Below are 57671 nucleotides of genomic sequence, written 5' to 3'. Positions count from 1 at the left end.
AAGATGCATAGATGTGTGTCCTGTGAATCTTGTTCCAAGCAGGATCGCAGCACTATCCGATCAGGGACGCTTTGATGAATGCCGCCAGATGCATATCATGAATTGTGTGGAATGTGGCAGATGTGCAGCAGTGTGTCCTTCGAAGATACATGTTCTGCAACTGATAAAATATGCAAAGAATTCTATCGAAAAGGCGTATGAAGACTTAGCTCCAAAAGAATCCCCTGCTAATCTTAAATTAGGATGTGGATGCAGTGGAGGCGAATAAGATGACATTTACTATTTCAGCTCCCCCTCACAGAAAAGAGAATATTACTTTCAAGAAGATGACCTGGGCGAAGATAATTGCTCTTCTGCCAGTATTCTTGTTATCTGTATATTTATTTGGTGTTCCTGCAATAGGGCTGGTCATTGCCAGTATCTTTGCAGCAGTAGTGACTGAGGTCGCAATACAGAAAGCATTTAATCAGAAGATAACGATCGATGATGGAAACACAATTCTCATTGGTCTGATGGTTGCGATGATTATACCACCGGAAGCTCCTTTATGGATTCCTATGATCGGTTCTGTCTTTGCGATCGGAATAGGAAAACATGCGTTTGGAGGTATCGGATCCTATGTTTTCAACCCGGTACTTGCAGCATGGGTATTCCTGAGCCTTGCATGGTGGTCAATAATGAGTCCGTATTCCTATCCTCAGACTACTGCTCTGTCTGACCTGATATTGGAAACAGGTGCAGGTCACATCGCAGGTGTATCACCTCTCGCATTGTTGATCCCAGGTTGTATCCTTATATTACTGCGCTATGTGGAATGGAGAATTCCAGTTTCATTCTTTGTGACCACGATCCTGCTTGCAGTTCTTGTTGGTGATAGTCTGTCATACGTTGTTCTCGGTGTTGTCCTGTTTGGTATCCTGTTCCTTGCAACGGATACTTCCAGTTCACCTGTCACCAAGAACGGTCGTGTTATTTATGGAATTGTTTGTGGTGTTCTTGTCGTAGTATATGGCCATTTTGCAAATTATGTTGATGCGATCTTCTATGGTCTGTTCCTTGCAAACTGTGTTTCATCATTGATAGACAATAACACACTTCCTGGTTCTTATGGTTCAGAGACTTTCTTACAGCGCAAGTACAAGCGTATCCTTTCAAAGGTTCCTTTCAAGGATCGCCTGGAGGTGCTATTAAATGACTGAGTCAAACAAGGATGTAGTAGTTATCATAGGTAAGCTGGTGTTGATATCTGTCATTGCTTCAGCACTTCTGGCTGTAACATATGTGCCTACAAGTGAACAATTAAAGAAGAATTATGAAGAAGCGAGAACTTCAACGCTTGCTGAATTGATGCCTCAAGCTGCAGAATTTGAAGCTGTGTATGGTGATGAGATCATTAACGATGAAGGTGACCGGGAAATATTGTATTACCGTGCAAAAGACAGTTCCGGGAATCTTATCGGATATGCTTTCTTCAGGCAACACCCTGGTGCACAGGGATTATTGGAAGTTGCCGGAGGGGTTGATGCTTCATTCAATGAAGTTACTGGCATGAGTATCATGTCTCATGCTGAAACTCCTGGTCTGGGGTCCAAGATCACTGAACCACCTTTCAGGGACCAGTTCAATAATGTGAAAGTAGCAGACCTGAGTTTGTCAAAGTCTGGTGGTGCAATTGATTCAATTACCGGTGCCACGATATCATCTCAGGCAGTGGTAGATGCCCTGAATGCCCAGATTGGAGATATACAGGTAGCAGAGGCTTAAAAGGTGATGTTATGAATGCTTTAAGTGAATTTATTCGTGGAATTACAAAGGATAACCCTGTATTTGCTTTGGTATTGGGTCTTTGTCCTACATTGGCAGTTACCACGTCCATTGATAATGCTATTGGTATGTCAGCTGGAACGGCTTTTGTACTTATCTGTTCCAACCTTCTGGTCTCTGGCCTGAGGAAGCAGATCCCTGCTTCTGTGAGATTGCCAATATTCATTTTGATAATAGCAACGTTCGTTTCGATCGTAGAGATGGTTATGAAGGCTTATTTCCCACCGATGTATGCGGCGTTGGGTGTTTTCATTCCTCTTATTGTTGTCAACTGTATCATCATTGGACGTGCTGAAGCATATGCTAACAAGAACAACATGTTCTATTCTCTGATCGATGCATTGGGTATATCAACAGGTTTCCTTCTTGTCCTTGTGCTCATTGGAGGTATCAGGGAACTTCTGGGAACCGGCCAGATCGTGGTATTTGGTCTGGAAGTTATCAGTATCCCGATCAATCCGATCACCTACATGATCCTTTCACCGGGGGCTTTCCTCACAATAGGTATTTTGATGGCAATAGTCAATTATAGAAGAGCAAGGAAGCTCGCAAGAGGTGGATAATATGGCAGCTGACGTAAGTTTATTCCAGATATTTATGGATGGTGTGTTCATTAAGAACTTCCTTGTCATCCAGTTCCTTGGCCTGTGTTCATTCGTGGGTGTGACCAAGGATACAAAGAGCGCTGCAGGAATGTCCGGTGCTGTCATCTTCGTAATGACTATGGCGGCAACGGTGTCATATCTGATCTACTCTTTCGTATTGATCCCGTTGAAGCTTGAGTTCCTTAGTCTGATCAGTTTCATTGTTGTGATTGCTGCCCTTGTGCAGCTTGTGGAGTTCGTTGTCAGGAAGAACGTTCCTTCACTGTACCGTTCACTTGGTATCTACCTCCCGCTTATCACAACCAACTGTGCAGTTCTTGGTGTTGTACTTCTTAATGTCCTGAATGAATACTCTTTCATACAGAGTGTTGTTTTCGGAGTTGCAGCAGGTCTTGGTTACACTATAGTAATGTTGATGATGTCCGGTATCAGGGAACGTAGTACTCTTGTAAATGTTCCGTCTGCGGTCCGTGGTCTTCCGCAGGCATTCCTTATAGCAACAATGCTTTCAATGGCATTTGTTAACTACTTCGGAGTGATCCCATTATGAGTCTGACAACTTTACTTATCCAGGCAATGGCAACACTTGGTGGTCTTGGTCTTGTGATCGGTATCATGCTGATCGCAGCCTCAAGGCTGTTTAAGGTGGAAACCAATCCTCTTGTTGAAGAGGTTGTTGAGGTCCTCCCGGGTGCCAACTGTGGTGCCTGTGGTTTTGCAGGATGTGCGGATTTCGCGGAACGTGTCGTGGAAGATAATGCTCCTCTGGATGGATGCCCTGTGGGTGGTTTTGAGACTGCAAAGGAGATCGGTGGAATTCTCGGCCAGGATGTTTCAGAGGCAGAGAAAGAATATCCGTACCTCAGGTGTAATGGTGGTACCAACTGCGTCGACAGGTTCGATTACGTGGGTATCGAGGATTGTACTGCCGTGATCATGCTCTCTGATGGTGAGAAGGGATGTAATTATGGATGTATGGGTCGCGGGACCTGTGTACGTGCATGTCCTTTTGATGCTATCACTATCGGTGATGACCGTCTTCCTGATGTGAACAAGAACCTCTGTAAGAGCTGTGGTCTCTGTATTGATGCATGTCCAAATGATGTGCTTATGTTCGCAAAGGACTCCGAGAAGGTGCATGTCCAGTGTAATTCACATGACAAGGGTAAGACCGTAAAGGCAGTCTGTGAGATAGGATGTATCGGCTGTAAGATCTGTGAGAAGAACTGTCCTGAAGATGCTATCAAGGTCACAAAGTTCCTTGCCGAGATCGATCAGGATAAATGTACAGCATGCGGAATATGTGTTGAGAAATGCCCGCAGAACTGTATTGAGATGAGATAACGGAGTGATCATATGACATACAAGACTTCCATTGGACTGAATGAGAACATTGTGGGTATACTGTGCTATCTGGGATTCTGGATCACAGGTGTCCTTTTCCTCTTTATTGAAAAGGAGAACAAGTTCGTCCGCTTCCACGCATTCCAGTCAGCAATGCTTTTCATGGTTCTGACCGCAGTTGTCTTCCTGGTGGCATGGATCCCTTATGTGGGGTGGATACTTGCTGATTTCGGAGGTTTCTTTTCCCTCTTTGTGTGGATATCTTTCATGTTCATTGCATGGAGAGGTTCAAAGCTTAAGGTACCGGTTATTGGTAAGATCGCTTACAACCACGCGTACAAGTGAGTCCGGAATATTCCGGATTCCTCTTTTAGGGTCATGTGTTTCGTTCACATGATGCTATATTATTTTTATATTTTCTTTATGTCACGAAAGATTAAAAAGTAAAATCAACCTTATTCTTCCTGCATTGATATTGCAGGTCAGCAGTAATGGCTGGAGGGTTTAAAATAAAAGAAGAGATATGGATCGAGAAATACAGGCCTTTTAAGCTTGAAGATATTGTGGGTCAAAAGGAGACTACAGAAAGGCTGATCTCATATGTAAAGACCGGTAATCTTCCTCACTTATTGTTCTCAGGTCCTCCCGGAGTTGGAAAGACAGCTACTGCTGTGTCTATTGCACGTGAACTTTTCGGGGATGACTGGAGGGAGAACTTCACAGAACTCAATGCGTCGGATGAGCGTGGTATTGATGTTGTAAGGACCAAGATCAAGAACTTCGCAAAGACCTCCCCTATCGGAGGTGCCGATTTCAAGATAATCTTCCTTGATGAAGCAGATGCTTTAACGTCCGATGCGCAGTCAGCACTGCGTCGTACGATGGAGCGCTATACGGGTAACTGCCGCTTCATATTGTCCTGTAACTATTCTTCAAAGATCATCGAACCTATTCAGTCCAGGTGCGCTGTTTACCGTTTCCGCCACCTTACTGAGGATTCCGTGGCTGAAAGGTGCAGGCATATTGCTGAAAAAGAGGGGCTTGAAATTGCTGATGATGGAATGGAAGCACTGAAGTACGTTGCTCAGGGTGACATGAGAAAGGCAATAAATGCACTTCAGGCAGCTGCTCTTTTTGATAAGACCATCCACAGGGATGCCATATACAGGATAACTGCAACAGCCCATCCTGAAGAGATCATGGAACTGCTTAAAACCGCATTATCCGGTAATTTTGTGCTGGCGCGCAGGAAACTTGATACTCTTATGCTGGAAAAGGGTCTTTCCGGAGAGGATGTCGTCGGGCAGATCTATCGTGCTATTTTCGACATGGATGTAGCAGGCCAGCGTATGGTGGACCTTATGGATATGATCGGCGAGGTTGATTTCAGGCTTACTGAAGGTGCGAACGAAAGAATACAGCTTGATGCTTTGCTGGCACATTTTGCCCTGACCAAGGAGCAATAAGGCAATGCCTTTTCAAGAGCAACTGCTGGATGCACTCGCAAGTGTGCCTTCATGGCTGGCAACGGTAGTGCTCAGTGCATTGCCGGTATCCGAGCTTCGTGGTGCCATCCCTGTTGCTATAGGGATATATGGAATTGATCCGGTAGATGCTTATCTGCTTGCGATCATAGGGAACCTCCTCCCGGTGATCCCTCTTTTACTTTTCCTGGATCCGGTGTCTTCTTACCTCAGGAGGTTCAAAATTGGTGATTCTTTCTTCACCTGGCTTTTCACAAGGACCCGCCGAAAACATTCTGAAAGCATGGATCGTTATGGTACACTGGCATTAACGCTCTTTGTGGCCATTCCGTTGCCGGTTACAGGTGCATGGACCGGTTGTGCAGCTGCTTTTGTGTTCGGTGTGAAGTTCAGGCATGCCCTCATGGCGATCACCGCAGGCGTCCTGATATCAGGCATTGTTGTGACGATAGTCACTCTTGCCGGAATGGGCGCGATAGATCTGTTACTATAAAAAAGAAGGTGACATTAATCACGGGGTTTCGTGAGCATGTCAAAGGCAAGTTTTATGTCTTCATCTTTTACTGTTTTTCTTCCGGCATGATTTGCATATATTATAGCTTCTTTTGCTATCTTTACTCCGTAATCTTCGAGTATCTCCAAAAGGATGGATGCTGCAGACTCACTGACCCTTTCTGCATTGGCACTTCGGATCAAACGTTCGACGGAAGCTAATGGTAGTATAGGCATTTTTTTAAACCTCTTTTCTGTCTTTTATAACTAATTAATTGAATATGCTGTCTTTATCTATCTAAAAATCTATAAATATGTTTGTATACTCAAAATAAACTTCAATAATGTATTTTTGATAATGTCCTTCCCTGAGGATGTGGGTATATCTTATTTATGTGTGTATGGACTAGATTATGTAAACATTTCATACGCGAGGGAATACAGTATGGACGAAAAATTTGCGCCTCATATTGAAGAGTTAACAAGGGCGCTGGGACATGTAAGCAGATCCGTAATAGAGGATGAACTGGAATTGTTGTTAAAGTATCGTGTACCGATCGATGAAGCAAAAAGGTCTGTTCTTAAGAAATTCCGGGATAGTTCTCCTGTTACGAAAAAGGTAAATGATCTTGTCATTGGTGACAAAGGTATAGCTCTTGAGGTCCGTATTCTTGAGATAAATGAGAAAGACGTCAATTTGCGTGGTGAGGCCGCTACTATATTCTCTGGTGTACTTGGGGATGAGACTGGTATGTGCTCATTCACTTCATGGAAGCCGATCTCACTGAACTCCGGGGATGCTGTAAAGATCCTGAATGCCTCTGTAAGGTCCTGGCGCAACAGGGCGGAGGTCAACATCGGGGATCGCTCGGAAGTTGAACTTCTTCAGGATACTGATCTTCCTGATATAAGTGAGCTATCTGAAACTCCTGTAAAAAAACTGAGCGAGATCGGATATTCTGATATGTTCGTAAGTTCGGTGGCTGCCGTGATAGAACTATATCACAGGGAGGTCGATGTAAAAGGACACAACCTTACTATTATAGAGGGGGTACTGGCTGATGAGACCGGAAGGTTGCCTTTTGTTTCATGGTCACTTCTTGATGGTGTTGATATTGGCAGTATCTTACGTTTTGAGGATGCATCGGTCAGCATGTACAGGGGTGTGCCTTCAATACATCTTAATGAATCCACTCCGGTCCGGATCGTAGGTCCTGATGAAGAACTGTCCTTCACTTTTGATTCGGTGAACGTACCACCGGAACCATTGCCTATCAAGGAAGTTCTGCAAAACGAAGGCATGTTCGATGTATCGGTAAAGGGCAACATTGTATCTGTAAGGCCGGGTTCCGGGCTGATAACCCGCTGTCCTGAATGTAACAGGGTAATTATGAAGAATGCCTGTCGCTCCCATGGTGTGGTGGAGGGTATTCAGGACATGCGCATCAAGCTCATCCTTGATGACGGTACCGGTTCTCTTCTTGTGATGCTGAACCGGGAACTTTCCGAGATCGTCTATGGTAAAACACTTCAGGAATGTGAACTGGTCATGGGCAAATCGATGTCTGCAAATGTTGTTTATGATGATATGAAAAATATCCTCACGGGTCGCTATCTTGGTGTGCGCGGGAATACTTCAAGGGTCGAATATGGCGTCACATTTGTAGCAAAATCCGTGTGGGCTCCCTCAGATGATCCTGAAAATAGGATATCTGCACTTTTGGAGCGACTGGAAGGGGTTGAGGTATAATGGTGGAACGTGAAGTTGCATTCCGTATGTTTGCAAAGGAATTGAACGACTCAGGTCTTACGATACATTCTACTATAGATGAGGCGATAAATTCCGAAGGACACACTCCGAATTACCTGCTTACTCCGTTGGGGTCAATGGTGAATCGTGTTTTTATTGTAGGTGTCATTACTGAGGTTGACAATGTTGGCAATGATATTGATACATGGAAGGCCCGCATAGTTGACCCATCAGGTGCTTTCACTATATATGCGGGGCAGTACCAGCCACAGGCAGCTATCTTCCTTTCATCCGTCGAGACTCCTGCATTCGTTTCCGTTGTGGGGAAAGTGCGTGTGTACAAGCCGGATCCGGGGACATCAATTATTTCCCTGAGGCCTGAGGAGATCCACCTGGCCGATGAAAAAATGCGCAATGATTGGGTAATTGACACAGCTGAACTAACTCTTGACCGGGTGGAAGCAGTTTCAGAAATGGTGTCCTCGTGCAAAAGTGTTCCTGACACTTGTGAGTGTATTAAGGACAAGGCGGATTTTTCTGAAATATCCGAAGGAATATGCCTTGCAATTGATAATTATGGTACTGGTTCTGATTACCTGGATGAGATGAGGTCGGTTATTAAAAAGTGCATTGTTTCCATTGAGCTTGCACCTCCCGGTAATGGCGAAAAAGATATGGATGTCGTTGTCATGGAACTGCTGGAAGAGCTTGATGAGGGAAAAGGCGTGGATTATTTACATCTTCTTTCAGTTGCAAAATCCCGAAATATCAATGAAAAAGCAGTGGATTCAGCTGTCAGGTCCTTGCTTGCAAAGGGATCATGTTATGAGCCAAAAATAGGGATTATAAGGCCCATATCATAATTTCCTTCTTTACATCCGGGTGTGCACTATAATATGTAATATTTCCATTTGTCGTTTATTTGAAATCGATGCTAAGGTTTTCTACATCCTTTGCAAGTGTTGCGGAGATCAGCCCCAGCTCGATGTTGCAGGCGTGGAGGATGGCACAGGGTACCAGGCATGTTGCACAGCAGTTTCCTTCCTGTGCTTTAGCTATTACTGCATTTTCTTTTATTCCAAAGAGCTCCATCATTGGCACTTCAAGTTCAGAAATGTTCTTTACTTTTGGGCATTGGGTCTCAACTTTTACCTTAACGTTCTTTCCATCTTTGACCCCACTTATTTTGTGGGTAAAGCCACAAATCCTTGAATTGACTGTGATGTCTGTCATGTTGATCCTCTGTATTGTTAATATTGGACTTTAATTAAAAGTAATACTGGTCTTTATTTTGACAATATGTTATTAATATGATAAACTTTCTATATAAGGGTTTTGTGATATGGGTGCAAAACCAAAAAATCTTTTATCTATGTGGTTTCTGCTCTATTATATTTTCTTTATTCCTTTTCATCTTGTCTTTTTTGGTCTCATTCCTGCTTATTCATCGAAATGTGTTCGATATGCTTATATAAACAAAGTTGAATAGGTACTCTCAATATTATATCTCTTCAAATTGCCTCTGTGATCATGTTAATTTGAACTGACAAGCAGTATAGGGATTACCATGGATAAAGACGAGATTATCAAAACGGTACGTGAAGGATTAGAACAAATGGTCGGTGTTGGTAGGACACTGGTACTTAATGAGGAGGACCGTAAGATCATAGCTCAACTTGAAGAAAAAGCTGACCAGATGACCCTCATGGGGCTTGGCAGGGGTGACAATAAAGGTGTAAAGACCGTTCTTCAGCGTGATGTGATCATACCTTTCCAGACCACAATGGAATATGAGTGGCCATGCGGGCCAAATGTTGTACTTATGCATGATGGCAAGGTAGTTGGTGAAGACATTGATGATGCAGATAAGCTCAAGTCAATGGAGCAGAACAGTGAATGCCTTGTGATCGGTAACATTGTGATATATGACAAGAGTGTCCTGACATCACTTAATTGCAAGTCCGAACCTCTTGTGGTGGTAATGCCTCCTAAGCCATGTGATGATGTTGAGTGTTTACCTCATGTGTGTAACGCTACCCTGGCATCGCCTTCACCTCCGACCGATGAGTATCTTAAGGAAAGGATGGGTCTGGAGAGCGAACATGGCACTGGCAGTTTCCTTCTTGGGTTTGACTTTGAATGTGGATGCGAGTAACTCGTATACTCTTCTATTTTTTTAAGAAATCTTTTTATTGTTTGCTTTCTATTCTTTTCCCATTATATTTCTTATCCTCTCCTGTTAGCGAATGTTAACGCATGTTACGGGGTTTTGTATGGTTTATACAAAGCCCTTATATATCAGTAACTTGTTCTTTTTAGTGTGTATGTCGATTTATTACTGAAATAAAATGTTATGAATCAGAGGTAATCAAAATGTATGGTATTGCATTGGATCTGGGAACAAGTGGTTTTCGTGCTCAATTGATCGACCTGGAAGCTAAGGAGGTTTTAAAGACTGCTATCACTATGAGGCATCCTCTTCCTGGTGGGAACGTTATGGATCATCTGGATTTTGCTATTCAGGTGGGTACTGATCTTGCACATGAGATCATGATGGATACAATTGCCAGGATATTTGAGGAGCTTGATGTTGATACCTCTCTTGTCCGCAGACTTGCTGTTTGTGGTAATCCTATTCAGTTGTCACTTTTCCAGAACATTGAGATCAGGGATCTTGCATATGCAGGTGAGAACAAACAGAGGAAGCTTGGTGTTGAGAACGTTAGTCGTGATGCAAGGGTATTTCCTGCAAGTGAACTGTTCGAAGGCATAGCAGACCTTCCAAATTGTACTGTGATCGTACCTCCTGCTATCAAACATGAGATCGGCGCAGATGCACTTGCCATGATGATCAAGACGGATTTCATGGACAAGGATATTCCTTCCATGGTAACTGATTATGGTACCAATGCAGAAATGGCCATCAAGGTCGGTGACAAGATCATAACCGGAAGTGCTGCAGCAGGTCCTGCTATCGAAGGTCAGGGTATCAGCTGTGGTATGCTTGCCAGTCCGGGTGCAATCTCTGATGTGAATCCTGAGGGTGACTGCTGGAGAGTTACGGTCCTCGATGGGCTTATGAACGAGCGCAAGGGTCATCTTATCGATCCGAAAACCGGTGTCATCACTGAACCTTCTGAGATCGTTGCAAAAGGTGTGACCGGAACAGGTGTCATTGCTGCACTTTCACTGGCAATCGAGTCCGGTATTATTACTAAGATCCCGGAGATCCCTGGGGGCAAACTTATTCTCGGGGATAAGATCGAGATCAATGAGAAGGATATTGAAGAGGCAGGAAAGGCAATTGGTGCTATCAGGGCTGCCCAGCTGACCCTTATGCTGGCAGCTGGTGTTGAGTATAAGGACCTCGAGTTCATGTATATGGCCGGTGCAACCGGTGCATATGTAAATGCGGATAAGGCAAGAAAGCTTGGTTCATGTCCAAACTTTGCACACAATATTGTACAATTTGGTAACACTTCAGTTGCTCTTGCAAGGGATCTGGTGATGGATGAGTCCAAACTTGACGAGGTTATCGAGGTGGCAAAGAAGATCAAGGCAGATCACCTTATGATGGCTACAAGTACTGAGTTCTCAAACATCTATGTGTGTGAGCTTTCCTACTGGACTCAGGGTATGCCTCTTGATATGTACAACCAGATGCTTGAAATGTATAATCTTCCTTCTCTTCCAGAGACCTATGAGAATCCGGGTATTGAGAAGAGGGTTGCAAAGGACATCGATGAGGTGGGTAAGGAAGGCCTGAAGATCGTCAGCGATCTTGGAATTATCATCGAGGAAAAGGCACAGGAATGTATACTTTGTCACAAATGTGAAGAGGAGTGCCCTGAGGATGCCATTACTATAATCGAACGTGATGGTGAGATATTTGCTAACTATAATAGTGAAAGATGTCTTGGTACGAGCTGCAGACGGTGTGTTTCAGTCTGCCCGGTGGATGCGATCCATTACAAGACCATTTCCATTAAGGAATAAGCCTGCCTCTGGTATGGCTGCATATCTTCTCTGCCGCCCGCGAGTCAGGGCGGCATTTACTTTTCTTATTTAAGGCTTTTGTTGAATTCTTCTTCTTTTTTTTCAAAATTTGGTCTTTTGGAAAAATGGTGTTATGCTGGCAACAACACATCAAATTTAATGCACCTGTCAATTGGCACATGTGTATACTATAATATCAGGAGCAACTTTTCTTGTGTTATTTTGGCCACAATTTTCATATATTTTATACCAGCGGCTTATGATCGTGTTTTCTGGCAATAATTGCGAATTGTTACTGTTCTGATTCGATGGGCAATTAATCTTGATTTGCCAGTATGGCAAAAAAAAAATGTGTGTATTTCATCCAAATTTTGTCCTTTTCAGGACATTGTATTAGATATATTTTTTGTTGGCCTGACCAGCAAATATATATACGCGTGTTGAAAACAGGGTATTATCAATTAAATCGAATGTGTACATTACAGCATTTTGTTGGCAAGTCCGGAATGTGTCCTGGTGGTACAGGTCTCTTGTAGATATGTACCCGGGGTTTGATACCGGTTTTCACAGATGTTGCAGTGTGCCATGTGAGATACAATAATGGATGGTTGCATGCTCTCCTGTACGAGGCTTGCACTGATGTGCGTTTTGCAATCCTGTTCATTCGTGTTTCATGTCGATGGAATTAATTGACATTTCCGAACACATCTGTTTGCCTGATGGGCGATCTGCCTTCAAGGTCCCTCCGGATGTATTGGAACTGCCAGAATTATGGGCGGCAACATTCAGGTTGAATGGTGCAGGCCTTACTAAAAAAAGACAAATAAAGGAGTTGTAAAGAAAATGGCATATAGCGAAACTTTTTACCCAGCTAGATTCCCACTTCAGGGTGTCCAGTTAGAATTGTTCTCCGAAGATGACATGAGAGCAATCCACTACGCTTCAATGGAAGTTTTCCAGAACCCTGGTATTCAGGTATCTGATGCAGACGCAAGGGCAATCTTCAAGGAAGCTGGCTGTGAAGTCGATGAGAAGACCCAGGTCGTAAAGATCCCAGAGTTCCTTGTAAACAGGGCACTTATGGACGCACCATCCAGATTCATGCTCTACGGTCGTGACAAGAAGAACACCGTCGACATGGAGCACAAGGGTAAGGTCCACTGGATTCCTTTCGGTACCGGTGTCAAGATGTGCAACTACGTCGCACCAGGTAAATACGAGACAGTCGACTCTGTTGAGCAGGATATTGCAGATACCGCAAAGGTCTGTGACTACCTCGACGGTTTCAGCTACTTCTCACTTACCGTTTCCGCAAGGGACTGGGCAGGCAAGGGTATGCAGGATGTCCACGAGACACTCACACCTCTCGCAAACACAACAAAACACTTCCACCACATCGACCCTGTCGGTGAGAACGTCGAGTACTACAAGGGAATTGTCGACGCATACTACGGTGGCGACTCCGAGGAAGCTCGCAAGAAGCCAATCTTCTCCATGCTTCTCTGCCCAACCAGCCCACTCGAGCTCAGTGTCAACGCATGTCAGGTCATCATCAAGGGTGCTAAATTCGGTATGCCAGTAAACGTACTCAGTATGGCAATGTCCGGTGGATCCTCCCCAGTATTCAGGGCAGGTACACTCGTTACACACAACGCTGAGATCCTTGCAGGTATCGTACTTGCACAGCTCGTCCAGCCAGGTGCAGCAGTATTCTACGGTAGCTCAACCACAACCTTCGACCTGAGAAAGGGAACCGCTCCAGTCGGTGCACCAGAACTCGGTCTTATCAGCGCTGCAGTCGGTAAGATGGGTCAGTTCTATGGCCTTCCAACCTATGTTGCAGGTACCTAGGCAGATGCTAAAGTCCCAGACGGACAGGCAGGTCACGAGAAGACAATGACCACACTTCTTCCAGCATTCGCAGGATGTAACACCCTCTATGGTGGTGGAATGCTTGAGCTCGGTATGACCTTCTCCCAGGAGCAGTTCATCATCGATAACGACATCATCAAGATGACAAAGTCCGCAATGCGTGGTGTCCCAGTAACCGACCAGACCCTTGGTGTACCATCTATCCAGAAGGTAGGAATCGGTAACAACTTCCTTGCACACAAGGAAACCAGGAACAACATCGGTATTGTATCCGCTCCAGACATCTTCGACAGGGACATGTTCGGAGACTGGGAAGCAGCAGGTTCCAAGGATATCGCAACCGTCGCACACGAGAAGTATGTCGACATCATGAAGAACCACGAGGTAAAGCCAATTGCAGCTGACCTCTTAAAGGACATGCAGGCAATCGTTGACAAGGCAGATGCTGACTTCAGAGCCAGCATGTAAATTGTTCAACAATAATTTACAAAAATAAAGGAGTTTTAAAAATGGTATCACAGGATGAAATTAACGCAAAAGCAAAAGCTGCTGTCATGGATTTCGATGACGAGGCAGTAGAAGAGATTTGTGAAGAAGCAGTCGATGCAGGTGTCGATGTAGTATCCCTTATTCAGGATGGTCTTACCGCAGGTATGAACGAAGTCGGTGACCAGTTCGAGCAGGGTACACTTTTCCTTCCACACGTCATTGCAGCATCCGAAGCAATGAGCGCTGGTGTAGCAGTCCTTACCCCTGTCCTTGAGGCACAGGGAGCAGAGGCTAAGAACAAGGGAACAATCGTCATCGGTACCATCGAGGGTGACATCCACTCCATCGGTAAGGACATTGTCGCAACAATGCTCAAGATCGCTGGATTCAAGGTCGTTGACCTCGGAAGAGATGTTGCAATCGGTACATACGTCGATGCAGTCAAGGAACACAAGCCACTCGTGATCGGTTCTTCCGCACTCATGACCACCACAATGGTCCTTCAGATGCAGGTCGAAGAGCAGCTCAAGGAAGCTGGTGTACGTGACACCGTAAAGACAATGGTCGGTGGCGCACCTGTTACCCAGGACTGGGCAGACAAGATCGGCGCAGACATCTACGCTGAGAACGCAACAGACGCTGTCGTTAAATGCAACGCAGCTGCTGAGTAAATCTGCTTTGGAAGAACAGTGGAGTGTTCGTAAGAACCCTTCACTGTACTTCTTTAAGTAAATTGGAGTCGTATAGAATATTACTTGTGTCAATTATTATCATTATAAAAGAGTTGGAGGAGGAGTTAATTTGGACATAAGAGAGTTAAAGAAACTAGAAAATAAAAGAAAGATGAACAAGGGTTATATGTGGGCCCTTTTCTGTGCAATCCTATGGGGTATTTGGTATATTCCAGGTACAATTATCTGGGCATTACCTCCATTCGATGCAATGTGGATCAACATCGCTGATCCTACAGGCGCAGGAACATATGAAAACGGTACCGCTGCAACGCTTGTGGTCGCTGTCCTTATTTCCGCATTCAATGCGTTAACTGTTATCCTTGCACTTCTGTTATGGAATGGTGTGCTCGGTAAGTTCGGCGAAATGTCAAGGACATTGAAAGAATTCCACCCATGCAGTAAGTGGTTCTTCCTTGCATCAATCTTCGGTGGACCTATGGCTATCCTTGGTTCATTCATCGCTATTGGATTCATTGGAGCAGGATTCGCAGCAGTCGCTGCTTTGTTGTACCCTGTGATCGGTTCCATCCTTGCAAGACAATGGTATGGTGAACAGATCTCCAAGAGAGCCTGGGCAGGTATCTTTGTTATCATTATTGGTGGTCTAACCATCTTCGTCGGTGGAGCAATCGCTGAGATTTCCGCTGGTAGTATCAACTATATTGGATACGTCGGTGGTCTGATGGCTGCACTCGGATGGGGTATTGAAGGCGCAATTGCTGGTAAGGGTCTTGACATTGCAGAGCCTGATGTAGGTATTACAATCAGATTCCTTGGTGAGAACCTTATCTGGTGGATCATCCTTGTACCTGCAGTCGCACTTGCTGGATATCCAATCTTTGAGTATGCAATTCAGGCATTCAACCCACTGTCAATACTGGTACTTGGATTCGCAGGTATCACATTTGGTTACTGTTATGTCTCCTGGTACAAGTCATTCCCACTCATTGGTGTCGGAAGAGGTCAGGGTATTGGTAACCTGTACGGTCTTTGTGCTGTGATCTTCATGTACCTGTTCCTTGCACAGGTTCCAGCATGGACAGTACTTGTCGGTGGTGCACTTTGTGTCCTCGGTAGCTTTGTAATGATCTCTGAAGAAACAGGTGAAGCAGAATCTCTGAGAGGTGAGTGAAATGGCACAACGTCCAATTAAATTTAGGTTACTTGAGCTATTCTCTGATGAGAAAGAGCACTGGAACAATGAGATAGTCACACAGGTCCAGAAAGAGTACAACATGAACAGCAATTTCGGTAGGGATTCGATCAACTTCGATATCCTTGAGCTTGCTTCAGGTGGTATGCTCAAGTCTGTAGAGTCAAAGGTTGATGAGGATGGCGTATACAAGAAAGGCTTCCTCTTGCACAAATATGTGATCACTGACTTCGGAAAGGTTCGTGCATCCGATGCATGCCTGGAGTACGTATAAGGAGGTTTGATTATGGGAGCAATGAATGACTTTATGGTAGGTTACTATGGCGAAGGTTTCGATATGACCATGGCCCCTATACCGGCAGCAGAATACACCTGGATGGTTGCAATCGTTGTTATTGCATTGATTGCATTATGGCAGGCAAGGACATTTGTGTCCCAATTCTAAGGACGCAAAACACAAAATATATATATGTAGTTGGACTTTTGGGTAAGCACCGGGATAAGTTGCCGGGGGTACCCGCCAACTACATTTCCATTTTCTATAGGTCCTTTTTCGGGATCATCATAGAATTGTTTTCAAAGGAGGTTGTAAAACGACAAACGAAGAATTATTCAAGACACTATCCGATGCGGTAGTAAGTTGCAAGAAAGATGATGTAGTAGCTGCAGTAGAGAAGGCAAAGGGCCAGGCTCCAGCAGTAGAACTTATCGACAATGGTCTTGCAGCAGGTATGAACGAAGTCGGTGTCCTCTTCGAGAGAGGAAAGCTTTTCCTTCCACACGTCATGATGGCAGCTGACGCAATGACTGCTGGTGTAGAAATGCTTCAGGATGAACTTGCATCCGGCGAAGGCGCAGGCTCCAAACTCGGTGTAATTGTCAACGGTACCGTCGAGGGTGACGTTCACGACATCGGTAAGGCAATCGTATCAACAATGCTCCAGGCAGCAGGTTTCGAAGTCCACGATATCGGAAGGGATGTCCCACTCCAGAACTTCATCGACAAGTGCAAGGAAGTAGATGCTGACATGGTCGGTCTTTCCGCACTTATGACAACCACACTTCAGGGCCAGAAAGATGTTATCGAACTCCTCAAGGAGAACGGTATGAGAGATGGCATTAAGGTCATGGTCGGTGGCGCACCAGCAACAGATGCATGGGCAAAGAAGATCGGCGCAGACTGCTATGCAGAAAATGCAAGTGAAGCAGTAGCAAAAGCAAAAGAGCTTCTCTTATAAGTTCATCAATTAATTTAAGGTGTAAACATGGCAACAGAATATTCCCTTAGAATGGGCGATGGTGCAAAGATCTTCATGAACAAGGAAGACATCATGGCTGACATCGAAGCAGGTTGTGCAGATGCAGCAGACCTTGGTGACATTGCAGCACTTTCCGAAGATGAAATGGAGAAGATGCTCGAGATCATCATCAACCCTAACAGGATCGTTGGTGTAGAGCCAGGTATGGAAGTTCCTGTAACCCACGATATCGGTGCAATCAGGATCGATGGTGACCAGGGTAACAGCGGTGTAGGTATTCCTGCAAGCAGACTTGTCGGTTCCATGATGCACGAGCGTGCATTTGGTGCAGACACAATGGAACTCGGTCACATCGACTACAGTTTCAAGCCAGTCAAGCCAGTTATCGCACAGGAACAGCAGACAATGGAAGTTTGCCAGCAGAACATGGTTATCCCTATGCTCTACGGTGCAATGCCAAACATGGGTCTGTACTACACTCCTGATGGTCCATTCGAGAACCCAGGCGACCTCATGAAGGCTTTCAAGATCTCTGAAGCTCAGGAATCCATCCAGAAAGCTGGTGACCACGGAATCCGTGACATGACCTGGATCATGCAGAGACTTATGCACGTCGGCTGTGACGGTGTCAACTTCGATACCATCGGTGCAGCTGGTGACGGTGACGCATACGCTTCCTTCTACTCAATCGAAGCACTCAGGAAGGAATTCCCTAACATGTACATCAACGCTGGTATGGCAGGAGAACTTGTTCTCGGTATGCACGGACAGCTTGAGTATGATGGTACAGTTCTTGCAGGTCTCTGGCCACACCAGCAGGCACCACTTGCAGCAAAGGCAGGAGCAAACACCTTCGGTCCAGTATGTAACACCAACACAAGCAAGACCTCCGCATGGAACCTTGGTCGTGCAGTTACATTCATGAAGGCAGCTGTTGAGGCATCTCCAATTCCATGTCACGTCGATATGGGTATGGGTGTCGGCGGTATCCCAATGCTTGAGACACCACCAATAGATGCAGTAACCAGGGCAAGCAAGGCAATGGTCGAGATCGCAGGCGTCGACGGTATATAGATCGGAGTCGGTGACCCACTCGGTATGCCAATTGCACACATCATGGCTTCCGGTATGACCGGTATGAGAGCAGCTGGTGACCTTGTTGCAAGGATGCAGTTCACAAAGAGCATGAGAATCGGCGAAGCAAAGGACTACGTTTCAAAGAAGCTCGGTGTAGAGAATGCTGACCTTTCAGACGAGTACGTCATGAGGGAAGTCAGGGAAGAGCTCGACATCGGTGTAATCACCTCTGTACCAGGCTGTGCAAAGGGTATTGCAGCTAAGATGAACATCGAGAAGCTCCTCGGCATCAACATCAACTGCTGTGACAAGTTCAGGGAAACCATCGCATAAATTCAATAAGTGGACCGGCTTTATCCCGGTCTACATTTCTTCTTTTTGAAATAGCTTTTTCACTCTGTTTATACCTTGTATGGTATGCATTCTGCAGAACTATAATTCCACTGATAACTTCTGTCAGTGTTTAGTTTTGAAAAACAATTTATATTTTAATGGCGTTATTTACACAACGTTATTTAGGTTTGTACATAATTGACAGCCTTCAGGAGACTGACCGTGGAATCATCTATATACTTATTGCAGATCGCACTTGCTGTATTGGTAATGAGCCTGGTGGCCCAGAGTCTGAGCAAATTGTTCAAGATGCCTGTTCTTATCTTCCTTCTGATCGAAGGTATCATCATTGGACCGGAGGTGCTCGGAATATTGGACCCTACTCTTCTTGGTGAGGGGCTGACAGCTATCGTTTCGTTATGTGTGGCAGTTATTGTTTTCGACGGTGGCCTTCATATTGATATAAAATCAGTGAGGTCTATCCAGCAGGGTGTTGTCAGTCTAATCTCTGTAGGCGTTATAATTACCTTTGTATGTGCGACACTCTTTACCCATCTGATAGTTGGTCTTCCTCTGGAGATCTCTGCTGCATTTGGTGCCCTGGTGACCGCAACAGGTCCGACAGTCATAACTCCTGTTGTAAGGCAGGTGCGTGTAAATCACAGGGTAAGCAAAGCACTTGAACTTGAAGGTGTGCTTAACGATGCTGTGTGCGTGATACTGGCAGCACTTGTTTTTGAGGTCATAATTTCCGGACTAACAGGGTTTGAGGTAGTTGGATTTTTGCTCTACAGGGCTCTACTTGGTCTTATCATGGGTGCAGCAGGAGGCTTTTTGCTTACCCGGTTCCTGTCTCATTCTGTCCTTTCGGAACAGGTCGTCCGTTTTGTGACACTTACATCCGTAATAACGGTCTTTGTCATAGCAGAGTCTTTGGGTAATGAATCAGGAATTCTTGCAGTAGCCCTGTTCGGTATTATTGTAGGTACTTCCAATGTTCCTTACAAGGCAGCGCTGAAGGAATTCAAATCAGACCTTGTGGTCATGATGCTTTCTTTGATATTCATTCTACTGGCTGCGATGCTGAAGTTCGAGGACATCTTCAGGATAGGCGCTGCCGGAATTGTTGTTGTATTGCTGCTTATATTCTTTGTCAGGCCACTTGCTGTGTTCGCCAGTACTGCAAGGACTACCTTCAGGACGAAAGAGAAGCTCTTCATATCATTTGTAGGACCACGTGGTGTAGTTCCTGCATCCATTGCAACCTATTTCGCTATCAAGCTAAATGGTCTAAATATGGCTGGCGGGCAGGAACTTGTTGGCCTGGTATTCCTTACTGTAATTATTACTGTGTTCATGACAGGTTTCCTGTCAAAATATGTGGCTAGATTTTTAGGAGTGATCCCTATGGAAATTCTTGTAGTAGGTGGCGGAGAGGTCGGAAGGATACTCTCTGAAAGGTTCGAAAAGAGGGGGGAGAATGTAATTGTCATTGAATCCTCTGAAGAGAACTGCCAGCGTTTGATGAAATCCGGAATACGTGTGATACACGGAGATGCCGAAGATGTAAACGTACTTAAGAAAGCAGGCATCGAAAATGCAAAGTATGTTATTGCAAGCACTGATCAGGACAACACTAACCTTCTGGTCAGCCAGATAGCCAAGACCAAGTTCGGCTTCAAGGAAGACCAGATAATTGCCAGGGTAAACAACATGGAGAACCTCCATGCATTCTGGGACCTTGAGATTCGTGCTATGAGCCCTGCGATGAGTACCGCTCTTTTCCTTGATAATATGGTGGGAAGGCCGCACATGTTCTCCATGTGTGAAGTTGGCGAAGGAGGGGACATCCTTGAAGTAAAGGTAACGAACCCGAAGGTTGCCGGCAAGGCCATCAAAGAGCTGTCACTTCCCGAGGACAGCCTTTTGCTTATGGTCAGAAGGGGCGAGGAATCATTCATTGCGAACGGAAACCTTGTGCTTGAGTTCGATGATATGGTGACCGTCATAGGGGAAGGGGATGCTGCAAAGATCGTTGCAGACCTGTTGGGACGATAAGTAAGGTGAATACTTTCACCTTGCTAACTTTAGTTTTATATAGCTATGAGGAGTATCTTGACTTGCCTCTCAATCGAAAACAAACAAGAGGCTTGAGGAATTAATATGGATAAAACAGCAGAGAATATCAAGAACAGGTTCCTGGAACTTGGTGTGGACATACCAATTGAGAACATTACCGAAAGGCTTGACAAACTTATCACAAAGTTCAAGGTCCCTCTGGACGAGGCCCGCAGAAGTGTCATAGCATATTTCCTGAAAGAGTATAACATTGACCGGAACGACTTTTTTGTAAGCTCAGGATCAACCCCTCTTGTGAAGATCAATGAGGTAAATGAGGGCGGAAAATGGGTAAACGTCAGGGGAAAGGTCGTACAGCTCTGGGACAATTCCCATGAGTCGGTTTCCCAGGTGGGCCTTATAGGCGATGATACCGGAACGATCAAGTTCATTAAATGGGCACGTGATGATATCCCCGATATCCAGGAAGGAAAAAGCTACCAGTTCAATAATGTTGTTATCAATGAATGGAACGGAAGGTTCGAGATAACCCTTAACAAGAACACTGTAATTGAAGAGATCTCTGATGATATCGATGTTGTTTCCAATGTTATGTCCTCTCCGGGAGAAGGCCAGCCTGCACCAATGGTGAATGTTTCTGATATCACGGAAGATGGGAAATGGATCTCCATGAGGGTGAAACTATCACAGCTCTGGGACAATACCCATGAATCAATATCCCAGGTAGGTCTGATAGGTGATGCTACCGGTACTATCAAATTCATTAAATGGACAAGTGCTGATCTCGCTGACTTTGAAGAGGGAAAAAGTTATCTTTTAAATAACGTGGTTGCACAGGAATGGAATGACCGGTTCGAGGTTACTCTTAACAAGAACAGTTCAATTGAGGAGCTTGATGAGGATGTTGAGGTTGGTAATTCATCTCTTACCTTCAGTGGTGTGATGGTGGATGTCCAGTCAGGGTCCGGTCTCATAAAACGCTGTCCTGAGTGCAACAGGGCGCTGACCAAAGGAGCATGCATGGAGCATGGAAAGGTGGATGGTGTCTATGACCTTCGTATCAAGGCAGTTATTGATGACGGGAACATTGCACAGGAAGCAATTCTGAAGAGAGACCTTGCAGAACAATTGTCCGGCATGACCCTCGATGAGGCTATCTCCATGGCAGCAGATGCTCTTGACCAGGGCGTTGTCCTTGACCAGATGAGGCTTAAGCTTCTGGGCAGGTATTTCACTGTTACAGGTTCCAAGATGGATCGTTACATCCTTGTTGATTCTATCGAAGATCAGACGGAGCTGAGTCCGGAAACGATTGATGAACTTATTTCAGAGGCGGAGGTGTTGTAAATGGCCGGATATGTAAGGGAAGTTTCACGTCGTATCTTTGCACAGGAACTAAGGGAATCCAGTCTGACGTTCAAGGACGGTGATGACCAGTACTCTCCACAGTATCTTTTAACTCCTACCGGTGCAAAGGTCAATCGCCTTTTCATCGTGGGTACTCTGATAGAAAAAGAGGATATAGGGACTGATTCAGAATACTGGAGGGGTCGGGTATCAGATCCAACTGGTTCCTTTATGATATATGCAGGGCAGTATCAGCCCGAGGCAGCGCAGTTCCTTTCAGAATGTGAGACACCTGCCTTTATTGCGATAGTAGGAAAGCCAAGTACCTATGCAACAGCGGAGGGTACTGTCCTGACATCCGTCAGGCCTGAATCGATTTCACTGGTGGATGGTGCAACACGTGATCTCTGGGTTGCAGACACTGCAAGAAGGACCCTTGAACGTATCAGGGAGCTTGACAGTATGGATCCGAATGTGGTCAAGGCAAAGGAACACTACAATACAGACGCTGTAAAGTATTCCTCGATGGTAAAAGAAGCCCTTGTATCACTGAAGGAAACGATCTGAAAATCCAAGTTATGTATACTGCACATTATGTGTGCAGTAGCTATTTTTTAACCACAAAAATGATAAATCCGGTTCTCGTTCTTATAATTGGGTGATAACATGAAGACATACCTGTTGATATGGTTCAGTAGCGATGGTGCCAGTCCTTCAGAAGTAAACAAAAGATTGATGTCAATGGGTTTCAAACCGATCCAGGGGGCATACGATTATGTCTATGACTGGGGTAACAGCGTTGATCTTGACGAGATCCTTGGATTCGGTGACAAAGTACACTTAAGTCTTCTTGATACGGGTACTATGTTCAAAATAGAAACAATTAATGGTGCGGACGTGTAAACCGCATCCTTTAATTCTTTTCAGCTTTTATCCTTAAGCTTGCGGGAAAAATCAATATATCCGCATGAATGTCCTTCTATCTCTACTATGTTCGCAGAGACATTACCATTGTCAATAGTGATTTCCACAACAGATGGGTCGGACATACGGGGGCTTGTGGGAGAGCCTGGGCAGATAAGTATCACATCACTCTGTTCGATAAGTGGTCTGTGTATATGTCCAAATACGAGGACGTCCACTCCCATTTCGAGTGCCAGGTAACGCAGTGGGGTTGTGTCCATAATAGATAGTGCTCCTTCATGGACGAGCCCGAATTTCACACCATCAACATCGAACACGAGCTTCTCAGGCAACAGTTCCTTTAGTTCACGATCATCAGAATTCCCGTGTACCGCTTTGAGCTTACCTGTGGAAGCAAAGGCCTGGTAACACTCCATTGTTGTAAAATCCCCTGCATGGAGCAATATATCGCAATCATCAATGAGGCTCTTGAACGTAGGGGGGATGGTACCTCCCCTGAGGTGTGTATCAGAAACAGCAATGATCTTCATATTGGGGTCCTAATTCTGCTTAAAGTGTATGCTGACGGTTCACTGCAGGGTAAGGTCAACCAGTTCGTATTCCAGATTTTCCATTTCCAGTCTGCTCATGATCTGGGGTACTTCTTCATCAATTGCAAGTACCAGGGATGATAAGCCGTGGAAGGCTGCCTCTACAACTGATTCTTTTGCACCGTACATGACGTCTGGTATTATGTCAACCTTTTTCATAGCAACAAGGGACTCGACACCTATGGCTGCTATATATGATTTTGAACTGGCAAGTTTTTGCAGTCTTTCAAGGTCGACATTGCGTGAACCTCCACGCTCACTGCGTGGTACTTTGCAGACCGTAATACTGGCATTCTCAAGATCGATCATGCCCAAAAGGTTGGTGACACCCACATCATCGCCTTTTTCAGCGGCTGATATGGTTATTCCTGTTGCCCCGGTCTCGGTCGTTTTACTCACATAAAGTAAGCCGCCTCTCATTTGAAGATATACATTTTCCCCCTTTTCGATATCTTCGTCTGCTATGGCTGTCCATGTGGAGACATGACTGATGATGTCACTCATGACAAAATTAGCATAACGCTTCATGTCGGCTGCATTTTCAAGAACCCATTCGACACCCTTTTTTGTAATTCGGTATCTTACCCTTCCATCGGAATAGATGAAACCTTCTGCTGTAAGTTCCTTGATATATTCGGAAACAGCTTGTGGTGTCACACCAATCTTTTCAGCGATCTCTTTCTGGCGAACATTTGGTTGATGGGCAGCAACTTCAGTCAGTATCTGAAATTTGGTGATGCCGCTTTTGCTTTGAAGAATGTCTATCATTCAGTTTCCTCATTGATCTTAAGTCTCTGTCCCATTACAGTGAGTTTTGGTGACCTTCTTGCCAGAGCACGTACATATATCGGACTCTTGTTCATTGAACGTGTCAGGCTGCTCATGGAATGGTTGCCCTTCTCGACAAGTTCTTCCAGTTCCTCGATGAGATCTTTTATTTCGTCGTAAGGATGGAATGTGAGCATTATGATATCGCTAAGGTCTTCAAAAGAACACTGGAAGTTTGACTGTACTTTAGAATAAGATGAATGGTACTCTTTTTCAGGTTTTTTGCCCGGTTCCGGCATATGCCACTGGCTTTCGAGTAAGCCACATTCTTTTAATATTGTGATACTTTCGGAAACATCACAACCCATTTTTTCTTCAAGATCTCCTTTTGTCATCCATTCGACTAAAAGAAGATTGAACACCTGTTTGTGTTGCGCTGACTGAAAGGTTTGGAGAAGGGGAACTAGTTCTGAGGGATCATTTATAATTCGAGTCCTTTTGGGCATTATCAATACCTCGTATTAGGGTAAGTGTGGGGGGATCAACGTTGATTAAAGTAAAGTCAAGTTCTAGAATTGACTGTGCTAGGGTACATATACAACTCTAAGTAAATAAATGTGTTGTGGGAAGGTCATTCCCGGGCTCATTTTTTTGCTTTATGATGGCTGTTGTAATGATGCTTTACCATTTAAATTGACCGATACATTTATCCAATTCTGTTACCAATATTGGTTAGTTATTATGACTGAAGACCTCTACACGAAGATATGCAGGATACTCGAAAAGAAGCAACTGTCCATCAGCGGGATTAGCAGAGAGCTGAAAGCAGAGGGTTTTGATGAACATCGTCTTATTCTGACAGGTTATCTTCGCGCGCTCAGAGATATGAACAAGCTCAATGAGGTGGAAATTCCTCCCTCAAAGATCTATGTCTGTGTGGAAGGATCCGAAACACTGGATAATGATCTTTATTCCCTGATGGCTAAACACCTGCATTCACTGGATCCGGATGCCCGTTTCCCCGTAGCGGTCTGCATTTTATCTTCCATATTTGAGAGGCCAATTTTTAAGGAAGAACTAAAGATCATGGGTGTGAATGACCCACACATAAGAAAGCATCGTAGTTCTCTGGTAGCGGTCAAAGAAACAACCGGTAAGGATATTCGCGATCTTAGAAGGTCAATTAAAAGGATAAAGGTCCCGGATTCCGATCCTGCATATGAGATCGATCTAAATTCAACAACGGACAAGCTCAATGAGCTGACAAATTCTGTTTTGATCGCGCTGGCAAAGGACATGTCAGATCTGAGCGGTCTTGTACCTAAGACCAAACAGGTAACCCTTATCTAAGCTACTCTTTTTCTAAAAAATAGTTTTAAAAATTAATATTGGTGAAGGGACAACCCTTTCACCTTATTCCAGATAGATCGCCGGCCTTAATGGATAGGCGAACTTTGCCTTGTTCTCAGGGTCATATTCTGCATCGTCAGCTGAATATACCTCAACAGGACATCCGATCTCCTTCTCAAAGAAATCCTTGTTCTCTTCAAGAGCAACCTTTTCATCAAGTTCGAAGCTTGTCAGTGTGTTGAACGACTCTTCGCTCATGGAAGTGATATCTCCAACGATCTTCTGTGCAAATTTAGGCACTTCCTTTCCATAGCGTCTCATTTCCGGATCGCTCATAAGTTCCTTTATCAGCACGCCGGGGTTGAGGTCGCCTTCCTTCTGCATTGCAAGTGCTTTTTTAAAGGCCGTTGTCTTCCATTCCGGTGCTGTGTAAAGGACTGCTTTCTGTGGTGTTATCTTTGTGACCCTGATGATCTCGTCAACATCTGATATTGTACCACTGATAAGTTCTTCTGTGAACTCAGCACTGGTGTCTACAAGTGTTTCATCATATGCCGGGTAACCTGCAAGAGATACCATTCCTTCCTTGCCCATTGCTTCCCATATCTCTTCACATACGTGAGGAGTGAACGGTGCCATAAGGCGTACCCAGGTCTCAAGTATGTCATAGAGAAGCACGCTTCCGCCACGTTTCTGGTACCACTTCAGATCATTGAGCAGCAGGAAGAAGGAGTTCTGTAATGCATGCCTTGTCCTGATGGTTCCCAGGGCTTCGTTCGTCTCAAGGATACGCTGCTGCAGTCTGCTCAGCATCCACCTGTCAATGCCTTTCATATCGCTTCCGATACCTGAGGTGGCACCTGATCCGATGATCTCCTTTGCAAGTTTGTAGTACCTGTCGATCTGCTTTCTTGCAGATTCTATGCCGCTGTTCTTCCAGTCAGCATCCTGCATCTGTTCAGCACTGGAGAGGATGTACATCCTTGAAATATCTGCACCGTAGGAACCCACAGCTTCGCTGAGTGTGAGCAATGGTCCCTTGGACTTGCTCATCTTCTGTCCTTCAAGTGATACGAAACCATTGATGGCGATAGCACGTGGCCATTTATCCTCATCAAAGATCGCAACGTGGTGGAACAGGAAGAAGAGGAGGTGGTTTGGTATCAGGTCCTTTCCTGATGATCTCAGGTCAACAGGATACCAGTATTCGAAATCACTGCGGATCTGTTCAATGGTATCTGCACTGACACCACTTGCTGCTTCAGCATCCTGTGCAGTTCCTTTTCCAAGAAGCACATAATCGAACAGTTCGGGAACCAGCTGTTCCGTTTCGATTCCTGCTGCTATGAACTTGGCAACCACATAGTATGACATGTAGATGGTGGAATCTCCAAGGGACTCGATAAGCCAGTTCTTGTCAAATGGAAGAAGTGTTCCAAGACCCTTTTTCCTGGCACATGCCTTGTCCTTGAGCCAGTCGACCTTGTTGTTGAACTCGACCCTGAGTTCCTCAGGGATGATATCCATGTTCTCGATGCAGCGGTAGACCTTGTCCTTCCATTCAGGGTTGGAATAGTTAAGGAACCACTGTCCTTTGACCATGTTGACAACACAGGGAGTTCCGCAACGGCAGACAACAGGCTCACTGAACTCGTAGAACACTTCCCCGAGTCCCTGCTCGATGAGATCCCTTGTAAGTACGTCCTTGATCTTTGAGACAGCCATTCCTGCGTACTTACCGGTGTTCTCTTTAAGCACACCACCGTGGAACTCACGGCGATAGACCATCTTTGTTGCTTCCTCTGCCTTAGGGTCCTTCTGGTCCTTTACATTGAACTGCTCCACAGCTTCCACTGCCGGCAGATCGCCGAACTCCGGGACCTTAATGAGTGAAATGAACTTGAGGTCGCGAAGTTCCTCTGTAATACCATATTCGCTGAGGTCAGCTTCATAAAGGTCGCGTACAGCAAGATAATCGTAAGGTGCATGTGAAGGGACACTCATGACGATACCGCTTCCATTCTCACCTTTGACGAATGATGCAGGAAGTGTGATGACCTCTGCTTCTGTAAGAGGGTTCTTTACCTTGATGCCGATAAGTGATCTTGCGTCCACATCCTCGATGAACTCGACCTCCCTGTCGGTGAATGTGAGCTTGTGGTATGCTTCTTTGCTGACCACCCAGAACTCTTCCCTGCCTTCGAAGGTCACCTTGATCTTGACATGTTCCAGATCGGGATTGATCCAGAGGTTGGTCACGCCGAATGTGGTCTCAGGTCTTAGGGTTGCACATGGCAATACGATATCGTCGTACTTGAATTTGATAAGGGTATAATCGACGATAGTTGCCTCTTCACCGTGGAGGATATCATGGTCTTCCACAGGGTTGTTATCATTAGGACACCACTTTACAGGGTGGGAGCCCTTTACGATAAGGTTCTTTTCGTAAAGGAGGTTGAACTGCCATTCAATGAACTTCTTGTAAGTTGGATCGGTGGTGGTGAACTTGCGTCTCCAGTCAATGGAATATCCTATGGAACGCATGGCTTTCTCGGCTTCCACACTAAAGTATTCCACGATCTTTTCTGGTGTATCAAGTCCTGTTAGTGTTTCCATTGGTATACCGTGGAACTGGGAATATACCTTCATGGTCTGAGGATCCTGGTTCTGGATAAGTTCGGCAAGTCCCACGATAGGTGTTCCTGTTACGTGGAATCCCATTGGGTAGAGGACATTATATCCGAGCATTCTCCTGTACCTTGCAACAACATCACCAATGGTGAATGTTCTTGTGTGACCTGCATGGAGGTTCCCGTTCAGGTATGGGTACGGGATGGTTATGAAGAACTTTTCGCGGTCGTCAGGTTCAGCTTCAAAGACCCCGCTCTCATTCCATTTTTGCTGCCATTTCTGTTCGATATCATGTGAACTATAATCTTGTTGCATGAATTACACCGTTCCAACATTTTTTCGTTATCTGGAGAAAACCGCCTTGCGGACCGCTTCTATATTAGCATCCACTGTAATTGGTTTTGTTGATATGTTAATAACTTCTTCAGGGTCCTTTAGCAGATGGCCGGTTGTAATACAGACAACCGTTTCATCACGGTCAATGACACCTGAATCTATAAGTTTTTTAAGTCCTGCCACGGAAGTAGCACTCGCAGGTTCAACACCTATGCCTTCAAGCTGTGCAAGGTCCTTTTGTGCCTCTATCAGCTCTTCATCCGATACTGCTTCTGAATATCCGCCGGATCCATAGATCGCTCTTAAGGCCTTCTTTGCATTGACCGGGTTGCCGATACGTATTGCCGTTGCAATGGTCTCCGGGTTCTTTTCAGGAATGATCTCTTCAACACCCTTTTTGAATGCTTTTGTTACCGGGCATGCTCCTTCTGTCTGGATCCCGGTCATTTTCGGGACGCTTTCAGTGACGCCAAGTTCCCTTAACTCCCTGAAACCTTTGTAGATAGCAGCAGTATTTCCTGCATTTCCCACAGGTACGATCACCCTGTCAGGAACATTGAAACCAAGCTGGTCGCATATCTCATAGCCGATCGTCTTCTGACCTTCAAGACGGTATGGGTTAATTGAATTGAGCAGGTAGATCTTCTCTTCATCGCAAAGCTGACGTACAAGGACCACTGCTTCGTCAAAATTTCCCCTGATGCTTAAGACCTTTGCACCATGTATCAATGCCTGTGCGACCTTACCAAGAGCTACTTTCCCTTCCGGAAGCAATACGATGACAGGCAGTCCTGCTTTGGCACCGTAGGTTGAAAGGGATGCGGATGTGTTTCCTGTGGATGCACAGGCAAGCGTTTTCATCCCGAGCTCCATTGCCTTTGTGACCCCGACCGTCATTCCACGGTCCTTGAAAGAACCGCTGGGGTTCAGACCTTCATGCTTTACATAAAGTTCCTTGATGCCGATCTTCTCGGCAAGGCGATCGCATCGGTAGAGTGGTGTGCCACCTTCATGAATGCTTACAGGCTTTCCTTCCACAGGTAATAGTGCTTTGTATTTCCAGACAGATGGTGCTTCTGTTCGGAGCCTTTCCATATCGAGTTGAATTGCAGAATAGTCATAGATGACGTCGAGCAGCCCGCCACATTTGCAGGTATAGACGACTTCCGAATCGGTATACTTTTGACCGCATTCTATGCATTCCAGGTGGTACATCACAGGTCTCCTCAAAATAAAAGCATCAATGGTCTGATCGATTATGTCTGGTTATATTATCTGATAATAGTATCTATTATAGTGTGTTTAATAAATGACAACCTAAATAAAAGAAGCGGAAAAAACGTTTTTCACCAACAAATTTTCTTTCATTTTCCTGTCCCGACCGTTATACTTATTGAATGAAAATGGTATCCTTTACACCTATGGATATCCGGCTAGTAGAAGGTTCGATCTTCATCGATGAACTGCGCCCGTACCTTGGAAGACTTTCCGCAATGGCATCAGAACACGATGTTATCATACAGGGGGTCAATGCGGACAAGGTCGCAGGCAGAGAACATGTGGACAGTGCCATCATAAAGGCCATGCGGTCAATGGATAACGGTACGAACGTTGCCAATGACCTCGGTGTTGAGATCATGCGCTATGCTTCCGGAAAGCGGCAGATAGGAGAAGCTTTTTCCATCGGCCTTATGGAAGGTCAGATGAACGTGCTGTTCATCGTTATCGGGGAAACCGCTTCAGTGGAAGGGGCCGTGATCGATCTTTCCGGATCAATTGAACCCTCTTCAGTAATGCCATATTCAGATTCGAAAAAGGCTGACATTGTTTCACAGTTCTGTATCACAACTGATGAACTTGATGCAGTCGGGGATGAAAAGATCCCTGATCTCGTACTGGAACGCGTTGCTCTTGTGGATGTCCTGAAATAAGTCCACTCCGCCGGGAAAATGGAACCGGTGGAAAATATTAATAGCTTTGAAACATTAGTCAACTACATACATTTATCGGAGATGATATTTTGCCTCACCCAAAGACAGCAGAGAACATGATGAAAAGTGCAGGTCCTATTGAGACTGCCCTGTTACCTAGCCTCGTTCACGTAACCGAGGCTGCAGCTATCGCCGCTTCCTACCAGATGGGAAGAGGGGACAAGAACTATGCAGATCACGTTTCTGTGGAAGCCATGCGAAGAATGCTGAACTGTCTTGATTTCAAAGGTACGATCAAGATCGGTGAGGGGGAGCGCGATGAAGCTCCTATGCTGTACATCGGTGAGGAAGTAGGTACAGGCAAAGGCGACATTGCAGTAGATATTGCAGTGGACCCTCTCGAGGGAACGAACCTTACTGCAGACGGAATTCCCGGTTCCATCTCTGTCATGGCAATGGCAGAACCCGGAGGGCTCTTCCACGGTCCTGACGTCTACATGGACAAGATCGTCGTGGGTTCCCAGGTAGTGAAATACGAGAAAGAGCACCCCGATGAACAGATCGATCTCGATGCTCCGGTCAAGGACAATCTTGAGATCGTCGCAAAGGCCCTGAACAGGGACATCGAGGAACTTGTTGTGGTCATCCTTGACAGGGAAAGGCACAAGAGCAAGATAGAGGAGATCCGTGCAACCGGTGCACGTGTAAGTCTTGTCAGTGACGGCGACCTCATGCCAGGTGTGTCCACATCTATCAGGGGTTCAGGCGTGCACGTTGTAATGGGTTCAGGCGGTTCAGGCGAGGCTGTGCTGACGGCTTCTGCCATGAAGATCCTTGGCGGAAAGGTCCTTGCAAGGCTTGTGCTTCCAACGGTCGCCAACGGAAAATCCCAGGAAGAGATCGAAGCGGAGAAGGCAGAGAAGATGCCAAGGCTCAATACCATGGGAATCACCGAGGATAACATCAATGATGTACTTGACACCGACAAGCTTGTTCCCGGAAAGGATGTCATCTTTGCAGCATCCGGTATCACGCCGGGTCAGTTCCTGCACCAGGTCAACCTCTTTGGTGGCGGTGATGCAAGGGTGAACAGCATCTCCATGGGTAGTTCCGGTGTTGTCAAGTTCACCGATTCCATTTACATAGGTGACAAAGAGGATACTCCTCTGCGTCTATAATAATTGAAAAAATGAAAGTACATGTCCTGACGTACGGATGCTCGGCAAACCAGGCCTCGTCCGAGATCATGATCGCAGCGGTCAGGTATCTCGGGCATGAGCTTGTTGCTGAAAAAGATGCCGAGGTTGTTGTTATCAACACCTGTACTGTAAAGTATGCAACCGAGCAGAAGATCCTCCACAAAATAGAGGATCTCGGTAACAGGGCTGTGGATGTGATCGTCACCGGCTGCATGCCACAGGTACAACTGGAAGCCATACTTGAGAAGAACCCTGATGCTCATATACTTGGTGTGAACTCCATCGCAAAGATCGGCAAGGTCCTGAATATCATCGAGAATACGCGCAATGGCGGTTCACGTGAAAGGGTGGAACTGCTGAGCAGTGAACCGGAAGGCTTCCTTAAGACTGCTCATTCAAGGTTCAATCCGAACATCCACATATGTCAGATATCACAGGGTTGCAATTACAGCTGTGCTTACTGCATTGTGACAATTGCAAGGGGAAACCTGAGGTCCTTTGATGCGGATTCCATAGTTGATGATGTCCGTATGGCCGTTTCCGAAGGTTGCCGTGAGATATGGCTGACCTCACAGGACAACGGACAGTACGGGACTGACAGGGATGTTCTGCTTCCGGAACTTCTGGAACGTATCGTGGCGATCCCTGGCGAGTTCAAGGTCCGTGTGGGCATGATGAATCCCTTTTCAGTAACTCCGATCATCGATGATCTCATTGAGGTCTTCAGGTCGGACAAGATCTATAAGATCCTTCACCTGCCGATACAGTCCGCATCCAATGATGTCCTGAAAAAAATGAACCGTTTCCACAACATAGAGGAAACCAATGACATCATTGCACGCTTCAGGGAAGTCTTCCCGGAGCTCACCGTTTTTACAGATATCATTGTCGGTTTTCCCGGAGAGGCCGATGAGGACTTCAACAGGACATTGGAATGGGTAAAGGACATCAGGCCTGACAAGGTGAACATATCCCGCTACACCCCGCGTCCTCTCACAAAGGCACTCGAATATCGCAATATCGACAGTCGGATCGTTGTCAAAAGGTCTGGTGAGCTTCACAGCCTCTGTGATGAGGTCAAGCTGGCATCGAAGCAAAAGATGATAGGCTGGAAGGGCGAGGTCTTCGTGTCCATGGATGCCAAGGTAAAGGGAGTGATGGCACGTACAGGTTCGTACAAACCGGTGGTGATCCCTGAGGGTTCTGTCAGGCCAGGCAGTTCCTGTAATGTTGAGATCTATGATACAACTTCAGGATATTTCCTTGCAAGGTTGTTGGACTGATCTTTCAGTGGAATTCGTGGCTTCGGTTATCTTTATGACCGACCTTTTCTTTATTTTTGAATGTCCTTTTCATGAACACTCTTGACAATTTCCTTGTTGTAGGATTTGACAACATCACTTCTTGTGATAATTCCCAGTAGTTTTGCTTCATCGGTCCTGGAAACAACAGGCAGTCTCCCGATGTCCTTCATTGCAAGTCTTTTAAGGACAACGTCCAGTGATTCATCTGGATATGCCACCACAGGACCAAGTGTTGCGATCTCGCTGATCCTCGTATCAAGTTCCCCGTAGTTCACTTTTTCTCTCATATCCTCCAGAGTCACAATTCCACGTAGCTTCTTATTTTCGTCAAGGACCGGGAATCCTGCATGACGGCTTGACTGCATAAGGTCGAGCAGGTCCTTTGCAGTATCGTTCATTGAGAGTGTATGTACGTCTGTTATCATATTGCCTTTTACAAGCATGGATTCCATTACGTTGATCTCTTTTCCACGGCGAATTGTGAAGCCACGACGTTTTAGGACTTCTGTGAATATGGATTCTTCATGAAGACCGCTCGAGATAGAGTTGCTGACAACACATGCGAACATCAGCGGCAGTATAAGATTATAGTCCTTAGTGAGCTCAAAGAGGATCAGCATGGATGTAAGGGGTGCTCTCACGGTGCCGGCAAGGGTAGCAGCCATCCCTACCAGTGCATAAGCTCCGGAGACCGCTGTGCTTGCGGGGAAAAGCTGGTGAACTATTGTTCCATAGGCCCCGCCCAGCATGGCACCTACGAACATCGAAGGGACAATGGAACCTCCTGCATTTCCGGAACCGATGGTGAAGGAAAATGCCAGTACCTTAAGGACAAGAAGTATAAGCAGCAACTGGAGTGTGAAGTTGTTGGCCAGAACTTCTGTGATCACATTGTATCCGATACCCCTTACCTGTGGATAGAAGTAGCCGATAAAACCAACAAAAAGTCCTCCGATAGCTGGCTTGAAACCCGGATGTACCGGGATCTTCTGGAAGACATCATGGGTGATGTATAGGGTCCGTATTATTATGACCGAAGCGATCCCGCAAAGGATGCCAAGGACAAGGTAGAGGCCAGATTCCCTGATGGGGTCCACAAGACCGTAGTAGGAAACCTCAATGGGATGCACTTCAAAAATGAGGTTTGCAACAAGTGTTGCGAAGACAGATGAGAGTACTATCGGGATGAAAGTCCTTGTTTCAAGTTCTCCCAGGATAACTTCCACAACAAAGACAACTCCTGCAAGTGGGGCATTAAATGCAGCAGCTATGCCTCCGGAGGCACCACATCCAAGGAAGATCCTGTAACGGTTGTCAGGTGCATGTATCGTTTTTGCAAAAATTGTCCCGATGCCTGCTCCGGCAAGGATTCCAGGTGCCTCTTTTCCCACGGAACCGCCGGTTGCAATGGATACTATGGAAAGGAATACCTCTCGGAAAGCTTCACGTATCCGTATCCTTCCCCCATGCAGGGCAGTGCCTTCAATAACTTCAGCTACATTGCAGCGTTTCAGGTCTTTGTAGAGGTGGGTGACCACTCCTACGAACAGTCCGCCGATAGCAGGAATGAATATCACGTAGTAATGGCCGGTTGTACCCGCACCATTCCAGAAAACGCCTTCTGCATATTTCAGGCAGAGGTCATATGCTACGATGGTAAGTCCCGTGAAGATACCTATCAGTACCGCCAGGTTGTTCGATATTCCCGGTTCGGAATGCAGTCCCCTGAATATTGCATCCCTTATGTTCCATCTGGAGAGCCTGTTGTTCAAGAAGTGCCTCTTAAAAGGTCTAAATGGTTCTTTGAAAGAGCCATTAAGAAAAAATTGAAAAGAACAGGTATTACCTGCTCCTTTGTATGATCTTCAAATATGTGAGACCATTCAGGCTTCCAGCCTTTTCAGTGTTTCACAGAGGTTCTCGATAGTATCGATTATCGTCTTCATTCCGATCTCATCGTCGTCCACAGGCTTCTGTGCAATTCCACCGAAGTGTGCACCGTCACCAACAGGCATCATGCCATGGACAAGCATGCAGTCATGAATTCCTTGAATGGTCTTTTCCTGCCCGCCGTTACGTGATCCGCCAACTGCCATGACTGCACCGAACTTACCCTTGAGCTGGAATCCCTGCCTTCTGAGAAGGACACTCCTGTCGAAGAGCGCTTTAAGTTGTGCTGTCATTCCGCCGAAGTATACCGGGGATGAGAACACTATGGCATCTGCTTCTGCGAGCTTGCCGTAAATGTCCTGCATATCATCGTTGATAGGGCATTTTTCACCGCGTGCACAGGTACCGCATGCAATGCATGGGTTTACCTTCTTCTCGGAAAGGAGGATGCTTTCTGTTTCAAAACCTTTTGTTCCTGCGATCTCAAGAACATTGTTTATGATCTTCTCATTGTTTCCTTCTTTATTGGGACTTCCGGATATTCCAAGTATCTTCATATGATCACCGATACGCATTATTGATGCAATATTATTAGTTTTTGGGTACCGTTTCCGGGCTGTAACTTCTTAAACCTGTTGATTAGCAGTTTTTCCAGAAGTTTTCAGGCGATTTCGGTCTTTTTTTCATCTTAATATTTTAAGCAACAGTAAATAAAAACTGTTATCTACCTTTATCTTCAATATCAAGTATAAAATTACAGGTATCACAATGCTTGAAAAATTATTTGAACCAGCATCTGTAGCGGTAATTGGTGCCTCCCGTACTAAGGGTAAAGTGGGGCGGGCGGTACTTGATAACCTCATAGAGAGCTACAATGGCGAGATTCTTCCTATAAACCCGAAGGCTGATGAGATCCTTGGTTTGCGGTGTTATCCGACCATACTTGACACTCCGAATGCAGCTGAGCTTGCAGTGGTCGTCCTTCCTGCAGTTTTGGTTCCGGATGCACTGGAAAAGTGTGGTCTTGCAGGAGTGAACAATGTTGTAGTGATCTCTGCAGGCTTCAAGGAGGCAGGTATCGAAGGGGCAAAGCTGGAGCGCAAGTGCATTGAGATCGTCAATAAGTACGGGATGCGGATGGTAGGTCCCAACTGCCTTGGTATCATTGACACAGGCTCCGGCCTGAACGCTTCCTTTGCTGCATCCATGGCAAAGAAAGGAAATATTGCAATGATGTCCCAGTCCGGTGCGATATGTACTTCGGCGCTTGACTGGGCGGATGCCAGAGGGGTTGGATTTTCGAAATTCATAAGTCTCGGGAACAAGGCCGACCTTTCAGAGAATGATTTTCTTTTGGAGATGGCCGATGATGATAATACCTCTGTGATAGCAGCTTATCTCGAAGGCGTGAAGGACGGCCCGAAGTTCATGGGGATCGCCCGTGAGGTGTCACACAAAAAGCCTATTGTTGTGTTAAAGTCCGGTAGGACTGCCGTGGGTTCAAGGGCAGTGTCCTCACATACCGGTACGCTGGCAGGTTCCGATGAGGCATATAATGCTGCATTTTCACAGAGTGGTGTGATGCGGGCAGATTCTGTGGAAGAGATGCTTGACTACATACGTGCTTTTTCCAGCCAGCCGGTTCCTGAAGGAAAGAACATTGCCATAGTCACCAATGCCGGCGGTCTGGGCATACTGACAGCTGATGCCTGCCATTATGCAGGTCTTTCACTGTCATCATTTGATGAATCCACAATAGATCGTCTTCGGGAGAAACTATCGCCTGCGGCGAATCTCTATAATCCTGTGGATGTGCTTGGTGATGCACCTTCGGATATCTACGGGTATGCACTTGAAACGATCCTCGCTGATCCCAATGTTGATGGCATAATCGTACTGACATCTCCACAGGCAATGACAGATGTAAAGAACATAGCTGAAGTGGTTGCAGAAAAGGCAGGTTCCTCGCAGAAACCTATCCTGTGCAGTTTTGTTGGTGGCACCAGGATCGAGGAAGGTGAGACTATACTTGACCGGCACCAGATCCCCAATTATGCTTTCCCGGAAAGAGCTGTTTCAAGCATGGCAGCCCTTTGTAATTATGGTGTTATAAGGAAACGCAGTGATCCGGAAATTGAACAATTTGATGTTGACAGGGGAGTTGTATCTTCCATTCTTGATAAGGCACGTTCCGAGAACAGGCATACTCTCGGACTGGAATCGTTTGATATCCTGAAGGCATATGGTATTCCTACCGTGGGTACATCCAATGTGAAGACCCTTCAGGAGGCTATCGATGCCTGTGAGGAGATGGGTTATCCTGTGGTAATGAAAGTACTGTCAGCTGACATTTCCCATAAGACAGATGTTGGAGGTGTCCGCATTGGACTGGAGAACCGGGATGATGTAGAAAGGGCATACCATACCATGATGTCGGATGTGAAGCGATATATGCCAAATGCTGTTGTTTCAGGTGTGCAGATACAGAAGATGGTCACCGGAGGTAAGGAGGTTATCATTGGAATGAACAGGGATGTCCAGTTCGGTCCTTTGCTGATGTTCGGTCTTGGCGGTACCTATGTGGAAGTGCTCAAGGATGTTTCTTTCAGTGTTGCTCCCATAGGAAAGGATGTCTGCAGAAAGATGATCTCTTCTATCAAGACATATCCGTTACTGACAGGTGTGCGTGGTGAGAATCCTTCTGACCTTGGTTCAATAACAGATACGCTTTGCAGGATCTCGCAATTGGTCATGGACTTTCCTGAGATCCTCGAATTTGAGATCAACCCACTGATGGTGATGCCAGAAGGTCAGGGTTGTGTTGCAATGGATATCAGGCTCACCCTGGGGAGTGAATGAACATGCTGACTTTGATATTTGATATTATTATAGTAGGATGAAAAGGTGGTTAATGTGGCTTCTATATTGATAAGTTCCTCTGAGAAATATTCGGGAAAGAGTTCCCTTTGTACGGGAATAGGTATGATCCTTCGGAATAAGGGATATTCTGTGGGCTACATGAAACCGATCGGCAATATGCTGGTGGATGTTAATGGTGTCCTTTCCGATGAGGACGCGGAACAGATGCGCAGGGTCTTCGAGCTGGAGGATGAACCAAAATTTATCACTCCCATATTACTGACCGACAACCTGGCACATGATGCCCTTGCAGGTGTTGACAAACATTTCGACAAGACCCTTGTTGATGCATTCTCTGCAGTTTCAAAGGATAGGGATTTCGTTCTCATCGAAGGCACCGGCGGTATCGGCGGAGGTGCAATGTATGGTCTTTCCGATCCACAGGTCAGTTCGATACTCGGGACAAAGATGCTCCTGGTAACACGCTATGATTCAGTCTATGCTGTGGACCGTATCCTCTGTGACATTGAGTTGATACATGATCCGGAAATGCTTGCAGGTGTCATCCTCAACGAGGTTGATGAGAGCCAGATGTCATATGTCTGCGAACTGGTGGTGCCTTTCCTGGAGGAAAGAGGTATCAAAGTCATTGGCGTTCTCCCAAAGGACTCGACACTTCGCTCAGTTCCTATCTCTGAGATCGTGGAAGACCTCCATGCAGAGGTTCTTGCCGGTTCAGAGCACCTTGAAGATCTCGTGGACCATTACCTTGTAGGTGCAATGGAAGTTAACGCGGCGATCAAGTATTTCCGACGTACTCCTGACTCGATCGTCATAACCGGTGGTGACAGGTCTGATATTCAGATGGCAGCAATTGAAGCGCATGTGAAAGGCCTTGTACTTACGGGCAATCTCCAGCCAAGTGCCGCAGTACTTGGAAGTGCGGACGAGGCAGGGATACCTGTGATACTTGTTCGCGGTGATACCATGTCCACAATAGGCAGGATGGAGGGGCTTATCGGGCGTGCAAGGTTCAGGAAAGAACACAAACTTGGCCGCATGGTCGACCTTATTGAGAACAATGTGGATGTTGATGGCCTTCTTTCAATTATAGGTCTGTGATAGTCGAACAATCTCAGATGGATATAGATAAATATACAATTGCTATATAGTGACGTGCATCGCATTCATTCGAATTTAAAAATAAAATTATCTTACTAATCCAATTAGTGACACTGGTGATGAATACCTTGACTGCTAAAGATTTTCTCACGATCGACGATTTTGATATTGAGGACAGAACAATTCTTGTGAGGGTGGACCTGAACTCTCCCATGGACCCGGAGGGAGGCATCCTTGATGATATGAGGATCCATAGCCACATCCAAACTCTTCGTGACCTCGAAGATGCGAAAGTGGTACTTCTTGCCCACCAGAGCCGTCCGGGGAAGAATGACTTTTCCACCATGGAAGCACATGCCCGGATAATGTCCGGTTACCTTGGTCGCAAAGTGACCTATATTGATGATATCTTTGGCACATATGCAAGGTCAAGCATATCTGCAATGAAAAAAGGGGATGTGATCCTTCTTGAGAATGTGCGTTTCTATTCAGAAGAGTCCCTGAAAAGGCCTGTGGACGAACAGCAGCGCACTCACATGGTAAGACAACTGTCTCCTCTCTTTGATATTTTCCTTAATGATGCTTTTGCAGTATCTCATCGCTCACAACTTTCCATCGTTGGCTTCACCGGCCTGCTTCCAAGTGGTGCAGGGCGATTGATGGAGCGGGAGATAACAGCACTTAACAAGAGCCTTCAGGGTAATGAGTGCCCCTGCATATTCGTGCTTGGAGGTGCAAAGGTCGATGATTCCATCAAGGTTGCAGAGAACGTTCTCTCAAGTGGTGGTGCTGACAGGGTTCTTGTCACAGGTGTCGTTGCAAATGTCATGCTTGCCGCATCAGGAGTTGATATTGGTGAGCCGAATATGAAGTTCATCGAATCGCAGGGCTATCTTGAACAGATAGACAGGGCAAAGGACGTCCTTGATAGGTTTGAAGGGAAGATCGGCCTTCCTCGTGATGCTGCACTGAACGACAAAGGCAAGAGGATCGATGTGAAGATCGAAGAGGTTGCGTCAAAGAACCTTCCGATAAATGATATTGGTCTTGAGACCATTGTTGCATACGCAAGTGAGATCGAGAACGCAAAGACCGTTGTCCTTAATGGTCCTGCAGGTGTTGCGGAGCTCGACGGATTTGAGATCGGAACTTTCGAGATCATAAAGGCAGCATCAAATGCCGGCTATTCCATTGCTGGCGGCGGTCACATCACTGCAGAGGTGCGAAATATCGGATATGAGGACCAGTTCTCACATATCAGTACCGGTGGTGGAGCATGTATAGATTTCCTTGCAGGGGACGAACTGCCAGGCATCGATGCCTTAAAAGTGGCTGCAAAAAGATATCAGGAAACTGAATGATTATTATTGTGGGGGTTGAATATGCTCAGTGATTCCGAAGGTAAGAATGCTGTAAATCTTGCAAGGGCTACCATCGAGATGTTCCTTGAGAGTGGTAAGAAGATGCAGGCCCCTGGATTGATGGAAGTGTTCGATGAATTGCGCGGGGTCTTTGTGACGCTGACAATTGATGGTGAACTGAGGGGATGCATCGGTCATCCCTATCCGGATTCACCATTAAGTGAGGCTATAATCGATTCTGCGATCTCGGCAGCAACAAGGGATCCTCGTTTTCCTGTTGTGGATATTTCCGAGATGGATGACATTGTTGTGGAGGTGACCATCCTTACACAACCAGAGCTTATCGATGTTCCTCCTGAACAGTTACCGGAGGTTATTGAGATAGGTCGTCATGGACTTATTGCAAAGGATGGATTCTACCAGGGTCTGCTTTTGCCACAGGTGGCTCCGGAGAATGATTTTGATGCTATCGATTTCCTTAACCATACATGCCTGAAGGCAGGTCTGGCGCATGATGCCTGGCTTACAGGTGCGCAGGTATATTGGTTCGAAGGGCAGATATTCAAAGAGATCGCTCCGCGGGGCGAGGTTGAAGAAGAAAAGTTCAATTCATGTTGTAAGTGAAGAGGATTCATTTCCTCTTAACTGTACTTTTTCATAGTTTCCAGAAGATCTTCGACACTGGTCAAAAGCTCGTCAGCAGATTCCTCGATCATAAGGTTTACAAGACCTTCGGGTCCCAGTGTCCTGAAATCTGTTTTAATGCCTACTACTGTCTTCTCTTTTGCATAGGCGTACCCAATCTCCCACGCAGTTCCTGAATCCACATCAGTACCGCCATCAAGAACAGCTACCAGTATATCACAGGTGTCGATAGCCTCAACGTTCAATTTGAAGATATTATTGGAGTCCATCTCCTCTCTTGCTGCTTCGGTGTCGTTGGAGTCCTCCTGGGGCACAAAGACCGAGAATCCAAGATCTTCCAGTGCATTTTCCAGTTTCTTATTGAATTCCTGTTCAGCTACAGAGAAAAGTGGTGCTGCAAGATATATTTTCTTAGTTATGCTCATTTTATCTCCTTTGTCTTATTCTGCCCTCTATGTAATGTAACTTAAGCTTCATAACGATTCTGGAGACTTTTAACTATATTTAATAATCAGGATCGAATTTTTGATTTCCTCTGGACGTCACTACTAATTAACCCACTTTTTTAACAAAAGATGTCACAAAAATCAGTAACTAAAAATCCTAATTTCTTATCATATTTAAAAAAATAATGAGAGCACTTATCTCTGAACATATTTATTTTTTAAATTATTTCAGTAATCTTGAAGGTCACAATGCTTGCAAAGACTACGAGAAGTGTAAATATTCCCATTTTAAAAGAAGTAGCTAATGATTTCGTCCAGCAGTTAGATGCGGATAGGATCTCTTTTGCGTACACGAGAACTATAAGAACAATAACTGTAAGCACTTCATATTCAAGTAATCCGATCTCATTCATCATTACCACTACAGTGGATGATACAAGACTGGTAGCTGAAATTATGCTTGTTAGCATTTGTCCCTCCCTTAATTTAAATTAGTGTTATACTTTAAAGACTTTATTAAATTTAGTATTTTTTTTATCTTTCTGATCATTAATTGAAACTGAATTTACATTTGTTAAATGATTTTATTTTGGCTTATTTTTCCTTTTTTAATTTAATGTAGCCAATTGAAAGTATCAATATTATCAACAATATTGATCCGATTATGATCATGCCATTTTCTCTAATAATATCTGATGTCTCCAATTCGGGAGCTAACATATGAGGCATTATTCCAAAAAGCATTACGTTTGTGCATCCCTGTGTCAGGGTCACAAGTATTAGATTTCTTCTTAGTGTGTATATAGTGCCGAGTATAAGACCTGCAAAACCGGCAAAGACGATTGCATATGGTGTGCCATATCCGGAATGCATAACTGCAAAAATTATGGATACAAGGGTCAATCCCTGGTATTTGCCTACTATTTCTTGAAGCTTCGTTTGCAGTATTGGTCTGAATATCAGTTCTTCTATCAATCCGACATAAAATATCATTACAATAGCTAACTTTAATAAATTCAGTAATGACAGGTCAGGAATGAGGTAATCTGGTCTGATTATAAGGAATTCGCCTGAGGCTATCACAATGCTTGCTATAAGGATAAGCGGAAGATCATAGTATCTTATATTCCTGTTAATTCCAAGGTCTGATAGTGTAAGATGCTGATCCTTAACAAGAACATATATTGGAATTGTTAATGGTATATAGTTGAATACAAAGGAATAAAGTGGTATCTCAAAGAAAACCGGCATTGATAGATTGAGTATCCTTAACAGGGACAATAGAATGAATGCATAGATTATGTGCTGCTGTTTTCTGTCGTTGAATATCATTGTAGAAAAAGTTAAAGTTATCAGCAGGATCAAATGTGTCCAGATAGTGAACTTTGTCAGGCCGGCAAACAATAACATTTCTGCAATTATTACCATTACAGAAGGTATAGCAACAACAAGAAGGTCAATCTGGATTTTGTCTAATGTTTCCATTTTATCAAAGAATCCGTTTTCTACAACAATATCTTCAAATTCAGCCTCATTATCCATTTCAAATCTCCCTTACGTCGATCCATAAATGGAGGTCTCTATATGGTTCTGCCATGTCCCTGTCTTTGTATAGCAGGAATTGCAGTTTCATGTTCTCACCTGCTGAGGCTGGTGTAAATGTAATTTCTTTTTCCCACGTTTCATTATGTTGGAGTATTATTTGAAGAGATTCCTGATCCGTGAGTTGCGAATTATTTTCAAGCATTAGCTCTATAGAATAATCCGTATCTACATATTCGTGGTTTACAACCCCAATGATCACGGTACCGTTTTGACCAAGCTCCAGGTCGGTTGGATAACCTTCAGCCATTCCACCAGGTCCCAGGATGTAGAACTCGGTGAACTTTTCCCCTTCCTTTGGTGTAACGACCACGTAGGCAAGAGTTACTATTGATGCTACTATTGAGATCACCAGAAGGATCGTTAGTATCCTGTCAAGCTTGTTCTCCGGTTTCTTTGAGATCTCTTCCTTTAACGAAAGATAGGTCTTGTAAAATGGGACGGTGAAATGTTCATCCTCCGGAAGTGACCTTCTTCTGAAAACTGCCACTATACACATTATTATTGTAAAGGCTGAAACTGATATCAATATGGGAAAGAGTCTGATCCCCCATGTAGTGTAATTGAGTGCAAGTCCGATTAGTGGAACTACCGCAATACTCAGGCCAATACTAAGTGCAAATCTCTCTATCCCGTCCAGATCATCCCTGGCTGGAAAAAGTGCTGCTATCAATGAATACCCCGGTAAGAACAACAACATTGGAAGCCCAAGCACAGTTCTTATGGGCGTGTTGCTCAAAGCAGGTACTACAATGAATATGCAGGTGAGCATAACAACTGCAACGACAACCTGGATATCAGAAGGAATACGATCTCTATGTGACATTGTTATTTCTATAGGACACTGTTATTTCTATGAACCATCACTACTCAATGGACCATTTTTGCTACTCATCTAATTTATGTGTTATACCTTTATAAATATGTTTAAAGCTTTTTTGGATTCGATCTTTGCAGTTCAAACCAAAAAGTTATAATTTTTTTATGCCTGCACTTACTAAATATTCAGTTCACATTATATCTAATTTTCATATAGATAAATTCATCGCAAAAATATGCGTAATGTTGGTTGCCGGATCGAAAAGATCAAATGTATTTTGAGGATCCGGTTCAAAGAAGTGTGTAACCAGAAATTTCATCTGTTGTTGTAGTGCAGGTTTGAAAGACAAAATTCCGGGATCGGCGATAAGGCACAGCCGATAAAAATAGCATAAAAATAACAACCTTAATTAATCTTGGAACTATACATAAATGCATGACCGATATGATCAATGCAGGAATTGTCGGTGCCTCCGGTTACACAGGTGGCGAACTGATGCGCCTGCTTTTGAACCATCCGAACGTTAATATTGAAGCAGCAACTTCCCGCCGTTTAGCCGGGGAAGCTGTAAGTGATACCCACAAACACCTGCGTGGGTTTATTGACCTTAAATTCGAAGACCTTGATCCTGAGGAGATCAAAGAGCGTTGCGATGTCGTATTTGTGGCTGTTCCACATGGAACTGCAATGAACATAGTTCCTGAGCTTATCGACAACGATGTGAAGGTAATTGACCTGAGTGCAGATTACCGTTTGAAGACAGATATTTTCGAACAGGTCTATGGAATGGAACATGCAGACCCGAGAGATGCGGTCTTTGGTCTTGTGGAGCTCCATCCTGAGATAAAAGATCAGTCATTCATTGCAAATCCCGGTTGCTATCCCACAGGAGCAACCCTTTCAGCTGCACCGCTTGCGGATGCCGGTCTTCTTAATATGGCGATATTCGATTCCAAATCCGGGATTACTGGTGCAGGCATAAATCCGACACCTGCATCCCACTATCCCAATATGGCAGAGAACGTGCAGGCATACAAGCTGACGACGCACAGGCACAGGGCTGAGATATTCCAGGAACTGAACCGTCTGGATGCCAACCTGACAAACGTGAGCTTCACACCACATGTTGTTCCGTCCATTCGTGGGATCCTGACAACTGCTCATCTTTTCGTAAATGATGATCTATCAGTGGAAGATGTCAGGGGGATCTACTCAGAGTTCTACAAAAACAAACCCTTTGTAAGGGTACTGGATGACATCCCCTCTCTTGGTGCTGTAAGGGGTTCGAACTTCTGTGATATCGGATTTGAAGTGGATGCTAATAATGGACGTATCGTTGTTATCTCAGCGATTGACAATCTTGTAAAAGGTGCTTCAGGGCAGGCTATCCAGAACATGAACGTGATGTGTGGTCTTGATGAGACCACCGGTATCTGGACACCGGCAACTTCGCCATAAATAATGTAGGAACAAAAAAGGAGATCTGATCATGAAAGTAAAGGATATTATGAGTAGCAGTGTCATTGTGTGCAGTCCTGAAGATCCTATCAGCAGTGTTGCACAGTTGCTGAAAAAAGAGAACATCAGTGGAGTTCCTGTGGTCTCTGATGGTGATGTCGTAGGCATTGTGTCAGAGGGGGACCTGTTAAAGCTTCTGGACGTCCCGGAACACGGCGGGCTGTGGCTTCCAAGCCCTTTCGAGGTCATCGAAATACCAATACGTGAGCTCATCAGCTGGGAAGATACAAAGAGGATGCTTTCAGACATAGGGTCAAAACCTATCCGTGATATCATGGAGAAGGATGTTTTCAGCATTGGTCCGGAAAGTTCCGTTGAAGATGCTTCAAGATCAATGACAAAGCATAAGGTTAACAGACTTCCTGTACTCGATGGTAATGAACTTGTAGGTATTATCACACGCGGGGATATAATTCGCGGTCTTGCAGGTATTTAATGTGGTTCAAATGAAAGTGATAGATGGCGGGATATGTTCAGTAAAAGGAGTTCGCTCCTACGGTATCAAGCCGGGAAAGATGGGACTTGCGGTGATCGTAGCCGAGGGTAATGCAGCAGGTGTTTTCACAAGGAACAAAGTGATAGCTGCTCCCCTTATCGTAACCCGTGAAGCTCTTGAGAAGAACGGAAAGCTGGCTGCAATAATAGCCAACAGTGGTAATGCTAACGCTTTTACCGGCGAGGAAGGTTTAGCCGATGCCAGGGAAATGGCATCTATTCTTGCAGGCAAACTCGGGGTTGACAGTGAACTTATTGGTGTAGCATCCACAGGTGTTATCGGACGCAAGCTTGATGTTGGCTGGATCAATGAAAACGTCGGGGAAGTTGTGGATTCGCTTACCTCATCAGCTCAGGGAAACAGCAAGGCAGCACGTGCTATCATGACAACGGACACAGTTCCGAAGATGGCTGCCGTTGAGCTGAGTTCCAATGTTTGCATTGGAGGCATTGCCAAGGGATCCGGAATGATCGAGCCTAACATGGGAACAATGCTGGGGTTTGTCTATACGGATGCTGAGGTTGATAGTGATGTCCTTGACAGTTGCCTGAAAAAAGCTGTGGACAGAACCTTCAACATGATTGTGGTGGATGGTGATACCAGTACCAATGATATGGTATTGCTTACAGCCACCGGTGCGTCAGGGGTCAGGCCTGACATCGACGAGTTCCAGCAGGGTCTTGAACATGTGCTGACAGACCTTGCAAAGCAGATCGCAAAGGACGGTGAGGGTGCCACACGGCTTATCGAGGCGCAGGTAAATGGTGCAGTTTCATTGGAAGACGCCAGGCTTGTTGCAAAGGCCATTGTCCGTTCACCGCTTGTCAAATCCGCAATCTTCGGAAAAGATCCGAATTGGGGGCGTGTCGTGGCAGCGGCAGGTTATTCCGGTGCGGATGTTGATCAGTCAAAGATCTCACTTGCATTTTCTAATGGTTCGGATTCTGCAGTCCTTGTAGATAATGGCAAGATCATATCAGAGGACAGCGAAATGCTAGGTAAGCTAGCTTCCATCATGGGCAGCCCGGAGGTTATGATCAGGGTTGACCTTGGCATTGGGGATTCGTCTGCAACAGCATGGGGTTGCGACCTGACGTATGATTATGTGAGGATAAATGCAGAGTATACAACTTGAAGCAGCCGTTCCGGCTGTTATGATTTAAAAGGTGATCTTGTGGAAATTGGGGAGTGGGATTCTGTTTATCATAAGTCCTATGAGGACATTCGTTCTTCTATTGGAAATGTCAGGGGGATATTTGTTGCATACAACAGCAACATCGATGCGATCAAGCACGTAGGACCTGAGGATATTGAGCATCTGTTGATGAATGTGGATATCTCTGAGGTTCGGGAGAAGGTTTTCGAGTATCCGCGGCAGATCGATTCTCCTTCTGACCTTGTTGCAAGGCTTATCATAGCCATGCGTGACGGGAAGGCCGCCGAGGTGCCAACGAACACGACAGAGATTCATGACTGGCTCACGGACCATCTGGTCTTTGATTCTGCAAGAATGGGTGGTCAGGCTGGCATCATATCAAACCTTCTGGCATCCATGGGGGTCGAGAAGGTCATTTCCTATGTACCATGGCTTTCTGAGGAGCAGGCAGAGTATTTTGTTGATTCCGATAACCTGCTGTTCCCTGTGGTGGAGGATGAGAAACTTGTGCTCAGGCATCCGAAAGAGGCGTTTGATCCTGATAATAGCCCAAAGGTCAACTGGATCCTGGAATTCTCAAAGGGAATGGAGGTGAAGTTCGCGGGTGAGCATTTTGTTATCCCGAGGGACAACCGTTTGATCATTTCATCCAGACCGAAGTGGATACGTATCGATATGGCCCCCGAGATCTACGAAAAGATACCTCAGTTGAAGGCGGACATTGACGGTGCTATACTGGCAGGCTACCAGATGATCAAGGAGGAATATGAGGACGGTTCCACCTACATGGACTATGTTGAAAAGGCCGTGAATGTCATCGAAGAGCTCAAGGAGGGCAATCCTGACATCCGCATACATGTGGAATTCACCTCAATACAGAACAAGGTTATCAGGACAGCAATACTCAATCATATCGTCCGAAAGCATGTGCATTCCCTAGGACTTGACACCGTTGAGGTTGCCAATGCACTGAACGTTCTCGGTTTTGAGGAGCTGGCCTATTCTGTCATCAATAAGGGTGAGAATGCTATCATTTCACTTTATGAGGGGGCTGTGAAGCTTTTGAGGGACCTTGACCTTGAAAGGGTGCACATCCATTCCCTCGGGTTTTACATATGTCTTGTATCGAAGGACTGTCCGGTATCCGTTGAGGACCATCGCAATGCCCTGTTGTTCGGATCAACAGTTGCAGCCGCAAAGGCATCCCTGGGTGAGATCCTTTCCCTGGAAAGTACGGAGTTAGGTCTTAATGTTCCTGTGTCCGACGAAGGGCACGGGGAGCTTGAAAAGCTTGAGAAACACCTTGTAAGAAGCGGGATGTCCAGCATGGAGGATTTCGAGAACGGATGCATCTGCACTCCATGGTATGATGCGATCATTGTCCCGACAAAGGTGGTAAGTGAACCTGTTGCAACCGTGGGTATCGGAGATGCTATCTCTGCGGCTTCATTTGTGGGATTTCTTTCTAAGCTTAAGTGAGGGATTTGCATGAAGGTCCTTTGCGGATACAATGTGAACATCGATGCTGTGTACCGGATGACCGGTGAGGAGATCTCAGAGCTCCTGCATATGTTGGACAGGGAAGAGCTTCGGGAGAAATTATGTGAACCTCCGGGGGAGATAAGATCGCTATCCGATCTTGTGGCAGGATTGGTGCTGCACATGCAAAAAGGCACAGGTGGGGAATGGTTCATTTATTCAGATGATGTTTTCCGTTTCCTGAAAGGCCGCTATTATGATAAATGTGAGATACGCCTTGGGGGAAATATGGGTATAATGGCAAACGTCATGTCCCATATGGGCGCAGAGCAGGTTGTCATGAATGCTGTAGGTGACATCAATTCGATAAAACCATTGATGTCAGGTGAGAACATTGTTTTTGCAGGTGAGTCCGTTCCACAGAATGCTTCTATGTCCAAAGATGCAAATGAGATCATCCATTTTGTCTTTGATTTCAGTAATGGAGCGCAGTTCAAGGTTCTCGGAGATGAAGTTACAGTGCCCAGAGAGAACCGTTTCATTGCCACATATGATGACATCAATACGGAGCTTACTATAACTCCTGAGTTTGAGGAGTACAGCCGTGAGCATGTAAATGAGATGGACGGTGCTATCATTTCCGGTTTCAACCAGTTACAGAAATTTTATCCTGATGGCTCCGGATATAAGGAACGGTTTGAAAAGGCACATTCACAATTGGAGGGCTGGAAAGCTCTCAATCCGGATTTGCCGATCCATGTTGAGTTTGGTCATTTCATGAGTATGGATATGGGTGTGGCAATCTTCAGCGAACTTGCCGGAACAGTCGATAGCATTGGAATGAACGAAGATGAATTGTTCATGCTTGCTGAGCTGCATGGGGTTCCATCGGACATGATACGGAAAATGGATGCCTGCGCCATCCTCGATGCCTGTGTGAGGTGTGCTTCATCGACGGGCCTGAAGAAGATCGTCCTGCACACACGTGATTTCGTGATGAGCATTTTTGCGGAAAGGACTTCCAGCCCGGCCCGGGAGATGGAGAGCATGCAGTTCGGTGTGATGTGTGCAGCAGCTTTCGCAGCATCAGGAAGACTGCCTGAACGGTCACAACTCGTGGATTCTGTAAGGGGTCTTGCCAGAAGTGAGGAAGGGTTGAAGCAGGTAACCAGATTGCAGGATCTTATCGGGGGCGAAGAGTTCGAAGGCGGTGTATTTGGGGAGTACAGAGGTTATTCGGTGTGCATCCTGCCGACCATCATCTGTGAGGAACCGGTGTCCACTGTGGGGCTTGGGGATACGGTGTCTTCAGCTACTTTCTTGAGGTGGCTGGAGATTGGAAGTGAATATTGATTGGAAGTGTCTGTAATCATGGATTGGTTCTGTGCATTAGACATTATCTTGAAGAACTTAATTGCTAAATTGATTTTATCATAATTTGAAGAGTTGTTAATATGATAGGTATCTCATCCTTTGCTTTTCACGAACTTTCACTTTCAGAAGCACTGGGAAAAATAGAACCAATGGCGGATTGCGCAGAAATCTTCTCCGAAGGAAGGCATGATCTCATTCGTGAGGAAGAACTGGCATACTCCTATGACCTGAAGTACACGGTCCACGCTCCGAGCACTGATATGAACCTGTCCAGCCTGAGGGAACCTATGCGCCTTGCAGCTATTAATGTGGTCCAACAGATGGCTGACATATGCAATGATCTGGATTCAGATATCCTGGTGGTACATCCCGGATATTTTTCCTATCCAGTTGATATGCCATATGCACAGAAGGCATTTGAAAGATCAGTAGTTGACCTTAAGAACATATCAAAAGATACGGGTGTCAGGATATGTATCGAGAATATGCCAAAATGGGATTGTTTTTTGTTCAGGCACCCGGGATTTGATCTTGGAGATAATGGTTTTACTCTGGATGTGGGTCATGCGAACACATTGGGTAACCTGAATGAATTCCTGGAAACAATGGGGGATTCTGTCTCACACTTCCACTTACATGATAACAATGGGGATATTGATGATCATTTTTCCATTGGGACCGGGAACATTGATTTCGGATCATTTTCCGGGTTGCTTAAGAAAAGCAAAGCAACTAAGATCATTGAAAATAAAAGTGAGGCGGACGTGCTAAGCAGTCTGGATGCTTTAAAAAGAATGGGTATTAAGTGAATTTGCTTTTCCTCAACAAGGCAAAAGGCATTTGACTGTTAACGTTGTGACAACAGGTTTATATATGATAAAGTTCCCTTTTCAATTATGAGTCAGATAGATAATAAAGTGTTCCATGCTCTGGGAAGTGACACACGTATAAGGATGCTTGAGCTACTTGATGAATCCGAACGCCATATATCTGAACTTGCAAGGGAACTGGAGATTTCCGTTCCGGTGGCTGCAAAGCACGTTAAGATACTGGAAGAGGCCGACCTTGTTGAGCGAAGGATCTTTGGAAAGACCCATGTTCTGAAACCGAACAGGGAGAATATCTATCTTGCAATGAACGTGTTCGCTCCTACAAAGTCAATTGAGGTTGAAAAAGGAACGAGCCTGCTTGATGCTCTTCGTGGTGTTGCAGCTGTAAAGGTTAAGAAGAAAGGTGACAGGGAAGTTATCGTTTCAACAGACGGGGATGAAGGGCTCTACGTTTATGAGATAAATGGTGAGTTCTCGGAGAAATCTGTTCAGAACTGTATCATTGATGAAGATACAACTATAGAATGGAAGAAACTGGAACCTGTTACAAAGATCAAGCTTGACATTCATGTCAAGGAATGATCTCTCTTTTTTTACTAAATAATACTTTCACACCGCTTGGCTGTTGGTTATATAGCTATGCTGCAATCTAACAATTGATGATTGCGGAAAGAAGGAACGAACAACACCTGACATTATCGGAGAGAATGCAATTGCTCTCCTCAGGAACTAAATATGACAGCTGCAACCAGAGTGCAGTATGCCATGCGTTCGGTCCCGACGGAAGATGCATACAGCTGTATAAGACATTGCTATCTAATTCCTGTGCAGGCGAGTGTGCATATTGCCCGAACCGTTGTGAACGGGATACTATGAGAGCAACTCTTGATCCTGAGGAGATCGCAAAGATCACCTGGTCATTTTACAGAAGAAATGCTATCGAGGGTTTGTTCCTTTCTTCCGGCATAATGGGTGATGCCGAGCAGACATCACAGAAACAACTGGAAGTGGTCGAACTTTTGAGAGGTCAGGGTTTCAAGGGCTACATCAACATCCGTGTGATGCCGGGCACTCCTAAATATTTACTTGAGCAGATCGCCGAACATGCGAACAAGTTCGGTGTGAATGCAGAGACCACAAATTCAGTGAACTATTCTGAGATCTGCCCCAATTTCGATTACAAGAACGATGTTCTCCAGAGGCTCAAATGGACAAAGGACCTCATACACAAAAAGAGGAGGGAATATTCAGGAATGGGCAGGCTTGTAGGAGCAAATGACACGCAGTTCGTAGTTGGAGCGGTGTCGGAACCTGACAGGGATATTGTGAAAACCGTTGACAGGTTCATGGACAAATACGAACTTCGGAGGCCTTATTTTATGAGTTTCGACCCTGTTCCCGATACTCCGCTTGAGGATGGAATTGCATCTCCTAAATGGCGTGAGCAGAGATTGTATCAAATGTCTTTCCTGCTGAAGGATTACGGTCTGAGGGCAAATGACTTTGATGAGATCTATAATGAGGAAGGTTTCCTTGGAAATGCAGACCCGAAAGTAATGCTCGCCCAATCACAACCTGACAGGTTCCCGGTTGATGTTAATTCCGCAGACATGCCTGACCTTCTTCTGGTTCCCGGAATCGGTCCGATAAGTGCTAACAGAATAGTACGTTCCCGCCCCATAGCTTCCGAGCAGGAGCTTGCACGCATGGGTGTTGTTGTGACACATGCACGTCCATACATCTCTATAAACGGTTCCAGGCAGTCTAACCTCGCATCTTTCCTGGGGGCATGTTCATGATACTGGCTTTTAATGCTAATGTGGATGGTGTTCTGCTCGCCTGTTCCTATTTCAGGGAACATCCTGAATCTGAGCTTATATCTGCAAAGAATCAGGATGAACTTAATCGCAAGCTTGGTTTTTCGTGCTCCGAAGGGGAGGTAAGGCGATTGGGATTCACTCCCTGTGGCAGTACCGAAGCCCTTTCAAAAGAGATCTTTGGAAAAAGAAAGGCACGTATGGCACGTTTTGATCCGAATCCTCTGAGATATCTTGATCTTCTTCTCAGGCACAGGAATTGTGACCCTGTTGAGCTTGTACACCTTATTATCTCATGCAATGGAGATACTGACCAGCTTTATTCAGGCAAGGGGAAACTGGCAAAAAAGTACTATAATTACATGCGTGATGTCTCAAGAGCATATGAGAGACTGTGCATGTTCTCGCGCCCCGAGTTCAAAGGCGGTATACTTTCCGTTGAGATTGATTCTCCTCATAATATCGGGGACCTGTTCTGCAGGTGGCTGTCAAGAAAGAATCCTGATGTTCCTGTAGCTGTTATCGTGAAAACGAATGCATGGGTTGGCAATGGTGACCTTCTGGGGCTGGATCGATTTTCAAAGCTCACCGCGGCTTTCGTTGAAAGCCTGAGGTCAACATCTGAGGACGATGAAGTTGATGGGCTATGGGATATCTACTATGATTCCCAGATGATAGATTCGCGTCGAAATATTGGTCTTGCTAAAAAGATGCAGCCAAAGTTCTCAGCGTCCATGAGCAAGATGTCAAAGAAGGACCGGTATAAGGTCGAGAGAGGTATAGCCAGCTGCAGGCTTGACAGTTTTGCATGAAGGGTGAGCTGTAAGGTGAAATGATGAATGGTCTAAAGGATATTCCGCGTATAGGGGAGAAGATGGCAAAGAGGTTCGAGGAACACTTTGGCAGTGAAGATGCAGCTCTTGAAGCTATTCTGGGTGGCGATATAGCAGGTATATCAGAAGTTGAAGGTGTTGGGCAGCGTTATGCTATCTCCCTGGTCCATGAAGTGAGGGCACAGTTCGAAGGTGTGACCATGAATGATTTTCTTAAGACAAAAGAGGGTGTTGATATCTATGAGCACCTCCTTGATATCATCAAGCAGTTCAGCCATACAAGATACGCAAAGGATAAACTGCATGTCTATATCCCATATCCGGAAAGCAAGAGAGATAAGATCGAGGAAGTTCGTAAGGCTACGGCAGGTTATGTGGAAACTGCACGTGTCATGGGGGGTAATAATGATCTCATCTCAATGCTGTCATGCATTAAGGCTATCGATCGCAAATGTGCGGTTCCCCGGATACGCGACCGTGCAATCCTTACCACAGAGAGTAAGCAGTATGAGATCGCAAAGGAAACCTATGGCGACCTGATGGACGTCCAGCTTGTAAAAGGGGCCGGGGAATTTGTCGATACTGCAAGAGGCTATTCACACGTGGTGGCAGCGGATGACAAATGTATGATGTTTGACCTGCCCGAGGATATTGATCCTGAGTTCATACCTGATATAAGGAAAGTTGATATGTGGAACATGGTTCCTGAGCTCGAGATCGCATTTTTCGCAAAGAACCTTTCATCCCTGGAAAGTACCATTCTCATGACGCAGATGCTGCGTTCATCAGGGATCAGTTTTCTGGGAGATCTTGAAGATGAAGATCTTGAGTATCTCAAGAGTACCCTTTCACTGATCGACAGCAGCGGGGATGTGAAAGCAGGGTCCGATGATGCTATTGATCGCCTTGTCAGGATCTCTGAACAGGTGGACGAATGTGTTTCAGCGGCAATATCAGATGCCAACTCTACCCTTGATTCATGCCTTGAACAAAGCAAACTTACCCTTAGCGGTCAGGATATGCTGAAGGTCATGAATGGAAAGATGGAGATAAAGGACCTGCTTGAAAAGGAGCTTTATCACTCCTATAATTCCGTTGTAAAGGATGCAAAGCAAAGGATCGCTGGAGAGCTTAGTCTTGAGAAAGCCGAGCTATTGCTCCTGGAATCTTTCTTCTCTGATGAGATCTCGCATCCTCTTGAAGTACAACATGAGCATCTTTATGCCTTTAAGCAGCAGATATCCAATCGGATACAGAGAAAGAAGGTGGAGCACAAACGCAATATTGCGAAGTCTCTTTCCGGTTACCACGACATTGCACAAAAAATGGTACGTGAGGCACTGGATTTCGATGTCGGCTTTTCAATAGGCTGCTTTGCCCGGGAATTCGATCTTCAGATGCCTGAACTGATCGAAGGTTCCGGAATTGCCTTTGAGGATGCCAGTAACCTTTTCATAAAGACAAGACATGGCTCGGTGGTTCCCATCGATTATTCGGTTGGGGGGACGAGCCAGGATCCGGATGGTAATAATAGTCGTGTTGTACTGTTGAGTGGCGTCAATTCCGGTGGAAAGACATCCATGCTTGAGCTTGTGGCACAATGCATAATCCTTGCTCATATGGGATTCCCGACACCTGCAAAGCGCCTGGAGATCGGTCTGACAGAAGGTTTCTACTATTTCGGGAAATCAAAGGGAACACTGGATGCAGGCGCGTTCGAGACAACACTTGTTGATTTCTCGGTGGTTGCTGACGATTCTTCGAAGATCGTGCTTGCAGATGAGCTTGAATCAATCACCGAGCCAGGTGCTTCTGCAAAGATAATCGGGGGTATACTTGAGGTGCTTTCTGAGAATAGCAATAGTATGTCTGTGTTCGTATCCCATCTTGCAGAGCTGATCCTCGAGAATACTGAATGTCCTGTTCGGGTTGATGGAATTGAAGCAAGTGGTCTTGACAGTGATCTCAATCTGGTAGTAGAGAGGACTCCTAGGTACAATTACGTGGCAAAAAGCACTCCTGAGCTCATTGTGGAAAGGCTGTCAAGAAAATCTGATGGTATCGAGCAGGAGTTCTATAACAGGTTAAAAGAAAAGTTCCGGTAAGCCGCTGTTCCTCAGGGCTTACTCGGTATTGATATTTGTTAATTTGACTTCAAAGCACGCCTTTTGTGCTTTTGATACCTTCGCCTTCGATCTTCACTGCACGGCGAAGTGCATAGGCGAAGGCCTTGAAAAGTGTCTCGATCTTGTGGTGATCGTTGAAGCCTGTAACAGTTGCATGCAGGTTCATTTTTGCATTCTCTGTCAGGGATTCAAAGAAATGCTTCACAAGTTGCGTGTTCATCTCACCAACTCTTGGGGAGTCGAACTCAGCGTTCATCACAAGGTAGCTACGGCCACCAAGGTCAAGGACAACGTCTGCCAGGGCTTCATCCATGGGTATGCGTGCTTCGCCGAATCTTGCGATACCGTTCTTATCGCCAACCGCCTGTGCGATGGCCTGTCCCAGGACAATGGCAGTATCCTCAATGAGGTGGTGCTCATCGACGATCAGGTCACCTGTTGCATCGATCTTCAGGTCAAAGCTCCCGTGTCTTGCAAAGGAATTGAGCATGTGGTCAAAGAACCCGATACCGGTATTGATCTCTGCTGAACCCTTGCCGTCAAGGTCAAGTTCCATCCGAATGTCCGTCTCTTTTGTCTTTCGTGCGATCTTTGCATTTCTCATAGTGTTACCCTTGCCGGTCTGTACTTAAATTTCATCAGTGATGGTATTTATTGCTTCCGTCAATGTGAAGTTTTTCTTGTAGAGAGCACTCCCGACCACAACTCCACTTGCACCTGTGTTCTTCAGCGTGATGATGTCATCAAGGGTCGTGACCCCGCCGGATGCGATCACCGGGATATTGACGGCTTTTACGAGGTCTTCGGTAGGTTTAGGATCGACTCCGCTTAAAAGGCCCTCTGTGTCTATGTTGGTGAACAGTATGGTTCCGGCACCTTTCTCTTCGAACATTGATCCCATCTCGACCGCTGTATGTTCGGACTCCTTTGTCCAGCCTTCAATGGAGATCTTTCCGTTCTTGGAATCCAGGGCAACATTGATCCGGTCACTACCGAATTCCCTGGATAGCCTGCTGATAAGTTCAGGGTCTCTCAATGCGGCAGTGCTCAGGATGACCCTGTCCACTCCGATCTCAAGGAGGGTTGCGGCGTCCTCGAAGGAACGTATTCCTCCACCGACCTGTATATATATGCCCTGAGGCTTGCATTTTTCCACAATGTTCCTGATGATGGGTGCATTTGTGCGCGTTCCTTCTATCGCACCGTCAAGGTCGATAAGGTGAAGTGTCTTTGCTCCTTGTGCTACCCAGTCAAGGGCGACTTCCACAGGGTCATCGAGGGAGACCATCTCACTGCCCGGGACACCCTGGACGAGCTGGACGCATTTCCCTCCCTTCATATCAACTGCAGGGATTACTTCAAAGCTCATTATGGTACCTCTTTATGGGATCATTCTCTCAATAGGCACGACCAGTATGTCGAATGCACCTGCTTTTTTGAGACGGTTTATGGTGGCAAATATTATGTCCGCATCGACTACGGCGTGCACTGCCACGATATTCTCTTTGGATTCCACTTTCATCACAGTCGGTCCTGCAAGTCCTGGAAGTTCCTCTTTTACATCATCAAGTTTGTCAGAAGGCACGTTCATCATAAGATATCTCTTCTGCTTTGCGTGAAGGACACTTTCAAGAGCTGTTTTGATGTGCTGGACCTTCTCTTCTGCTTCCGCTGTCTTGTGATTGGCAATGAGGTAGATCGATGAAGTGAATACCTTCTCGATCACCTTCAGATGGTTCATTGCAAGTGTGGTTCCTGAGCTTGAAATATCCACAATGGCATCGGCAATTCCAACATGTGGTGTCATTTCACATGCGCCGCTTACCTTTACCACATCAATGCTAATGCCAAGGTTCTCAAAATAATTGGCTGTGATCACCGGGAACTCAGTTGCCACTCTCATTCCTTCGAGGTCCTGTGGGGATGCGATCTCCGAATCTTCCGGAACGGCCAGCACAAGGTCTGCTCCACCGTATTTCAGGTCAAGCAGCATCTCAACATCGGAATTTGTTTCGGATATGAGATCGAGGCCTGTGATCCCTACGTCTGCGGCACCGTCCTGTACATATTCAGGGATGTCTGCGGCCCTTGCAAAAAGGAACGTTATTTCAGGGTCTGTGGTCTTTGCGAACAGTTTTCTGTTGGAGCCTCCGAGTACCGGAAGGCCTGCTTCTTTGAACAGGTCAACTGTGGGGTCGTGTAATCTTCCTTTGTTAGGTATTGCAATACGTATCATTTGAAGTCCTTCTGAAGAACAAAGATATTTGTGTTCTTTATGATCATTGATTTGTCAAACTTTTTTGGGATTTATGTTCTCAAATACATTTATCCTTTATAAGTATTGCATGGATGAACCGAGTTATTTCTTTCGTTGATTATTTGATGGTTCATTCTATCAAATTATAATACATTCATTCATCCATTCA

56 protein-coding genes and 2 pseudogenes (1 of these 58 running past the window's edge) are annotated in these 57671 nt (G+C 45.5%); 42 read left to right on the top strand and 16 right to left on the bottom strand.

The window, feature by feature from the left end:
* From rnfC to WOA13_RS07285, 9 genes are all read left to right on the top strand, one after another.
* Nucleotides 1–268, top strand: partial view of an Rnf electron transport complex subunit RnfC gene (gene rnfC / locus WOA13_RS07325; protein WP_342127278.1) — the final stretch only. Its footprint begins 1073 nt before the window's first position; 268 of the gene's 1341 nt are visible here — the last part of the coding sequence; the start codon falls outside the window, past its left edge; it ends in the stop codon at nucleotides 266–268.
* A gap of 1 nt (nucleotide 269) precedes the next feature.
* Nucleotides 270–1199, top strand: coding sequence for an Rnf electron transport complex subunit RnfD (rnfD, locus tag WOA13_RS07320; protein ID WP_342127277.1), 930 nt, complete (start codon nucleotides 270–272; stop codon nucleotides 1197–1199).
* Entirely contained in the window at nucleotides 1192–1764 is a 573-nt protein-coding gene (rnfG, locus tag WOA13_RS07315; protein ID WP_342127276.1) for an Rnf electron transport complex subunit RnfG, read from the top strand. The genes rnfD and rnfG overlap by 8 nt, the downstream gene beginning before the upstream one ends.
* 11 nt (nucleotides 1765–1775) lie before the next feature.
* The gene (gene rnfE, locus WOA13_RS07310) at nucleotides 1776–2387 is read left to right on the top strand and encodes an Rnf electron transport complex subunit RnfE (protein WP_342127275.1); all 612 of its coding nucleotides are present in this window, start codon (nucleotides 1776–1778) and stop codon (nucleotides 2385–2387) included.
* Between the two features lies 1 nt (nucleotide 2388).
* On the top strand, nucleotides 2389–2979 hold the full coding sequence (gene rnfA / locus WOA13_RS07305; protein ID WP_342127274.1) for an Rnf electron transport complex subunit RnfA: 591 nt from the start codon (nucleotides 2389–2391) through the stop codon (nucleotides 2977–2979).
* Nucleotides 2976–3773 carry an Rnf electron transport complex subunit RnfB gene (rnfB, locus tag WOA13_RS07300; RefSeq protein ID WP_342127273.1) on the top strand — a complete coding sequence of 266 codons (798 nt, stop codon included), beginning with the start codon at nucleotides 2976–2978 and terminating at the stop codon, nucleotides 3771–3773. Before rnfA ends, rnfB begins: the two co-directional genes overlap by 4 nt.
* Nucleotides 3774–3785: 12 nt before the next feature.
* Nucleotides 3786–4118, top strand: a complete 333-nt coding sequence (locus tag WOA13_RS07295) for a DUF4870 domain-containing protein (protein ID WP_048205953.1) — start codon at nucleotides 3786–3788, stop codon at nucleotides 4116–4118.
* A gap of 146 nt (nucleotides 4119–4264) precedes the next feature.
* The gene (locus tag WOA13_RS07290) at nucleotides 4265–5239 is read left to right on the top strand and encodes a replication factor C small subunit (RefSeq protein ID WP_342127272.1); all 975 of its coding nucleotides are present in this window, start codon (nucleotides 4265–4267) and stop codon (nucleotides 5237–5239) included.
* A 4-nt stretch (nucleotides 5240–5243) separates the two neighbouring features.
* The gene (locus WOA13_RS07285; protein WP_342127271.1) at nucleotides 5244–5750 is read left to right on the top strand and encodes a COG2426 family protein; all 507 of its coding nucleotides are present in this window, start codon (nucleotides 5244–5246) and stop codon (nucleotides 5748–5750) included.
* Nucleotides 5751–5764: 14 nt separating this feature from the next.
* On the opposite strand, the gene WOA13_RS07280 is transcribed toward WOA13_RS07285, so the two are convergent.
* A complete protein-coding gene (locus tag WOA13_RS07280) occupies nucleotides 5765–5986 on the bottom strand; it encodes a histone family protein (protein ID WP_342127270.1) in 222 nt (73 codons plus the stop codon).
* Nucleotides 5987–6194: 208 nt separating this feature from the next.
* Here WOA13_RS07280 and WOA13_RS07275 point away from each other — a divergent pair, with 208 nt between their 5' ends.
* Together WOA13_RS07275 and WOA13_RS07270 are read left to right on the top strand one after the other, a co-directional pair.
* On the top strand, nucleotides 6195–7499 hold the full coding sequence (locus WOA13_RS07275; RefSeq protein ID WP_342127269.1) for a Single-stranded DNA binding protein: 1305 nt from the start codon (nucleotides 6195–6197) through the stop codon (nucleotides 7497–7499).
* Complete coding sequence (locus WOA13_RS07270) at nucleotides 7499–8362, top strand: RPA family protein (RefSeq protein ID WP_342127268.1); 864 nt, start codon at nucleotides 7499–7501, stop codon at nucleotides 8360–8362. Before WOA13_RS07275 ends, WOA13_RS07270 begins: the two co-directional genes overlap by 1 nt.
* Nucleotides 8363–8417: 55 nt before the next feature.
* Here the strand turns inward: WOA13_RS07270 and WOA13_RS07265 are convergent, their stop codons facing one another.
* The gene (locus WOA13_RS07265) at nucleotides 8418–8732 is read right to left on the bottom strand and encodes a DUF6951 family protein (protein ID WP_342127267.1); all 315 of its coding nucleotides are present in this window, start codon (nucleotides 8730–8732) and stop codon (nucleotides 8418–8420) included.
* A 334-nt stretch (nucleotides 8733–9066) separates the two neighbouring features.
* Here WOA13_RS07265 and WOA13_RS07260 point away from each other — a divergent pair, with 334 nt between their 5' ends.
* From WOA13_RS07260 to WOA13_RS07200, 13 genes and pseudogenes are all read left to right on the top strand, one after another.
* On the top strand, nucleotides 9067–9654 hold the full coding sequence (locus WOA13_RS07260) for a hypothetical protein (RefSeq protein ID WP_342127266.1): 588 nt from the start codon (nucleotides 9067–9069) through the stop codon (nucleotides 9652–9654).
* Between the two features lie 218 nt (nucleotides 9655–9872).
* Complete coding sequence (locus tag WOA13_RS07255) at nucleotides 9873–11495, top strand: methylamine methyltransferase corrinoid protein reductive activase (RefSeq protein WP_342127265.1); 1623 nt, start codon at nucleotides 9873–9875, stop codon at nucleotides 11493–11495.
* Between the two features lie 843 nt (nucleotides 11496–12338).
* Nucleotides 12339–13835 (top strand): annotated as a pseudogene (gene mttB / locus WOA13_RS07250) ([trimethylamine--corrinoid protein] Co-methyltransferase).
* 41 nt (nucleotides 13836–13876) lie between these two features.
* Nucleotides 13877–14527 (top strand): methyltransferase cognate corrinoid protein, encoded by a 651-nt coding sequence (locus WOA13_RS07245; protein ID WP_342127264.1) that lies wholly within the window; start codon nucleotides 13877–13879, stop codon nucleotides 14525–14527.
* 130 nt (nucleotides 14528–14657) lie between these two features.
* Nucleotides 14658–15722, top strand: a complete 1065-nt coding sequence (locus tag WOA13_RS07240) for a DMT family transporter (RefSeq protein WP_342127263.1) — start codon at nucleotides 14658–14660, stop codon at nucleotides 15720–15722.
* 1 nt (nucleotide 15723) lies between these two features.
* The gene (locus WOA13_RS07235; protein WP_342127262.1) at nucleotides 15724–16017 is read left to right on the top strand and encodes a hypothetical protein; all 294 of its coding nucleotides are present in this window, start codon (nucleotides 15724–15726) and stop codon (nucleotides 16015–16017) included.
* Nucleotides 16018–16029: 12 nt separating this feature from the next.
* A complete protein-coding gene (locus WOA13_RS07230; RefSeq protein WP_342127261.1) occupies nucleotides 16030–16188 on the top strand; it encodes a hypothetical protein in 159 nt (52 codons plus the stop codon).
* A gap of 124 nt (nucleotides 16189–16312) precedes the next feature.
* Nucleotides 16313–16981 (top strand): dimethylamine corrinoid protein MtbC, encoded by a 669-nt coding sequence (gene mtbC, locus WOA13_RS07225; protein WP_342127331.1) that lies wholly within the window; start codon nucleotides 16313–16315, stop codon nucleotides 16979–16981.
* A gap of 27 nt (nucleotides 16982–17008) precedes the next feature.
* Nucleotides 17009–18412: pseudogene (gene mtbB, locus WOA13_RS07220) on the top strand ([dimethylamine--corrinoid protein] Co-methyltransferase).
* Nucleotides 18413–18634: 222 nt separating this feature from the next.
* The gene (locus WOA13_RS07215; protein WP_331454320.1) at nucleotides 18635–20470 is read left to right on the top strand and encodes a cation:proton antiporter domain-containing protein; all 1836 of its coding nucleotides are present in this window, start codon (nucleotides 18635–18637) and stop codon (nucleotides 20468–20470) included.
* A gap of 105 nt (nucleotides 20471–20575) precedes the next feature.
* A complete protein-coding gene (locus WOA13_RS07210) occupies nucleotides 20576–21838 on the top strand; it encodes a replication protein A (protein WP_342127260.1) in 1263 nt (420 codons plus the stop codon).
* Nucleotides 21839–22405 carry an RPA family protein gene (locus tag WOA13_RS07205; RefSeq protein ID WP_342127259.1) on the top strand — a complete coding sequence of 189 codons (567 nt, stop codon included), beginning with the start codon at nucleotides 21839–21841 and terminating at the stop codon, nucleotides 22403–22405.
* Between the two features lie 99 nt (nucleotides 22406–22504).
* On the top strand, nucleotides 22505–22741 hold the full coding sequence (locus WOA13_RS07200) for a hypothetical protein (protein WP_048205934.1): 237 nt from the start codon (nucleotides 22505–22507) through the stop codon (nucleotides 22739–22741).
* Between the two features lie 20 nt (nucleotides 22742–22761).
* Here the strand turns inward: WOA13_RS07200 and WOA13_RS07195 are convergent, their stop codons facing one another.
* From WOA13_RS07195 to WOA13_RS07185, 3 genes are read right to left on the bottom strand one after another with little or no spacing between them, the layout of a single operon-like run.
* Nucleotides 22762–23292, bottom strand: a complete 531-nt coding sequence (locus WOA13_RS07195) for a metallophosphoesterase (RefSeq protein WP_342127258.1) — start codon at nucleotides 23290–23292, stop codon at nucleotides 22762–22764.
* A gap of 39 nt (nucleotides 23293–23331) precedes the next feature.
* The gene (locus WOA13_RS07190) at nucleotides 23332–24120 is read right to left on the bottom strand and encodes a DUF7839 domain-containing protein (protein ID WP_342127257.1); all 789 of its coding nucleotides are present in this window, start codon (nucleotides 24118–24120) and stop codon (nucleotides 23332–23334) included.
* On the bottom strand, nucleotides 24117–24626 hold the full coding sequence (locus WOA13_RS07185; RefSeq protein ID WP_048205931.1) for an ArsR family transcriptional regulator: 510 nt from the start codon (nucleotides 24624–24626) through the stop codon (nucleotides 24117–24119). Before WOA13_RS07185 ends, WOA13_RS07190 begins: the two co-directional genes overlap by 4 nt.
* Nucleotides 24627–24861: 235 nt before the next feature.
* On the opposite strand from WOA13_RS07185, the gene WOA13_RS07180 reads away from it, so the two are divergent.
* Nucleotides 24862–25470 (top strand): hypothetical protein, encoded by a 609-nt coding sequence (locus WOA13_RS07180; protein ID WP_342127256.1) that lies wholly within the window; start codon nucleotides 24862–24864, stop codon nucleotides 25468–25470.
* A gap of 63 nt (nucleotides 25471–25533) precedes the next feature.
* On the opposite strand, the gene leuS is transcribed toward WOA13_RS07180, so the two are convergent.
* Both leuS and thrC read right to left on the bottom strand, forming a co-directional pair.
* Nucleotides 25534–28416, bottom strand: coding sequence for a leucine--tRNA ligase (leuS, locus tag WOA13_RS07175; RefSeq protein ID WP_342127255.1), 2883 nt, complete (start codon nucleotides 28414–28416; stop codon nucleotides 25534–25536).
* Nucleotides 28417–28443: 27 nt separating this feature from the next.
* Nucleotides 28444–29652, bottom strand: coding sequence for a threonine synthase (gene thrC, locus WOA13_RS07170; protein ID WP_342127254.1), 1209 nt, complete (start codon nucleotides 29650–29652; stop codon nucleotides 28444–28446).
* Nucleotides 29653–29858: 206 nt separating this feature from the next.
* On the opposite strand from thrC, the gene cgi121 reads away from it, so the two are divergent.
* The 3 genes from cgi121 (at nucleotide 29859) to WOA13_RS07155 (ending at nucleotide 32850) form a co-directional block, all read left to right on the top strand.
* Nucleotides 29859–30368, top strand: coding sequence for a KEOPS complex subunit Cgi121 (gene cgi121, locus WOA13_RS07165; protein ID WP_342127253.1), 510 nt, complete (start codon nucleotides 29859–29861; stop codon nucleotides 30366–30368).
* A gap of 89 nt (nucleotides 30369–30457) precedes the next feature.
* On the top strand, nucleotides 30458–31546 hold the full coding sequence (glpX, locus tag WOA13_RS07160; RefSeq protein WP_342127252.1) for a class II fructose-bisphosphatase: 1089 nt from the start codon (nucleotides 30458–30460) through the stop codon (nucleotides 31544–31546).
* 11 nt (nucleotides 31547–31557) lie between these two features.
* Nucleotides 31558–32850 (top strand): tRNA (N(6)-L-threonylcarbamoyladenosine(37)-C(2))-methylthiotransferase, encoded by a 1293-nt coding sequence (locus WOA13_RS07155; RefSeq protein WP_342127251.1) that lies wholly within the window; start codon nucleotides 31558–31560, stop codon nucleotides 32848–32850.
* 50 nt (nucleotides 32851–32900) lie between these two features.
* Here WOA13_RS07155 and WOA13_RS07150 read toward each other — a convergent pair whose 3' ends face one another.
* Nucleotides 32901–34643 carry a chloride channel protein gene (locus WOA13_RS07150; protein WP_342127250.1) on the bottom strand — a complete coding sequence of 581 codons (1743 nt, stop codon included), beginning with the start codon at nucleotides 34641–34643 and terminating at the stop codon, nucleotides 32901–32903.
* Nucleotides 34644–34754: 111 nt separating this feature from the next.
* A complete protein-coding gene (locus tag WOA13_RS07145; protein WP_342127249.1) occupies nucleotides 34755–35318 on the bottom strand; it encodes a flavodoxin family protein in 564 nt (187 codons plus the stop codon).
* Between the two features lie 211 nt (nucleotides 35319–35529).
* Between WOA13_RS07145 and acs the strand changes: the two genes are divergently transcribed.
* The 4 genes from acs to WOA13_RS07125 all read left to right on the top strand — a co-directional run bounded on the left by acs (nucleotide 35530) and on the right by WOA13_RS07125 (nucleotide 40727).
* Nucleotides 35530–37620, top strand: a complete 2091-nt coding sequence (gene acs / locus WOA13_RS07140; RefSeq protein WP_342127248.1) for an acetate--CoA ligase alpha subunit — start codon at nucleotides 35530–35532, stop codon at nucleotides 37618–37620.
* Nucleotides 37621–37674: 54 nt separating this feature from the next.
* On the top strand, nucleotides 37675–38742 hold the full coding sequence (locus WOA13_RS07135; protein ID WP_342127247.1) for a phosphotransacetylase family protein: 1068 nt from the start codon (nucleotides 37675–37677) through the stop codon (nucleotides 38740–38742).
* 116 nt (nucleotides 38743–38858) lie between these two features.
* Nucleotides 38859–40103 (top strand): phosphoglycerate kinase, encoded by a 1245-nt coding sequence (locus WOA13_RS07130; RefSeq protein WP_342127246.1) that lies wholly within the window; start codon nucleotides 38859–38861, stop codon nucleotides 40101–40103.
* A gap of 21 nt (nucleotides 40104–40124) precedes the next feature.
* The gene (locus tag WOA13_RS07125; protein ID WP_342127245.1) at nucleotides 40125–40727 is read left to right on the top strand and encodes a TIGR00296 family protein; all 603 of its coding nucleotides are present in this window, start codon (nucleotides 40125–40127) and stop codon (nucleotides 40725–40727) included.
* A 17-nt stretch (nucleotides 40728–40744) separates the two neighbouring features.
* Here the strand turns inward: WOA13_RS07125 and WOA13_RS07120 are convergent, their stop codons facing one another.
* The 4 genes from WOA13_RS07120 to WOA13_RS07105 form a co-directional block, all read right to left on the bottom strand.
* Nucleotides 40745–41173, bottom strand: a complete 429-nt coding sequence (locus tag WOA13_RS07120) for a nucleoside 2-deoxyribosyltransferase (RefSeq protein ID WP_342127244.1) — start codon at nucleotides 41171–41173, stop codon at nucleotides 40745–40747.
* A 239-nt stretch (nucleotides 41174–41412) separates the two neighbouring features.
* Complete coding sequence (locus WOA13_RS07115; protein WP_342127243.1) at nucleotides 41413–41664, bottom strand: hypothetical protein; 252 nt, start codon at nucleotides 41662–41664, stop codon at nucleotides 41413–41415.
* A gap of 124 nt (nucleotides 41665–41788) precedes the next feature.
* A complete protein-coding gene (locus WOA13_RS07110; protein ID WP_342127242.1) occupies nucleotides 41789–42736 on the bottom strand; it encodes a CPBP family intramembrane glutamic endopeptidase in 948 nt (315 codons plus the stop codon).
* 1 nt (nucleotide 42737) lies between these two features.
* Nucleotides 42738–43622, bottom strand: a complete 885-nt coding sequence (locus WOA13_RS07105; RefSeq protein ID WP_342127241.1) for a DUF1616 domain-containing protein — start codon at nucleotides 43620–43622, stop codon at nucleotides 42738–42740.
* Between the two features lie 438 nt (nucleotides 43623–44060).
* Here WOA13_RS07105 and argC point away from each other — a divergent pair, with 438 nt between their 5' ends.
* The 10 genes from argC to WOA13_RS07055 all read left to right on the top strand — a co-directional run bounded on the left by argC (nucleotide 44061) and on the right by WOA13_RS07055 (nucleotide 55224).
* Nucleotides 44061–45074 carry an N-acetyl-gamma-glutamyl-phosphate reductase gene (gene argC / locus WOA13_RS07100; protein WP_342127330.1) on the top strand — a complete coding sequence of 338 codons (1014 nt, stop codon included), beginning with the start codon at nucleotides 44061–44063 and terminating at the stop codon, nucleotides 45072–45074.
* A gap of 31 nt (nucleotides 45075–45105) precedes the next feature.
* Nucleotides 45106–45570 (top strand): CBS domain-containing protein, encoded by a 465-nt coding sequence (locus WOA13_RS07095; protein ID WP_342127240.1) that lies wholly within the window; start codon nucleotides 45106–45108, stop codon nucleotides 45568–45570.
* A gap of 10 nt (nucleotides 45571–45580) precedes the next feature.
* The gene (gene argJ / locus WOA13_RS07090) at nucleotides 45581–46765 is read left to right on the top strand and encodes a bifunctional ornithine acetyltransferase/N-acetylglutamate synthase (RefSeq protein ID WP_342127239.1); all 1185 of its coding nucleotides are present in this window, start codon (nucleotides 45581–45583) and stop codon (nucleotides 46763–46765) included.
* Nucleotides 46766–46804: 39 nt separating this feature from the next.
* Nucleotides 46805–48265, top strand: a complete 1461-nt coding sequence (gene pfkC, locus WOA13_RS07085; protein WP_342127238.1) for an ADP-specific phosphofructokinase — start codon at nucleotides 46805–46807, stop codon at nucleotides 48263–48265.
* Nucleotides 48266–48274: 9 nt separating this feature from the next.
* The gene (locus tag WOA13_RS07080) at nucleotides 48275–49618 is read left to right on the top strand and encodes an ADP-dependent glucokinase/phosphofructokinase (RefSeq protein WP_342127237.1); all 1344 of its coding nucleotides are present in this window, start codon (nucleotides 48275–48277) and stop codon (nucleotides 49616–49618) included.
* A 101-nt stretch (nucleotides 49619–49719) separates the two neighbouring features.
* Nucleotides 49720–50448, top strand: a complete 729-nt coding sequence (locus tag WOA13_RS07075) for a sugar phosphate isomerase/epimerase family protein (RefSeq protein ID WP_342127236.1) — start codon at nucleotides 49720–49722, stop codon at nucleotides 50446–50448.
* 87 nt (nucleotides 50449–50535) lie between these two features.
* Nucleotides 50536–51051 carry an ArsR family transcriptional regulator gene (locus WOA13_RS07070; RefSeq protein WP_342127235.1) on the top strand — a complete coding sequence of 172 codons (516 nt, stop codon included), beginning with the start codon at nucleotides 50536–50538 and terminating at the stop codon, nucleotides 51049–51051.
* Nucleotides 51052–51128: 77 nt separating this feature from the next.
* Nucleotides 51129–52268: a radical SAM protein gene (locus WOA13_RS07065; protein WP_342127234.1), complete on the top strand. Its 1140-nt coding sequence runs from the start codon at nucleotides 51129–51131 to the stop codon at nucleotides 52266–52268.
* Nucleotides 52265–53098: a DUF4130 domain-containing protein gene (locus WOA13_RS07060; protein WP_342127233.1), complete on the top strand. Its 834-nt coding sequence runs from the start codon at nucleotides 52265–52267 to the stop codon at nucleotides 53096–53098. Before WOA13_RS07065 ends, WOA13_RS07060 begins: the two co-directional genes overlap by 4 nt.
* Nucleotides 53099–53118: 20 nt before the next feature.
* Entirely contained in the window at nucleotides 53119–55224 is a 2106-nt protein-coding gene (locus tag WOA13_RS07055) for a P-loop NTPase family protein (protein WP_342127232.1), read from the top strand.
* A 49-nt stretch (nucleotides 55225–55273) separates the two neighbouring features.
* On the opposite strand, the gene hisB is transcribed toward WOA13_RS07055, so the two are convergent.
* Genes hisB through hisG form a run of 3 tightly spaced genes read right to left on the bottom strand, consistent with a single transcriptional unit; the run spans nucleotide 55274 to nucleotide 57481 of the window.
* Nucleotides 55274–55849, bottom strand: a complete 576-nt coding sequence (hisB, locus tag WOA13_RS07050; RefSeq protein ID WP_342127231.1) for an imidazoleglycerol-phosphate dehydratase HisB — start codon at nucleotides 55847–55849, stop codon at nucleotides 55274–55276.
* Nucleotides 55850–55873: 24 nt separating this feature from the next.
* Nucleotides 55874–56614, bottom strand: a complete 741-nt coding sequence (gene hisA, locus WOA13_RS07045; protein ID WP_342127230.1) for a 1-(5-phosphoribosyl)-5-[(5-phosphoribosylamino)methylideneamino]imidazole-4-carboxamide isomerase — start codon at nucleotides 56612–56614, stop codon at nucleotides 55874–55876.
* Between the two features lie 12 nt (nucleotides 56615–56626).
* Nucleotides 56627–57481, bottom strand: a complete 855-nt coding sequence (gene hisG, locus WOA13_RS07040) for an ATP phosphoribosyltransferase (RefSeq protein WP_342127229.1) — start codon at nucleotides 57479–57481, stop codon at nucleotides 56627–56629.
* Nucleotides 57482–57671 lie beyond the last annotated feature (190 nt).

Source organism: Methanococcoides sp. LMO-2 (assembly GCF_038432375.1).
Taxonomy (GTDB): domain Archaea; phylum Halobacteriota; class Methanosarcinia; order Methanosarcinales; family Methanosarcinaceae; genus Methanococcoides; species Methanococcoides cohabitans.
This window is presented reverse-complemented; position numbering and strand designations above follow the sequence as displayed.

Bases quoted from the DNA above. Each gene is read 5' to 3' on its own strand.
- rnfD (WP_342127277.1), top strand. From the start codon at position 270: ATGACATTTACTATTTCAGCTCCCCCTCACAGAAAAGAGAATATTACT.
- rnfG (WP_342127276.1), top strand. From the start codon at position 1,192: ATGACTGAGTCAAACAAGGATGTAGTAGTTATCATAGGTAAGCTGGTG.
- rnfE (WP_342127275.1), top strand. From the start codon at position 1,776: ATGAATGCTTTAAGTGAATTTATTCGTGGAATTACAAAGGATAACCCT.
- rnfA (WP_342127274.1), top strand. From the start codon at position 2,389: ATGGCAGCTGACGTAAGTTTATTCCAGATATTTATGGATGGTGTGTTC.
- rnfB (WP_342127273.1), top strand. From the start codon at position 2,976: ATGAGTCTGACAACTTTACTTATCCAGGCAATGGCAACACTTGGTGGT.
- WOA13_RS07295 (WP_048205953.1), top strand. From the start codon at position 3,786: ATGACATACAAGACTTCCATTGGACTGAATGAGAACATTGTGGGTATA.
- WOA13_RS07290 (WP_342127272.1), top strand. From the start codon at position 4,265: ATGGCTGGAGGGTTTAAAATAAAAGAAGAGATATGGATCGAGAAATAC.
- WOA13_RS07285 (WP_342127271.1), top strand. From the start codon at position 5,244: ATGCCTTTTCAAGAGCAACTGCTGGATGCACTCGCAAGTGTGCCTTCA.
- WOA13_RS07280 (WP_342127270.1), bottom strand. From the start codon at position 5,986: ATGCCTATACTACCATTAGCTTCCGTCGAACGTTTGATCCGAAGTGCC.
- WOA13_RS07275 (WP_342127269.1), top strand. From the start codon at position 6,195: ATGGACGAAAAATTTGCGCCTCATATTGAAGAGTTAACAAGGGCGCTG.
- WOA13_RS07270 (WP_342127268.1), top strand. From the start codon at position 7,499: ATGGTGGAACGTGAAGTTGCATTCCGTATGTTTGCAAAGGAATTGAAC.
- WOA13_RS07265 (WP_342127267.1), bottom strand. From the start codon at position 8,732: ATGACAGACATCACAGTCAATTCAAGGATTTGTGGCTTTACCCACAAA.
- WOA13_RS07260 (WP_342127266.1), top strand. From the start codon at position 9,067: ATGGATAAAGACGAGATTATCAAAACGGTACGTGAAGGATTAGAACAA.
- WOA13_RS07255 (WP_342127265.1), top strand. From the start codon at position 9,873: ATGTATGGTATTGCATTGGATCTGGGAACAAGTGGTTTTCGTGCTCAA.
- WOA13_RS07245 (WP_342127264.1), top strand. From the start codon at position 13,877: ATGGTATCACAGGATGAAATTAACGCAAAAGCAAAAGCTGCTGTCATG.
- WOA13_RS07235 (WP_342127262.1), top strand. From the start codon at position 15,724: ATGGCACAACGTCCAATTAAATTTAGGTTACTTGAGCTATTCTCTGAT.
- WOA13_RS07230 (WP_342127261.1), top strand. From the start codon at position 16,030: ATGGGAGCAATGAATGACTTTATGGTAGGTTACTATGGCGAAGGTTTC.
- WOA13_RS07210 (WP_342127260.1), top strand. From the start codon at position 20,576: ATGGATAAAACAGCAGAGAATATCAAGAACAGGTTCCTGGAACTTGGT.
- WOA13_RS07205 (WP_342127259.1), top strand. From the start codon at position 21,839: ATGGCCGGATATGTAAGGGAAGTTTCACGTCGTATCTTTGCACAGGAA.
- WOA13_RS07200 (WP_048205934.1), top strand. From the start codon at position 22,505: ATGAAGACATACCTGTTGATATGGTTCAGTAGCGATGGTGCCAGTCCT.
- WOA13_RS07195 (WP_342127258.1), bottom strand. From the start codon at position 23,292: ATGAAGATCATTGCTGTTTCTGATACACACCTCAGGGGAGGTACCATC.
- WOA13_RS07190 (WP_342127257.1), bottom strand. From the start codon at position 24,120: ATGATAGACATTCTTCAAAGCAAAAGCGGCATCACCAAATTTCAGATA.
- WOA13_RS07185 (WP_048205931.1), bottom strand. From the start codon at position 24,626: ATGCCCAAAAGGACTCGAATTATAAATGATCCCTCAGAACTAGTTCCC.
- WOA13_RS07180 (WP_342127256.1), top strand. From the start codon at position 24,862: ATGACTGAAGACCTCTACACGAAGATATGCAGGATACTCGAAAAGAAG.
- leuS (WP_342127255.1), bottom strand. From the start codon at position 28,416: ATGCAACAAGATTATAGTTCACATGATATCGAACAGAAATGGCAGCAA.
- thrC (WP_342127254.1), bottom strand. From the start codon at position 29,652: ATGTACCACCTGGAATGCATAGAATGCGGTCAAAAGTATACCGATTCG.
- cgi121 (WP_342127253.1), top strand. From the start codon at position 29,859: ATGGATATCCGGCTAGTAGAAGGTTCGATCTTCATCGATGAACTGCGC.
- WOA13_RS07155 (WP_342127251.1), top strand. From the start codon at position 31,558: ATGAAAGTACATGTCCTGACGTACGGATGCTCGGCAAACCAGGCCTCG.
- WOA13_RS07145 (WP_342127249.1), bottom strand. From the start codon at position 35,318: ATGAAGATACTTGGAATATCCGGAAGTCCCAATAAAGAAGGAAACAAT.
- acs (WP_342127248.1), top strand. From the start codon at position 35,530: ATGCTTGAAAAATTATTTGAACCAGCATCTGTAGCGGTAATTGGTGCC.
- WOA13_RS07125 (WP_342127245.1), top strand. From the start codon at position 40,125: ATGCTCAGTGATTCCGAAGGTAAGAATGCTGTAAATCTTGCAAGGGCT.
- WOA13_RS07120 (WP_342127244.1), bottom strand. From the start codon at position 41,173: ATGAGCATAACTAAGAAAATATATCTTGCAGCACCACTTTTCTCTGTA.
- WOA13_RS07115 (WP_342127243.1), bottom strand. From the start codon at position 41,664: ATGCTAACAAGCATAATTTCAGCTACCAGTCTTGTATCATCCACTGTA.
- WOA13_RS07110 (WP_342127242.1), bottom strand. From the start codon at position 42,736: ATGGATAATGAGGCTGAATTTGAAGATATTGTTGTAGAAAACGGATTC.
- WOA13_RS07105 (WP_342127241.1), bottom strand. From the start codon at position 43,622: ATGTCACATAGAGATCGTATTCCTTCTGATATCCAGGTTGTCGTTGCA.
- argC (WP_342127330.1), top strand. From the start codon at position 44,061: ATGATCAATGCAGGAATTGTCGGTGCCTCCGGTTACACAGGTGGCGAA.
- WOA13_RS07095 (WP_342127240.1), top strand. From the start codon at position 45,106: ATGAAAGTAAAGGATATTATGAGTAGCAGTGTCATTGTGTGCAGTCCT.
- argJ (WP_342127239.1), top strand. From the start codon at position 45,581: ATGAAAGTGATAGATGGCGGGATATGTTCAGTAAAAGGAGTTCGCTCC.
- WOA13_RS07080 (WP_342127237.1), top strand. From the start codon at position 48,275: ATGAAGGTCCTTTGCGGATACAATGTGAACATCGATGCTGTGTACCGG.
- WOA13_RS07075 (WP_342127236.1), top strand. From the start codon at position 49,720: ATGATAGGTATCTCATCCTTTGCTTTTCACGAACTTTCACTTTCAGAA.
- WOA13_RS07070 (WP_342127235.1), top strand. From the start codon at position 50,536: ATGAGTCAGATAGATAATAAAGTGTTCCATGCTCTGGGAAGTGACACA.
- WOA13_RS07065 (WP_342127234.1), top strand. From the start codon at position 51,129: ATGATTGCGGAAAGAAGGAACGAACAACACCTGACATTATCGGAGAGA.
- WOA13_RS07060 (WP_342127233.1), top strand. From the start codon at position 52,265: ATGATACTGGCTTTTAATGCTAATGTGGATGGTGTTCTGCTCGCCTGT.
- WOA13_RS07055 (WP_342127232.1), top strand. From the start codon at position 53,119: ATGATGAATGGTCTAAAGGATATTCCGCGTATAGGGGAGAAGATGGCA.
- hisB (WP_342127231.1), bottom strand. From the start codon at position 55,849: ATGAGAAATGCAAAGATCGCACGAAAGACAAAAGAGACGGACATTCGG.
- hisA (WP_342127230.1), bottom strand. From the start codon at position 56,614: ATGAGCTTTGAAGTAATCCCTGCAGTTGATATGAAGGGAGGGAAATGC.
- hisG (WP_342127229.1), bottom strand. From the start codon at position 57,481: ATGATACGTATTGCAATACCTAACAAAGGAAGATTACACGACCCCACA.